Below are 57,671 nucleotides of genomic sequence, written 5' to 3' on the forward strand. Positions count from 1 at the left end.
AAAAAATCCCTTATTTAACCCTTAGCGCTTGCGCGTTTTTAGACGGCGCGTTTATCCCGCTTTTACTAGGGGTTTTTACCTACGCTTTAAGAAGACGCTATTTTAAGAGCGCGATCTTTATTTTGGTGGTTTTAATTGTGAATACCGCTCTTTTTAGCGGGAGTTTCAATAAGGGCTTGCCTAGCGGGTATTTTATAGACACATGCTTAGAACTCATGCTTTTATACTCGCCCTTATTGTTCCTCTACTACCCTTATACGCTCTATAAAGCCCTTTTGGATAAAAAGCCATCGTTACTGGCCTTTATGAGCGCGAGCGGTTGGCTTTTCCCTTTGCTTTTGAGCATGCGCCAAGAGATAGATTTAAAAACTTTCGCCCCCTTAGCGTTAATCGGCCTACCCTTGTTCATTAAAAGCGTTTTGAATAGCCTTAGGGTGCGTTTAAAGGAATTTAGGGGGCAGTATTATTTGCGCGTTTTTAGTTTGTATCTTTTAATGCTCACTGAAACGCTTTTTTTATGGGGGAGTAAAATTTCTGGCGCTAATGAAAAATTATTAAACCGGCATTTCTTAGCCAAAGAAGTCGCTACAGCCTTGCAATTAAGGGGCATTCATCAAATCCGCACTAACGATAAACAACTCGCTTTAAGGCTCCAATTCTATGGCATTAAAGAAGGGGGGAGGTTAAGACTGATCAACACTAAAATTTCTAAAAAACGCCCTGATATTGAAATCATCTACGCTGATAAAATTCTACAATCCTATAGTTTGGTGCGCCATTAAACCCATTCTTTAAAAAGCATTTTATCTAAAGAATGATAAAATACACTCCAAAAATAAATAAAATATGCGAGAAAAATCATGAGACTCAAACTAACCCATATAAGCCATATAAGCCATAAGATTGCCAACGACTTTATCCATTCAAAGCTATTAGAATTAAAAGCCCCTAGAGAATTATTGTGTGAATTGATAGAAGGGATTTTGGAAAAAAGCGTTAAAAAAGAAAACGCCATAGATGAGCAAGCCAGAGAGCTTTTAGAAGAAAACACCGATGAGATAGAATTCATGCGGATGGATGAAAGGCAGCTTTTTTGGATGATTAAAAGACAGATCGCTCAAAAAGAGGGCTTTCATTTGTTTTGGGAAGAAAGGTGTAACGATTTGTCGCACCAGATTTTGAATAAAATCTTAGATGAAGATTTGATCATGTTTAGCGTGTCTGAAAATTTGATAAGAAACTTGATTTACAAATCCATTGACACCTATTCTAAAGCGTATGAAAGCATTGAAAATGAAGTGCATGAAAAAATCAAGCATTACAAACGCAAACTCCCCGTAGGGAGCGATGAATACGAGTTGGTGTTTGAAAGGCTCTATGAAGAAGAATTAAGACGCAAGGGCTTTTTATAATGGTCTCTCTCTATTTAGAAAACGGGCTTTTTTTAAAAGCACAAAGTTTTGGGGCTAGCGGCACGCAAGTGGGCGAGCTTGTTTTTAACACTTCTATGAGCGGCTATCAAGAAGTCATTAGCGACCCTAGCTATAAGGGGCAATTTGTGGTTTTTAGCATGCCTGAAATTGGGGTTGTGGGCGCTAATTCTAAAGATGATGAATCCTTTTTTTCATGCGCAGGGGTTTTAGCGCGCCATTACAACGAATTTTTTTCTAATTCAAGGGCGGATTCTAGCTTGAGTGCTTATTTGAAAAAGCGCGGCGTTTTAGGGATTAGTGGGGTTGATACCAGGAGTTTGATCAAAACCTTACGCCATCATGGGTGCTTGATGATGGTCGCTTCCACGATAGAGCATGACAAAAACAAGCTTGAAGAGGTTTTAAAAAACGCCCCTAGAATCTCTCACTCCCCCCTAGTGTCTAGCGTTTCCACGCCAAAAATCATCACGCACCAGCGCGCTACTTTTGATTTCAAAACCCTAGATTACAAGCCTTTTGATGAAAAAACCTCTCATAAAATTATCGCGGTGTTAGATTTTGGGGCTAAGGGCAATATTTTAAACGAGCTTCAAAATGTGGGGTTAAAAGCCCTTATTTACCCGCACCACACTAAAGCTAGCGAGCTGATTAAAGCCTATGAAAAAAAAGAAATTAGCGGGATTTTCCTTTCTAACGGCCCCGGCGATCCTTTGAGCTTGCAGCAAGAAATTGGAGAAATCAAGCAACTCATTGACGCTAAAATCCCCATGTTTGGCATTTGCTTAGGGCATCAATTGCTCTCTATCGCACAAGGCTACCCTACTTACAAGCTCAAATTTGGCCATCATGGGAGCAACCACCCCGTTAAAAACCTAAAAACAAACGCCGTGGAAATCACCGCGCAAAACCACAACTACTGCGTCCCTGAAGCAATTGAAGAAATCGCTATCATCACGCACCGCAATCTTTTTGACAACACCATTGAAGGCGTGCGCTATAAAAACGCTCCCATTATTTCTGTCCAGCACCACCCAGAAAGCAGCCCCGGCCCCAAAGAGAGCCATTATATTTTTAAGGAATTTGTGGAATTGTTAAAGGATTTTTAGGGGTTTTTAAAGTAGCGCTTATAGAGGCTGAAAAGCGCTTTAAAAATAGATTTAAATCTTTTTATCAAAAAATCTCGCATTTACTCTAAATTAGTTTTCTTGCAATAGCATTCTCTCGCAATAATTATTATTGTTATTGCGACAAAACTTTTAGAAGGAGTTATTATGGGAAGTATCGGTAGTATGGGCAAACCTATTGAAGGGTTTTTAGTGGCAGCCATTCAGTTTCCTGTGCCAATTGTCAATAGCCGTAAGGACATTGATCACAACATTGAAAGCATTATCAGAACCTTGCATGCGACTAAAGCGGGGTATCCGGGAGTGGAGCTTATCATTTTCCCCGAATACAGCACGCAAGGCTTGAATACCGCTAAGTGGCTTAGCGAAGAGTTTTTATTAGACGTCCCGGGTAAAGAGACGGAAGCTTACGCTCAAGCGTGTAAAGAGGCGAAAGTTTATGGTGTTTTTTCAATCATGGAACGCAATCCTGATTCTAACAAAAACCCCTACAACACCGCCATTATCATTGATCCGCAAGGTAAAATCATTTTAAAATACCGCAAGCTATTCCCATGGAATCCCATTGAGCCATGGTATCCTGGGGATTTAGGAATGCCTGTGTGCGAGGGTCCGGGCGGATCAAAATTAGCCGTGTGCATTTGCCATGACGGCATGATTCCAGAACTCGCTAGAGAAGCAGCCTATAAAGGGTGCAATGTGTATATCCGCATTTCAGGCTATAGCACTCAAGTCAATGATCAATGGATTTTGACCAACCGCTCCAACGCATGGCACAATTTGATGTATACCGTGAGCGTGAATTTAGCCGGCTATGACAATGTCTTTTACTATTTTGGCGAGGGGCAAATCTGTAACTTTGACGGCACGACTCTTGTTCAAGGGCACCGCAACCCTTGGGAGATTGTAACCGGGGAAATCTATCCTAAAATGGCAGACAACGCCCGCTTAAGCTGGGGCTTAGAAAACAACATTTACAACCTAGGCCATAGAGGGTATGTGGCTAAACCGGGCGGAGAACATGACGCAGGCTTAACCTACATCAAAGACTTAGCGGCCGGTAAATACAAATTGCCTTGGGAAGATCACATGAAAATCAAAGATGGCTCTATTTATGGCTACCCTACCACCGGTGGGCGTTTTGGGAAATAATCCCTAACCTTGTATTTTTGCTAGAACCTGTTTTTAAAGGTTCTAGTTTCTCCCCTATTTTAATTTTTTCAATCAATTTTTACGAATGGTCTTCTATCGCAGAGCATGTAAGACGACCCATAATAAGCACGAGCGACCAAAAAAGCGCATAGCCTATGCAAAACCATGTTATTTTTGATAAAGACCACCACCACATTGCGGCTGATAGAGTGCTAAAATCCATAATAATGCCATAGCCACAATAGATCATTCCCGCTAAACATGCCAATTTATGAGCATGGTAGTAAGCGCTAATCCCAAAACCACCACCAAGATTGATAAAAGAATACGAGACCAAGACCCCATGACAACTCCTTAAACATCAAATGCTAGAGTATATCGTTTTTTTTTGTTTGTCAAGGGGGTTTATCAGTTAGATAGAGTGTTTTTAACGCTTATCTTTTAGGAATAAGCCAAAAACATTGCTTTTTATCATGAACCAATTATCGATCATCTAATATACCATGAATAGATATATTTGGAAATATTGAAGCGGAGCAAAAAAACACATAAAGAAGAAAATAATCCGTTACTTTCCAAAAAGACCACCCATTGAAACTCCAAATGAGACACACGCCTATCATGGCTACAACAACGATGCAAAATAACGACAAAAATCTTAAGCTAGAGATTAAAATTTTTTGCCCTTCTGTGAGTTTGTCTTTTCTAAACGCCTCTTGCAAACCTTTCTCAGCCAACGGCTTGACGCCATCAACGATTGGTTTGGTATTTGGGAAAAAAATACTGATAGCCGCACCTCCAATACCCATAGCAGCAGTAATGAAAGGATTGTTTTGATTGGGATCAGAATTTTCTATCTCTTCCATCTCTCTTTTTAAGCTCTTCCCAGAAAAGAGATATATTCCCCACGCAACCAACCATAAAAACACCACCGCAACAGAAAAAATAAAATGCGCCATGCGAGAAACCCTTTAAACATCAAATGCTAGAGTATATCGTTTTTTTTGTTTGTCAAGGGGGTTTATCAGTCAGTGGATAGTGTTTTAATGCTTATAAAACAATAGCGTTTATAATGATGAAAGTTTAGCCCCTAATTTTAGCACCCCTAACAAGCCTTCCACATTCAGCCCCAACCCCACACTCAAATTCTTGCTTGAGTTTTTAATATAGGGCTTATGAAAATTCTCTAAACGCACACAGCCCGCGCTTTCTTGCCACAAACCGCTCTCTAAATATTTTTCTATCTCGCTAGGATCAAACGCCTTTAAACGCGCTCTAAAAACCGACAGATCCAGCCATTCTAACACAGGAGAAATCAATGCAGAGCAAGTTAAAACCTCTATTTCATTGCCATTTTGGAGTTTTAAAAATTCAAGAGCTTCTTGCTTGTTTTGGGCTTTTCGTTGCATGCGATTACCCACGCTCACCACGCTATCAGCCACCACGATAACGCAATTATTCGCAAGTAACTCTTTAGCTTTTTCTAATTTCCCCTTGCACGCCAGATAGACAAACTCCTTAGGGTCTGTGGTTTTTAGGCTTTCTTCATCAAAATAGAGCGCTTTTTGTTCAAACTTAATCCCATGCTCTTTTAAAAGATTCGCCCTAGCGCTGGATTGAGAGCCTAAAATAAGCTCCATGCTATCTCTCTAAAGCTTTAAGAGCGGTATTTTTCGCTAAATTGAGCGCGGCTTGCAAATTTTCAATATCCTTACCCCCAGCGCTCGCAAAATCATCTCTTCCGCCCCCTTTGCCTCCTAAAATTTGCGCCACTTCATTAGCCCACACATTCGCCTTTATGGGCGCGTTTTTCACCCCGCATGCGAGAGTGATTCGCTCATTTTCTTTTTTAAACACCATAGCGAGCAATCTTTCATGCTTACTTTTCAATCGGTCAATCATTTCTTTAATGTCGCCTTGTTCCACTACGCCCACCACCAAACTCACGCCATGGATTTTTTCAATCGGTAAATCCATAGAAACGGGGGCTTTTTGGCTGTTTTTCACGCTCTCTTTAAGCTTGTTGATGCCGGCTATGACATCGTTATTTTTCAATAAAGTCTTAGCGTTTTTAAGCTCTTTATTTTCTTCTTTAGCCAGTTGGTAAAAGGCTTTCCCGCACACCGCTTCAATGCGTCTGACCCCACTACTCACCCCGCTTTCTTTTACAATCCTAAACCCCCCAATAAGCCCGGTATTTTCCACATGAATGCCCCCACACAATTCAATGGACGCTTCTTTAAAGCTCACCACCCGCACATTTTCAGCGTATTTTTCGCTAAACAACGCTAACGCTCCCTTATCTTTGGCTTGGTTTAAGGGCATATGCTCCACCTGACTTGTCAAATGTTTAAAAATTTGAGCATTAACTAAATCTTCTACTTTTTCTAACTCTTCATCATTGAGCGCTTTAGCATGCGAGAAATCAAAGCGCAATCGTTTGGATTCCACTAAACTCCCTGCTTGACTCACATGCGAGCCTAAAACTTCTCTTAAAGCGCTCTGCAATAAATGCGTCGCGCTATGGTGTTTGGCGATTTCTAAGCGCTCATCGCTCACTTGCGCGATCACTTGATCGCCTTTTTTTAGCGTTTTTTTGATTTCAAGGAGCGAAAAATTAAGCCCAAAAAAGTTTTTTGTATCCAACACTATAGCCGTTTCTTCATTGTCTTTTAAAAGCGCGCCCCTATCGCCTATAGCCCCCCCACCCTCAGCGTAAAAAGGGGTTTTTTCTAGCAAGACCCAAACTTCTTGGTTAGGCTTTGCATCGGTTATTTCTTTAAAATCGCTATCAAAAAACCCTAAGGCTTTAGCGCAACATTCTGTCGTTTCATACCCCACAAAAACATTGGGCGCATAAGCGTTTAAAATAGCGCTAAAATCAGCGTTATTTTGTTTGCCTTTCCATGAAGCTTTAGAGCGTTTCACTTGCTCTTGCATGCAAGATTCAAAGCCTTGCATATCCACGCACGCCCCATGACTTCTTAGCATGTCGTTCGTTAAATCCAAAGGAAAACCAAAAGTGTCATAAAGCTTGAAAGCGATCTTGCCATCAAAAATTTTATTTTCATTCAAATGCTCTAAAGACAAGTTAAACAATTCCATGCCCGATTCCAAAGTTTCTAAAAAGCGCTCTTCTTCTTCAAAGCATTCTTTCATTACCATTTCTTTAGATTCTTTCAAATACGCATGCGTGTTAGAAAATTGTTCGCACACCACGCCCACGACTTTGTATAAAAACGCTTCTTTCAAGCCCATTAAATACCCATGCCTTAAAGCGCGCCTTAAAATGCGCCTTAGAACATAACCACGGCCTTCTTTATTGAAATGCACCCCTTGAGCGAGCAAGAACGCTACCGCTCTTGCGTGATCGGCCACTACCCTAAAGCTTGGCTGAAACTCGCTCGTATAATCCAAACCTGTAAGCTCGCTGATTTCTGCCATTAAGGGCGCAAATAATGAAGAATCAAAATTATTGAGCTTATGTTCTAATAACGCTTGCACCCTTTCTAATCCCATGCCTGTATCAATGCTAGGCTTTGGCAAGGGGGATAAAACGCCATCATTAGAGCGTTCGTATTGCATGAACACCAGATTCCAAATTTCTAAAAACCTATCGCCCTCGCCCCCAAAATAATCCTCGCTCCCCTTAAAGTGTTTTTCGCCTTGATCAATGTAGATTTCACTGCAAGGCCCACAAGGCCCGCTATCGCCCATTTGCCAAAAATTATCTTTATCGCCCATTTTTTTAATCCTATCAACAGGCACAAACTTTTCCCATAGTTTAACGGCTTCATCGTCTTTTTCATGCACGCTGATATATAAATCTTTAGGCTTAAACCCTAAATTTTTGGTTACAAATTCCCACGCAAACAAGATCGCTTCTTCTTTGAAATAATCCCCAAAAGAGAAATTCCCTAACATTTCAAAAAGCGTGTGGTGTCTTGCGGTGTAACCGACATTTTCCAAATCGTTATGCTTGCCGCCCGCTCGCATGCACAATTGCGAACTTGTCGCTCTAGGAATGCTAGGGCGTGGCACAATCCCGGTAAAAATATCTTTAAATTGCACCATGCCGGCATTGGTGAAAAGCAAGGTAGCGTCATTAGGCACTAAAGGCATGCTAGGATAAACGGCATGCCCCTTATTGTGGAAAAATTGTAAAAATTCGTTGCGAATATCCATGGGTATTCCTTTTTGTTGTTTTATCGCGCATTTTAAGGCTATTTTATAGCTCTTTTAAGTTGTTTTTTTAAAAAGATAGTTTATTATACTTTAAACATCCAAAATAAAGGAGAAAACCATGTTCCATGAATTTAGAGACGAAATCAGCGTGTTAAAAGCGAATAATCCGCATTTTGATAAGATTTTTGAAAAACACAACCAGCTTGATGATGACATTAAAACCGCTGAACAACAAAACGCTAGCGACGCTGAAGTCAGCCACATGAAAAAACAAAAATTAAAATTAAAAGATGAAATCCACAGCATGATCATAGAATATAGAGAAAAACAAAAATCTGAACGCGCTTAAAGTTTGGTCATCTTGGTGAAAACACGCTAAAACGCTTTTTAAAGGGTGTTTTAGCTTTATCGCTTGGCTAGATTTAGTGCTTTGATTTGGATTAAAGCGTTAGGTTGTTTTCAACTTTGGCATTTTTTTAAAAAATGGGTTTTTAAAACTTTATCGTTTTAGCTCTCATTCTATCGCAAAAACTCATTTTCTTAAAGTTTTATTTTCTTGAGAATACAGAAAGCGCTTTGAAATCATTCTCTCCTTTTTAACCCCACTAAATCCTCCTAAAAGAAAGTGCTTTTTAAAAATTACCGCTTTTCCACTCACTAAAAAACTAAAAAGTATTTTGCATCAAACCCTCCCCCAAAAAAAAAGGGTTCAAAAAAGAAAAACTTCAAAAAAAGAAAGCTTTAAAAAAAGCCTTAAAGAAAGACTTCAAAAAAGAAAAGCTTTAAAGAAATCCCTTAAAAAGGGAGTTTCATAAAAGCTTAGTAAGCGAACACATAGTTCAAATACACGCTATAGAGCCTTCTGTATTTGAGTTCAGCCCCCATAAAGGAGTAGTAATTCGTGTTGATGGTGGGGATTTTAAGCCCTAGTTCAATGCCATGCTGAGCGGCATGATCGCTGCCTTTTTTCTTAGACCTGGCTAAATTCATCCTCACTCCCATGTTGAATAAGAATTGGAAATTCGCCACATTCATTTTAGCGTTATAGACATTATTCACGGTGGCTAAATTCACATACTCAGAATTAAGCCATGAAGTGCCCGCTAACGCAATCCCGCCAAAAAGCCCTACAGAAAGCTTGTTGTTTTTGCCTAAGAAATTGGTGGCTTTATCGTTGATGAAGTTATAGAGAGCGTCCGCTCCAAAACCATAAGTCCATACATCAGAAGCCGAGTTGAAAAAGCTGGATTTGATGAACGCATGGTTGTAGTCAAAAAAGCCGTAATACCTAGCGCCCCACTTTCTTTTTTGACCAAAAAATTGTTTGTAGCCCACTTGAATACCGATCCCATTCATCGCACCGTTGTTGGTTTGAGAGCTGACGATGCCCAATTTCCTAAAGGGGTTTCGCCCTAGTTCTTGGTTGATGGTTTGGACTTGGTTGTAAGCGTTTTGATTGAGGTAGTAATTGGTTTCTATGCCTTGCGGGCTATAGGGGTTATTCTTTTTGCTCACCACATTTTGCAAAGATTGAGCGTTAGGGACTTTGGAGAGCGCGGTGGTGATGCTGTTATAGGTGTTGCCCAATTCGCTGTATCTAGATTTGAAATGCACTAGAGTGTCAGCGATGTTTTCTGCTTGCTGTATCTGCTGTTCTTGAGTGCCAAAATGAGCGATGCTGTTTTTTAGATTCATTATGGTTTGCCCCACGTACGCGCAACCGGCCCCCCAAGTGTTAGAAGTTGTCTGACCTGGATTGGTGCCCCTACGCTCACCGCCTTGCATTTCATAGCACACCCCTAAAGAGTCATTTACAAAGGCTGTAGGGATTTTTTCAAAGTTTTTCACCACTTGTTCGGCTTGGTTTAAAATCTCCGCTTGCGCGCTAGCGTTAGCGAGCATGCCTTGCGCAAATTTAGCGTCTGTGTAGGGGTTGAATGTTTTTGCAGTGTCTAGGTTGCTCTGATTTTGCGCGTTTTCACTAACGATTTTGCTTTGCACGACAAGATCTTGCGCGTTAGCGATCATGCCTTGGATAGCGCTGATTTCATTGGCAAACATCCCGCACATTGTCCCATTGCCGCTTATCCCTTCCCAATACCCGCTACCACCATTCTGGAAGTTTGGGCATGCCTCATTTAGGGTAGTGATAATGACGCTCGCTTGCTTTAAAAGCTCTTGAGCGCTATTTTCTGTGTTGATCTTTTCTGTTGTTGGTGTTGATGTTCCTCCATTCCACGAGATTGAAATAGCTTTCCCATGACTCCATGGGTATATTAAAGGTTCATTTGGACTGCCACCCGTTCTTTTGTCTCCATTGATAGTGAAATCAAGTTTTGTGGTGGTGTTGCTAAGAACTGGGATCCCATCTCCATCAGATCCATTCGCTGTCAAAGCCTTTTGAATGATTTGATAGGCTCGATTGATTTTTGCATAATTTTCAGTGGATATAGGCCCACCATGTCCTGGCTGGTAATACGAATTGCAAGTGATGGTCGTCGTATTTTGTCCTGGCACATTATTAAAAGTTTGGATACCTCCATTCGCGCTCTCGTTACTGCCAGGACCACAAGCAGTAAAAGCGTAGCTTGTAACTTGCCACAACCCTACTGCAGCGTTCAATGCTAAAAGCACCGCCTGATAGGCGGGGGAGTTGGTTTTGACATCAAGCAAATTCCTAGAGCTTGAGCCTAGATTATCCCTTGCGTCGTTAATCGCGCTCGGATCAGCGGATAATTTGATCAGGGTGTTTAGGGTGCTGTAATTATTCAAAAGATTGTTCAGCTTTTCATAATTGTCTGAAAGCTCTTGAATGCCTTTAGTGTTTTTCACCATTTGAGCGGCCTCACCGATCTGATAGCCTACGCTTGTGTAAAAGCCGTCGTCTTCAGCGTGGAGCAAAAACGAGAGAGAGAGAGAGAGAGTAAAAGGGTTTTTTTCATGTTTTCTCCTTGAAATTAAAATGGTTAGGTGAGTCTTGTAAAATTATAAGATCTTATCACAAGATTTCGTTAATATAGCATGGATTGATAAGATTTTTGCACTAATTTGGTGTTTTGTTGTTTCAAAAAAAAAAAAAAAAAAGGGTTTTTGGGGTATTTTTGAGCTATTTTAAATGATTAGAAAGGTTTTAAAATTAGGTTTAATCAAGATAGCTATAAAACGGAGGTTTGGTTACTTGGTGGGATCGTTTTAGTTTTGGTTATAAAACTCTTAAGGGGGTATTTTAAATGGGATCGTTTTAGACTTGGCTGTAAGACTCTTAAGGGGGCATTTTAAAATAATGTTCTCACTAATAACGCTTAAGAAACCACCGCTAAAATCAAGCTTTTTTATTTTGTTGTGAAGTGCCCAAACACTAGAGATATTTGGGATTTCTGCTTGGGTGGTTTTAAGGGGGGATTTTTGTCGTTTTTACCGCTAGCGCCCCATAAAAGCCAGGCCAAGATTAAACAAGATTAAACAAGATTAAACAAGATTAAACAAGATTAAACAAGATTAAACAAGATTAAACAAGATTAAACAAGATTAAACAAGATTAAACAAGATTAAACAAGATTAAACAAGATTAAACAAGATTAAACAAGATTAAAAGGGCATGCCCCCCATTAGCCCTAAAAAATTTAGTGCTGTTTAAAAGGGCTATCCACGACTTTTTTCCTATCCACAATGTAGGGGATTAAAGCCATGTGGCGGGCTCTTTTGATCGCTACTTCCACCCTCTCTTGCCACTTTTTGCTATTGCCTGTCAATCTCCTTGGCATGATTTTATAGCGCTCTGATAGCGTGTGCTTGAGCATGTCTAAATCTTTATAGTCAATAAAGCTGATTTTAGCTTCAGTGTATTTGCAATAGCGTTTTGAATAGCGTTTTCTTTCCATAATTTCTCCTTAAATTTTAACCCTTAAAAGGGGATTTCTTCTTCATCAATATTGATTTCAGGCACGCTGTTTTGATACTTGGACGGCTGTGCTTGTAAATTCTCTTTAGCGTAAGCGTTTTGTGCATAACTTTGGGTTTGGCTGAAAGGATCTTGGCTAGGAGCGTTATAATTAGCGGGATAAGCGTTGTTGAAATTCTCATGCATTACGCTATCTTGCATAGCGTTTGCTTGGGGATTGTCTGATTTTTTATCCATAAATTGCAACGAGTCTGCTGTGATGGTGTGGCGGGAATTTTTTTTGCCCGTTTGATCCATCCAGCTCTCATAAGTCAAACGCCCTTCTATCAAAACGCTTGAACCCTTGCTTAAATACTGGTTAGCGATTTCAGCCGTTCGCCCAAACAAACGAGCATCTATGAAGCACACCTCTTCGCCTAGCGTGCCGTCTTGTTTTTTAAAACGCCTGCTTGTGGCTAAACCTATTGTAGCCGCAGCCGAACCGCTAGGCAAATATTTCAACTCCACATTCCTGGTCAAACGCCCTACCATAATCACTTTATTAAACATGATAAGCCCTTATTCGCTATGAGATCCTACGCTTTCTGCTTCCTCTGTGTGATGAGAATGCGTGTGTTCGGTTTTTTCGTGTTTTTCTTTGGCGTGTGATGGCTTTTTATTAGCCCTATCCACTAACGCATGCCACGCTTCTACTTCTTTCTTGCTTTCGTATTTGATCACAATGAAACGCAACACATCTTCATTGATGCGATACAATCGTTCAAGCTCTAAGATCATTGACGGCTCTGCTTTGAAATACGCCACATAATAATAGCCTCTTTTGTGCTTTTTGATTTCATAAGCCAAATTACGCATGCCCATATCCAGGCTCGTTTCAATCACGCCGTGATGCTTAGTGATCACTTCTTTATAAAACTCAATTTTGGATTTAATCTCTTCTTCTACTAAAGTAGGTTTGAGAATAAACATCGTTTCATAATGCCTCATCCATTCTCCTTGTGGTTGTATAGCCCTTTTTTTACTAAAAAAGAGCAAGGTCTAAAAAACTTTTGATTATACCTTGCTTTCGCTTGTTTTTGGATTAAATTGAGTTTTATTGGAATATTAAAGCTCAAAAATAGATCATTTTTCAAGGGTTGATGATTTTTTGAATGGGGGTCAAATACAAAAAACCCAATTCCTTTTGCCCTTGCATGCTTTGAATGTGCCATAACCTAAAAATTTCAAAAACCCTCTTATAGCCGGCTTCTTTCAAACGCAGGGCGTTTTTAGCGTAATTTTGGGCAATCTCTTTAGGGGGAGCGTAGCCTAAAACCTCTTTAGCATCCATTAAACCGGTCGTTTTAATATGAGCGAAAAATAAAAAAAGCTGGTAAAAATAGCGCTCTAACCCCCTTAAAATATCCGCATCTTTTTTGCCCTCTTTTAACAAATAATCATAAATATCAAGCACGCTTTTTTTCAAAAAAAGCCCTAAAATGAGTTTTTGTAGATCCATATCCCCCGCATTGGAGCTTAATTCTTGAATGTCTTCTAAAGTGATGGGTGCGTTTAAAATCGCTAGCTTGTCTAAATCGTTAAACGAAATGCTTAAATCTTCGTTATTGGTTTCAAAAAGAGCGTTTAAAAGATGATTGCTGATGTCTAAATGTAAAAAATTAGCCCTTTCTTGTAAGAATTTCAAACTCTCCCACGCTTTAGGGATAAAAAAGCGCGCATGGATTGCTTCATCTTTCAAGGGGCTTTTTTGGAAAAATTTAACGATAATTTCGCTAGTGTGTTTGTATTTTGTGGTGTCGCTTTTAGAATTATAAAGCCCTATGATAAGCCTGTTATGGCTAGGCCGCTCTAAAGCTTTTAAAAAAAGATTGATGTCATTTTCCTTAAATTTCTTATGCAAGGCAAAATCCAGTTTTAAAATGACTAAACTGCTCCCTCCAAATAAAGAATCCTGCTCTAAAAGGGTCGCAATTTGGCTTTTTTCATAATCGCTCGCATAAAAAAGCGAAGTTTCTGTGTCAGGGTTATTGCATTTAAAAAGCGCGCTAATCGTTTGAATATAATAATGGATAAAAAAATCAAACTCCCCATACAAAAACACCGCTTTAGGGAGTCGTTGTTTCAAATAATGGTCCAAATCTTTACGATACATGCTCTTTAATCCTTGTCTATGATTTCGCCTCTAACTTGCCCTAAAATCAAATCCGCATGCGTGATTGTAACGCGCACCTTTTCTAACGGCTTAAAAACCTTGTTCGTTTTGATCAAAACTTTAAGCCCTATAAATTCTTTTAACCCCACCACCACCCAATCTTTAACCTCCAAAACAACGCCCAAAAATTCTTTTTCTAAAAACTCTAAAGCTAAGCGGGCGAATTTGCGTTTGATAAAATCCCTTTCAATCAAAGCGACCTTTTTTTGTAAAGCGTTCAACTCAGCGCATAATTTGGGCGTTTCTTCTAACAAATACGAACAGCCTTTAGCTTGATGGAACAACAATTCTTTTAAAAGCCTGTGCAAGGCTAGATCGCTGTATCGTCTAATGGGCGAAGTGAAATGCGTATAGCTAGCAAACCCCAAACCAAAATGGCTTTCTTGCATGGGGCTATAAAGGGCTAAATTTTGAGATTTGATGATTAAGCGTGAAACTTCTCTTTCTATACTCTTTTCTTTGGCTATCTTTAAAGCATGCTCTAAAAAAGGAAAAAAACCCATGTTTTTAGGGCGCACAATCTCATAATCAAAAAGCTTAGCGTAAAGGCGTTTTTGCTGCTCCAAACTCGGCTCTTTGTGGGTGCGGTATATCCCCCTATTTTGAAAATGCTCATCTAATAACCTCGTGCTAGACTGGTTGGCTAAGAGCATGGCTTCTTCTATAAGAGTGTGCGCATCGCTTTCTTTTTCTGTTTCAATTTTTTCTATACGCCCTTCTTTATTCAAATACAGCTTGTTTTCAAAGGAATTGAAATTAAACCCCTTTTTTAAACGCTCCTTTTTTAACTTTAAAGCCACCTCTAAAAACCCTAAAAGGCTTTGTTGCAAATCTTTAGCTAAAGAGCTTTGATTAGCGCTTAAAAAATGATTGATTTCTTCATAAGTGCAATTAGCCCTAACTTCAATAACGCCTTGAGATAATCGGGCGTTCTTCAAATCGTCTAAAGGGATTTCATACACTAAAGCCAAGCGTTTTTCAAACGCTTTTAATGAGCATGCCCCTTGAGACAAACTCAAAGGCAGCATGGGATAGACGCTATTAGGGAAATACACGCTAAAACCCCTAATCCTAGCTTCTTTATCCAAACTGGAATGTTTCGGCACAAATTCGCTCACGTCAGCAACCGCCACAAACAAGGTATTTTTTTCTTTATCGTAAAAAATCGCATCGTCAAAATCTTTAGCGTCTTTGGGGTCAATGGTGATAAAAGGGAGGTGAGAATAATTGATCCTGTTTTTAAAATCGCTCGCTTTAAGTTGCGCGTAATGTTGGGCTAAATTCAAACAATCTTTTGAAAAATCCTTAATCCTGTCAAAAAGGCTTAAAGAAAGGTTTTCATCTATTAAAGGGTCTTCTAAGGCCCCTAAAATTTCGCTGATTTCACGCTTTTTAAGATCGATTTTTACCACGCAATGCCTGGGCAATTCTAATAAGGATCTTTGGCTGTGCTTTAAAAGAATGGGTTTTTTAAAAGGCTCTTTAAAAGGGATAGCCACAATCTGGTGATTTTTTTTAGCCAGGTAAGCTATTATCGTGTGATCTGCATTTAAAAGCGCGGCTTTAAAAAAGGCTATGGGGCGCTTTTTAGAACATTCTATTTTGCATAAAATCAAAGCGTCTGTTTTAAAAGATGGGGGTAAGTTTTTGATTAAGGGGTCTTTGGAGTAATTTTTCGCTAAAGAAATGAAAAACGCCTTATTTTCTGCCCATTCAATTCTGCCTATATCAAAGCCTTCTTTTAAAAAATAGCGTTCCTTGTTGCATCCAAGCGCTTCTTTTAAAACGCCCTTTTCTATTAGAGAAGCGAATGGTTTAGGGATCTTTTTAACCCCAAAAAACAGGCTTCTTAAAAACCCTTGCATCAAAAAACACTTCGCATGACTTCAAACGCTTCTAAATAAGGGATTTGAGAAGCGCTGAATTTTTCAAAACTTAAAGAGGCTTGATAGATGAGCATGTCTTTCCCGTCTTGAAAGGGGATTTTTAACTCTTTAGCCAGAGACAAAAAGGGCGTTAAAAACCCATACGCCAAATCATAAGCGAGCTTGCCCTCTTTAAAATACCCTTTCAAAACCTCTTTATTTAAAGGCAATTCGTTATTCAAACTCGCTGAAGTGGCGTTAATGATCAAATCAAAAGCGCTTTTAGGAGGATCCATGAAACAATCACAACCCAAGCGTTGGAAAAAATCCAATCCCCTAGCAGAGCGGTTCAACACGCTCACTTCCAAGCCTTGTTTTTGTAATTCGCACGCTAAAGCTTTAGCGCTCCCCCCAGAGCCTAAAATCAGAGCGCTCTGGTAGCCCTCATCTCCCAAAGAGAGCCAGAAACCCAAAGCGTCGGTATTGTAGCCCACAAGCTCATCATTTTCTAAAACAAGCGTATTGACTGAAGTGCATTCAAGCGCGATGCCCTTGATTTTATCGCAAACTTGAAACGCCCTTTCTTTAAAGGGTAAGGTTACATTAGCCCCACTAAGCCCCAAATGCAAAAACTCGTTTTTGATATGGCTTTCTAAAGGGAGTAATATAGGGTGGTAATGCCCCAAAAACCCTAATTTTTTTTGAAAAGTTAAAAAACAAGCGTTATGGATTAAGGGCGATTTGGAATGCTTAATGGGATTTCCAAAAACCCCAAAAGTTTTTAATTTCATTATTCTTTCATTCAGCCTTTTTTAAAAGTTTTAAAAACACATAGCCCTTTGTTTTGTTAGAAAATTCAATTTCAGCCCAATCGTTTTGGATTTCTAAAACCTTCACGCTTTTATTTTTTAAAAGCAATCCCAAGATTTTACCTTTTGTGCTAGGAAAAGCGCGCACATTCACGCCACTGACTGCGACTTTATACTCTAAAGGTTTTTTTCCCATTGTAGAGGTTGTGGGGGCTTTTTGATCATTTTGAACGGGCGAGGCACTGTTTTGTTTAGGCTCGTTTTCTTTTTCTTGCTCTTGTTTAATCTCTTGTTTAGTTTCTTGTTTTTGCGCGGCTGTGTCTAAAGGTGGCGCTGTGTCTTTGGTAGGGTTTTGTTCTGTGGCGGTTGTGGTCGTGTTGGCTTCTTCTTGTTTGGGCGAAAGCGCGCTGTTTTGGCGCTCTATTTCGGTTTTTTCTAAATTCTGGCTTATTGAAGCGCTGTCTTTTTTTGCATAAAAACCAAGCGCAACATGCACTAAAGCATACAACAACATAAACCCTAAAACCACCAAAAAAGGCCGCATAAAAAGTTTTAAAGAAGATTTCATTTCAGTTTTCATTCCTACCCTCAACGCTTTTCAAAATCAATCCTAGGGTCAATCACCACGCAGAGTAAATCGCTTATCAAACTCGCTACCAAACCTAAAAGCGTGAAAATATAAAGCGAACCAAACACGACAGGATAATCCCTACTCACAATGCTTTCATACCCTAAAAGCCCTAACCCATCCAGGCTAAAAACAATTTCTATCAATAAGCTTGAGCTAAAAAACATGCCCAAAAAAGCTTGCGGAAAACCCGCTACCACTAATAAAATCGCATTGCGGAACACATGCGCATAAAAAATACGCCCCACTGAACAGCCCTTAGCCTTAGCGCTTACCACATAGAGTTTGCCCATTTCATCTAAAAAAGAGTTTTTCACTAAAAGCGTAAGGCTTGCAAAACCCCCCAAAGAAATGCAAAGAACGGGCAAAGTGATATGCCATAAATAATCCTTGATTTTGCCTAATGCACTCAAGCTTTCAAAATTATCGCTCACTAGCCCTTTTAAAGGGAACCAGTGCCAATAATTCCCTCCAGCAAAAAACACGATCAACACCACCGCAAACAAAAAGGCCGGGATAGCGTTAGCGACAATGATCACCATGCTGCTTAGCACATCTAAAGGCTCGTTATTGCGTTTGGCTTTGAAAATCCCTAAAGGGATAGAAATAAGATAAATCAAAAGCGTGCTAAAAAGCCCTAACGAAATGGATACCGGCAATTTTTCCTTAATCAAATCTGTCACTTTAATCTGGCGATAAAAGCTCTCCCCAAAATCAAATTGCGCGTATTTTTTGAGCATGAGGAGGTAGCGCTCCCCTATGGGCTTGTCAAAACCATAGAGTTTTTTTAAATTTTCTATCAAATCGCTCTCCAACCCTTGAGATCCCCTATAGGTGCGATCTTTAACAACGCCTTGGGTTTCTTTGGACTGCGTGTTATTGATTTTAGCCATCATCTGCTCTATAGGGCCTCCAGGAGCCGATTGGATCAGAAAGAAATTAATAGTCATGATAGCTAATAAAGTAGGGATAATCAAAAGCAAGCGTTTGAGGATGTAAGCAATCATTTAGAACCCCTTTCTTTTTTTATCCACCACAAATACGGCGAAAATCCATAGCTAGGGCTGACTTCAGGCATGCCAATGTAATTATACGCTGCGATCCTGTAATTAGGCAAATAAAAATGCGGTATCACATAAAACCCCCACAACAGCACCCTATCCATCGCTTGAATGGCGGCCAATTGTTCCTTGTAATCTTTAGCATTAATGATTTTTTCAATCAAATCATCTACCGCTTTACTAGAGATTCCCGCATAATTCCTTGTGCCTTTTTCTTTAGCGCTCAAAGAGCCAAAATAAAAGCGTTGCTCATTACCCGGGAAAGACGATTGGCCTATCACCCCTACAATCATGTCAAAATCATAGCTTTTGACCCGATTGACATACTGGCTTAAATCCACTCTTTGGATTTTCATTTCAATCCCTAACACCCTTAAGTTTTTAGCAAAAGCTAGGGCCAGTCTTTCAAAGGCCGGGCTGTTTAAAAGCAAAGTGAAACTAAACGGCTTGTTATTCTTATCCACTAAACGCATGTTTTTGTAAGAAAAGCCCGCGCTTTTCAAAAGGTTTTGGGCGTATTTTAAATTTTCCCTCAAATTATAGCCCAAAACATCAGCCCCATCGGTTCTAGGCACGACATAAGGCTCTTTAAAAACCCTTTCATCCAAACTCTTTTCATAAGGGGCTAACAGAATTTTTTCTTCAGGGCTTGGAAGAGGGGGGGATGCATAAACAGAGTTGCTGAAAAAACTAGTGGTGCGCTTGTATTGCGAAAAAAACAAATTTTTATTCGCCCATTCAAAATCAAACGCATAAAATAAGGCTTCACGCACCCTTTTATCCTTAAAAATTTCCCGGCGCGTGTTGAAGAAAAACCCTTGCATGCCGCTTGGCATTTTATGGGCTATTAGGTATTTAGTGATTTTTTTATTGTCTATAGCTTTCCCCACATAGCCCCTAGCCCAAATTTTAGCCGTGCTTTCAATGCGCCAATCATACGCCCCGCTTAAAAAAGCCTGTAAAGCAATGGTTTCGTCTTTATAATACTCAAATTTGATCTCATCAAAATTGAATTGCCCCTTTCTGCTAGGCAAATTCCTCGCCCAATAATTAGGGTTTTTTTGGTAGGTGATTTTCTTACCCACATCAAAAGAAGCGATCACATAAGGGCCGCTAGAAACAGGAATGAGTAAGGGGTTTTTTTCAAAATAATCCTTTTGAAACGCTTTTTTGGAAAAGATTTGCAACTGCCCTAAAATGAGAGGCAACTCTTTATTTTCAGTGGTTTTGAAAATGAATTTAACATGGTGTTTGTCTAAGATAACCGCCTTTTTAACATCTTGGTAATACTGCCTATAAATAGGCGATCCTAATTTCATGATCGTATCAAAACTAAACTTCACATCGCTCGCTAAAATGGGGGCGTTATTGCTGAATCTCGCTCTTTTATCTATCGTAAAAATCACATAGCTGTTATCCTTAGCCACTTCAGCGTCTTTAGCGATTAAGGGGTATTCCGCAAAAGGTTCGTCCAAACTTTGCACCATTAAAGTGTCATAAATGAGATCCAAACCTTCGGCTTTAGTGCCTTTAAGCACAAAAGGGTTAAGGCTATCAAAAGTCCCTATAGCGTCATTCCTTAAGACACCGCCCTTTCTGGCGTTAGGGTTAGCGTATTCAAAATGCGTGAAATTCTCCTTATATTTAGGCTCTTCGCCTAAGTATAAATAAGGCGTAGCCTTAAGGAAACAAAACACCCCTAACCATAAACCTAAAATTTTCATCTAAACCAACCCCATCAATTCTTTAGCCTTTTGGTAAGTTGCTTGCGCTAAAGGCCTGGCTTTTTCTACGCCGCCATTTAAGACGGCTTTCACTTCATCATCGCTGATTTCTTTGTATCTTTCTTGGATAGGCTTTAAAGCCTGGATCACCACTTCAGCTAATTCCTTTTTAAAATCCCCATAGCCTTTATTTTTGAAACGCTCCTCTATGTTTTCTGGGCTTTCATCGCTCAAAAGCATGTAGATATTTAAAAGGTTAAAAATACCCTCTCTTTTTTCATCAAATGCAATAACGCCCATAGAATCAGTGGCCGCTTTTTTGATTTTTTTTACAATAATATCCGGCTCATCTAAAAGAAAAATCGCATGGTTAGCCCCTTGATGCGATTTACTCATTTTCACTTTTGGATCATCTAGCCCCATAACCCTTGCCCCCACTTTAGCGATCAAAGGCTCTGGCACTTTAAAGCAGTTCCCAAAATCCCTGTTAAATTTTTCTGCAATGTTTCTCGTGAGCTCTAAATGCTGCTTTTGATCTTCGCCCACTGGCACCAAATCGCTTTGGTATAACAAAATATCTGACGCCATCAAAATAGGGTAATTGAAAAGCCCCACATTCACGCTTTTAGGGTTTTTTAAAGACTTGTCTTTGAATTGCGTCATTCTTTGCATTTCCCCCATAGACACCTGACAATTTAACAGCCATGCTAAAGCTGCGTGCTCATCCACTTCACTTTGAATGAATAACCCCGATTGCTTGGGATTAATCCCGCAAGCCAAAAGCAATTTGACTAACTCATAGGTTTGGGATTTTAAAAATTTAGGCTCTATGGGTAGAGTGATCGCATGCGAATTGACGACGCAAAAAAGGTTTTCATATTCATCTTGTGCCTCTACCCAATGCTTGATCGCTCCTAAATAGTTGCCCAAATGGATTTGCCCGGTAGGTTGGATGCCTGAAAAGACTCGTTTTTTGTGCATGTTGTTTCTCGTTGGTTTAGTTAGTGTTATTGTAACCACCTAATTTTAATATTTTAATTTATCTTGGTTTTTAAGAGCGCTTGATCCCAGAAAAGAGTAACACTTCATAGCTCAATTTTTCAAACGCCATGTTTTGAAAAAAATGTTTTTTTTGCTTGAAACTCAGCGTTGAACCCCCCAAAAGACCGCATTTTTTAAGGTAATCCAAGCAATCTTGTTTGCGGTTAAAATAAAGAGCGAAGCGCTTGTTTTCCAATTCTATTTGAAAATGTTTAAAAGCGTTTTTGATTAAGGATTTGAGCGTTTTAAGATCCCTTAAAGGCGAAGGCGTGCCTAAAAACTCATGCACTTCATGCAAACTAAAATCCGTATGGATAGCTAGAGCCACCTCCTTACTAGAAAGAGCGATTTTTTCTAAAACGCTTTTTAAATCCCTTGCCCATTGTAAAGAAGAAGAAGACACAATCAGATCGTAATCGCAAAAAACATGCTCTTCAAAATCCGCATGCTCTAAAGAGATTTTTTGAATGTTGATAGAATGCGTGGGGTGTAATTTGAGCATGTTTATGGAATTATCCAAAGCGATAAAATCTTCAATCACAATATTTTGCCGCTCTAAAGCGTTAAAAACAGCCCCACTCCCTGATCCTAAATCCAAAACTTTAGCGTAATGTTTTTGTTTTAAAAATTGAACAAGACAGATAGCGATTTGTTGCTGGATATGAGCGAAGAGGTGATAAGTTTTGGCATGCCGATTAAATGCATGCTGATTGAATGCAAGCTGATTAAATGAATGAAAAGAGTCCAAACCACCGCCTTTAATACGCCACGCTTGAAATTAAAACTAAATTTTAGTGTATTCTTAGCAAATTTTAGATAAGATCAAGCGTAATTTTTTCTAAATTTTAGGCATTTAAGGAATCAGTGTTTATGACAAGCGCTCTGTTAGGCTTACAAATTGTTTTAGCGGTATTGATTGTGGTGGTGGTTTTGTTGCAAAAAAGTTCTAGCATCGGCTTAGGGGCTTATAGCGGGAGTAATGATTCTTTATTTGGCGCTAAAGGGCCCGCAAGCTTTATGGCGAAATTGACCATGTTTTTAGGCTTATTGTTTGTCATCAACACCATCGCTTTGGGCTATTTTTACAACAAAGAATACGGCAAGAGCGTTTTAGATGAAACTAAAACTAAGCTTTCGCCCTTAGTCCCTGCCACCGGCACGCTTAACCCTGCACTTAATCCTACATTAAACCCAACGCTCAACCCTTTAGAGCAAGCCCCCACTAATCCTTTAATGCCACAACAAACGCCTAACGAACTCCCTAAAGAGCCAGTCAAAGCGCCTTCTGTTGAAAGCCCCAAACAGAATGAAAAAAATGACGCCAAAGAGAATGGTATAAAGGGTGTTGAAAAAACCAAAGAGAACGCCAAAACGCCCCCAACCACCCACCAAAAGCCTAAAACGCATGCGACAACCAACGCCCATACAAACCAAAAAAAGGATGAAAAATAATGCTACAAGCCATTTATAACGAAACCAAAGATTTGATGCAAAAAAGTATTCAAGCTTTAAACAGGGATTTTTCCACTCTAAGGAGCGCGAAAGTTTCAGTCAATATTTTAGATCACATCAAAGTGGATTATTACGGCACGCCCACGGCATTAAATCAAGTTGGATCCGTAATGGGCTTGGATGCGACCACCCTTCAAATCAGCCCGTGGGAAAAAAACCTGCTCAAAGAAATTGAAAGATCCATTCAAGAAGCCAATATCGGCGTCAATCCTAATAACGACGGCGAAACGATCAAGCTTTTTTTCCCGCCCATGACAACCGAGCAAAGAAAACTCATCGCAAAAGACGCCAAAGCGATGGGCGAAAAGGCTAAAGTGGCTGTAAGGAATATCCGCCAAGACGCCAACAACCAAGTGAAAAAATTAGAAAAAGACAAAGAAATCAGCGAAGATGAAAGCAAGAAAGCCCAAGAGCAGATCCAAAAAATCACCGATGAAGCCATTAAAAAAATTGATGAAAGCGTGAAAAACAAAGAAGACGCGATTTTAAAGGTCTAAACCATGGATATTAAGGCATGTTATCAAAACGCTCAAGCGCTATTAGAGGGACATTTCTTGCTCAGCAGCGGGTTCCATTCCAATTATTATTTGCAATCCGCTAAAGTTTTAGAAGATCCCAAACTAGCCGAACAATTAGCTAAAGAATTAGCCAAACAAATCCAAGAAGCCCATTTGAATATTGAATGCGTATGCTCGCCTGCGATTGGGGGGATCTTGGCTGGGTATGAGCTTGCAAGGGCTTTGGGCGTGCGTTTTATCTTCACCGAAAGGGTGGATAATATCATGACATTAAGGCGTGGTTTTGAAGTCAAAAAAAACGAAAAGATTTTAGTGTGTGAGGACATCATCACCACAGGAAAATCCGCTATGGAATGCGCTAAAGTCTTAGAAGAAAAGGGCGCTCAAATCGTGGCTTTTGGCGCTCTAGCCAATCGGGGCATTTGCAAACGCACCCATTCTCACTTGAAAGCCCAAGAGGGCGCGTGTTTGCCTAGCCATTTACCCCTTTTTGCTTTAGAAGATTTTGTTTTTGACATGCACAAGCCTAGTTCTTGCCCTTTATGCGCTAGTAGCGTTGCTATAAAGCCAGGAAGTCGTGGCAACTAAAAAAAATAAAAAAAATAAAACTCCAGAAAAAAAGCAAGCGTTAGAAAGCCCTTTAAAAGGGTTGTATCTTTCTTTGCGCTTAAAGGCCTTTATCACCGATATTTTTATGATTTATACCCCCATGCTTTATATAATGACTTATGCGATTTTAGGGAGCGCGAAGGATTTTAGGGAAAACCAGAGCGCGATTTTTTTATGCCTGCTTTTTTACGCCCTAACGCACAGCTTTTTTATCGCTTTTAAATCCCAGAGCCCTGGCATGCGTTACGCTCAGTTTAAATTGGTCAAAAATAATGGCGAAAAAGTGGGCTTTTTTTTAGCGTTGTGGCGGTTTGTTTTGTGGGTGTTGAGCATGGGGTTACTTGTAGGGTTTGTTACGCCTTTTATTTTTAAGTTTTTTTTGCATGACAAACTCAGCGGCACTCGTATTGAAACCATCAAGGAGGAAACATGAAAAATTTAGTGATCCTAAGCGGGGCTGGCATTTCAGCAGAAAGCGGGATTAAAACCTTTAGAGACGCTGATGGCTTGTGGGAAGGGCATGACATCATGGAAGTTGCCTCGCCTTATGGCTGGAAAAAGAACCCGCAAAAGGTGTTGGATTTTTACAACCAAAGACGCCGACAGCTTTTTGAAGTTTATCCTAACAAAGCCCATAAGGCTTTAGCGGAATTGGAAAAACACTATCAAGTCCATATCATCACCCAAAATGTAGACGATTTGCATGAAAGGGCGGGCTCTTCTCGCATTTTGCACTTGCATGGGGAATTATTAAGCGTTCGCAGCGAGAAAGATCCTAATTTAGTTTATAGGTGGGAAAAGGACTTGAATTTAGGCGACTTGGCTAAAGACAAATCGCAATTACGCCCTGATATTGTGTGGTTTGGCGAAGAGGTGCCTTTGCTTAAAGAAGCGATTTCTTTAGTCAAACAAGCGCACCTTTTAATCATTATTGGCACTTCTTTGCAAGTCTATCCGGCCGCTAGCCTTTACACGCATGCGCATAAAGACGCCCTCATTTATTACATTGACCCTAAAGCTAAAAACGCCCGTTTGCCCCAGAATGTCCAATGCATTAATGAAAGCGCGGTGCATGCCATGCAAGATTTAATGCCCAAACTCATAGAAATGGCCTCTTAAGAGATGTTGAAATAATTTTTATTTTTTCAGCTAACGATTAGCAAAAACATGGTTTAATTGGTTTTCATTATTTGCTAATAGTTAAAGGAGTTTGAGAGTCTGATGCAAACCGCAGAAGCATTGAATCACCCCTATTTTGGCGTTTTTGTTTTGCTGGTATTCACCTTTTGGGTGTTTAACTTAACCTTAAGGATCCAAAGGTTTTTAAGCCGTAAAATGGCTCAAAAAAAGGGCGAAAAGCTCAAGCTCGCTCCCTATGAATGCGGGCCTGTGGCTCTCAAACAGCCTAATAGGGTGTCGCACCATTTCTATATCATGGCCATGCTTTTTATCTTATTTGATGTAGAAATCGTTTTCATGTTCCCTTGGGCGATTGATTTTAAAAAATTAGGCTTGTTTGGGCTTATTGAAATGCTAGGCTTTGTCTTCTTTTTAATGATTGGTTTTATTTACGCTTTAAAGCGAAACGCTTTGAGCTGGCAGAAATTAGAGGTGAAATAATGCAACAAGCACCGGTTGTTCTGAGCACTTTGGATAAATTATTGAATTGGGGGCGTTCTAACTCGCTTTGGCCTTTAACTTACGGCTTGGCGTGTTGCGCGATTGAGATGATGGCGACAGGGGGTTCAAGGTTTGATTTTGACAGATTTGGCACGATTTTTAGAGCGAGCCCTAGGCAATCGGATGTGATGATCATCGCTGGCACGCTCACTAAAAAACATGCCGAATTTATGCGTAGACTCTATGATCAAATGCCTGAGCCTAAATGGGTGATTTCTATGGGGAGTTGCGCTAACACAGGCGGGATGTTCAACACTTATGCGACCGTTCAAGGAGCAGACAGGATCGTTCCTGTGGATATTTACTTGCCCGGTTGCGCGCCGCGCCCAGAAACTTTACAATACGCTCTTATGGTTTTGCAAGATAAAATCAGACGCTCTAAAGCGATCAAACAAGACGCTCCTAAAAGGTTAGTGTGATGGTAAGAAAACAATCCCCCTATGAAGATGTGCAAAAACAATCGCGCCAGCATGACCCCTATAAAATCATAGAACCCACCCCTAAAAAATATTTAGAGGGCAGTGCTTATGAGGTCATTTATAACCACCTTTCTTACAAGCATGAGGTTTTAGACAAATATATAGAAACTAACACGGCGGTGTTTTGGATCAAAAAAGACGATATTTTTTCTGTCGCTACGATTTTAAGGCATTTGGGTTATGAGTGTTTGAGCGAAATGAGCGCGATAGATTTGTGCGCTAAAAAAGGGCATTTTGAATTGTTTTATCAATTTGTGGGTTTTAGCGATAGCTGTAAGAACCGCCGTAGGGTGCGCGTGAAGTGCGTTTTGTTGCCTAATGAGAGCGTGGATTCTTTGAGTTTTTTATACCGATCGGCTAATTGGAGCGAGAGGGAAGCGTATGATTTGCTTGGTATTGTGTTTGACAAACACCCCTATTTGAAACGCCTTATCATGCCGCATGATTGGGTAGGCCACCCCTTATTGCGTTCTTACCCGCTCAAAGGCGATGAATTCGCTCAATGGTATGAAGTGGATAAAATTTTTGGCAAAGAATACCGAGAAGTGGTGGGCAAAGAGCAGAGAGACAGCGCGAGAGTGGATGAAAAAGACACTTTCAATTTTGCAAAAATTGGCTATGAGCAGGGCAAGGGCGAAGAATTAAAAGAAGTAGAAGAAAAGCATGCGTTTAAGAAAATCCCTTTTGTCAAAGATTTGCACAAAATCGCCCCCACTATCTTAAAAAAGAGGCTATAAAATGGCTCAAAATTTCACGAAACTCAACCCTCAGTTTGAAAACATCATTTTTGAACATGACGACAACCAAATGATTTTAAACTTTGGCCCCCAACACCCCAGTAGTCACGGACAATTGCGCTTGATTTTGGAGTTAGAGGGCGAAAAAATCATTAAGGCTACCCCTGAGATTGGCTACTTGCATAGAGGCTGTGAAAAGTTAGGCGAAAACATGACCTATAACGAATACATGCCCACTACCGACAGATTGGATTACACTTCTTCTACCAGCAATAATTACGCTTACGCTTATGCGGTAGAGACCTTGCTCAATTTAGAAATCCCTCGTCGAGCGCAAGTGATCCGCACGATTTTACTAGAGCTTAACCGTATGATCTCACACATCTTTTTTATCAGCGTGCATGCTTTAGATGTGGGGGCGATGAGCGTGTTTTTGTATGCGTTTAAAACGAGGGAATACGGCTTGGATTTGATGGAGGATTATTGCGGGGCTAGGCTCACGCATAACGCTATAAGGATTGGGGGCGTGCCTTTAGATTTACCCCCTAATTGGTTAGAAGGCTTGAAAAAGTTTTTAGGTGAAATGCAAGAATGCAAAAAACTCATTCAAGGCTTATTGGATAAAAATCGCATTTGGCGGATGCGCTTGGAAAATGTGGGCGTTGTAACGCCAAAAATGGCGCAAAGCTGGGGTATGAGCGGTATCATGTTAAGAGGGACTGGGATCGCTTATGATATTAGGAAAGAAGAACCTTATGAGCTTTATAAAGAGCTTGATTTTGATGTGCCGGTGGGCAATTATGGCGATAGTTATGATAGGTATTGTTTGTATATGTTAGAAATTGATGAAAGCATTCGCATCGTTGAACAACTCATTCCTATGTATGCTAAAACCGATACGCCTATCATGGCTCAAAACCCGCATTATATTTCTGCCCCTAAAGAAGATATAATGACGCAAAATTATGCCTTGATGCAGCATTTTGTTTTAGTGGCTCAAGGCATGCGTCCGCCCGTTGGGGAAGTGTATGCCCCCACAGAAAGCCCTAAAGGGGAATTAGGGTTTTTTATCCATTCAGAGGGCGAGCCTTACCCTCATAGATTAAAAATCAGAGCCCCTAGCTTTTATCACATTGGGGCTTTAAGCGATATTTTAGTGGGGCAATATTTAGCGGATGCAGTAACCGTGATTGGCTCAACCAATGCGGTGTTTGGCGAGGTGGATAGATGAAACGCTTTGATTTGCGCCCCTTAAAAGCAGATATTTTTGAACGCTTAGAAGAATTGATTGAAAAAGAAATGCAACCCAATGAAGTCGCTATTTTCATGTTTGAAGTGGGGGATTTTTCTAATATCCCTAAGAGCGCTGAATTTATCCAATCTAAAGGGCATGAACTCCTCAATTCTTTGCGTTTCAATCAAGCGGATTGGACGATTGTCGTGAGAAAAAAGGCTTGATTTTGAGCGGCTTTAACTCTCTAAATTCTCCCTTAAGCGCAAGCTCTTCAATTAGCTTGAAAGAAGCCTATTATTTAGAAAAATTATCTCTTAAAAAAGGGTTTAAAATCAGTTACAAGATGACAAAAGATAGCTTAAACCTTTTAGAAAAAAGCGATTTGTGCGTTTTGTTTGGGGGATTTTCAAACGCTTGTTTGAATGAAAATGAACGATTGATTTTAGGAAGCATTAACCAATCAAAACGCCCCTATGCTCTATTAAGACCCTTACAAGACACAAGAGACTTGCCAGAAAATTGCCTTTTTGCGTCGTATGAAATCCACACGGAAGCGGCGATTTTAGCCTTGATTTTAAGGGGCATTTTGGAACAAACTTCCCGATTAAAAGGGCATGTTTTAGAAAAAATAGATGTGGGGTATTTAAGCTCTGAAGCGAACATGAGTGAAGAAGAATTACAAGAACTTATCGCTCTTATCATTAAAGCAAAAAAAAGGGTGCTTATTTTAAACAGAGAAATCACTAAGCATGCTGACAACGCTTTTTTATACACCCTTTTAAGCGAGTTGCAAAATTACCTAGAAATTTTGCATATCCCTTACAAAGATTCAAACGCAACAACCGTTTTTTATGATTTTAAAGATCAAGAATGGCTGCTAGAAACAGCTTTAAAAGAGGGCATTTTACCTTTTAAATCACAACTTAAGTCAAAAGATTTAGAGCTTTTAGAGCGAATGGGTGAGGCTAACGGCTCGTTTGTTTATGTTTCTTACAAGAGCCTTGAAACCCCTAAATTGTCTTTTTCCAAACAATTTAAGATCGCTAATAAGATTAAGCATTCTAAAGCGGAGTTTCAAATCTCCAATAAAACGCTAGAATGCGAGTTAGAAGAAAGCCCCCATTTGAAGGGCTTGATTGCGATTTTAGAAGGGGCGTTTTTTGACGCTTACCCTTATATCCCTATTTTATCCCACTCTCAAGGAATTTCATGATCACAATGAATATCAATGGCAAAATAATTGAATGCCAAGAGGGACAAAGCGTTTTAGAGGCCGCTAGGAGCGCTGGGATCTACATCCCTACTATTTGTTATTTAAGCGGTTGCTCGCCCACAGTCGCATGCAAAATGTGCATGGTTGAAATGGATGGCAAACGGGTTTATAGTTGCAACACGAAAGCCAAAAACAACGCCACCATTCTCACTAACACCCCCACGCTCATGGATGAAAGAAAAAGCATCATGCAAACTTATGATGTCAACCACCCCCTAGAGTGTGGCGTGTGCGATAAGAGCGGGGAGTGCGAATTGCAAGACATGACGCATTTAACCGGCGTGGAGCACCAACCTTATGCGGTGGCTGATGATTTTAAAGCGTTGGATTCATGGGCAAAAGCCTTGTATGACCCTAATTTGTGCATCATGTGCGAAAGGTGCGTAACCACTTGCAAAGACAATGTGGGCGAAAACAACCTTAAAGCCACTAAAGCCGACTTGCACGCTCCGGATAAATTTAAAGACAGCATGTCCAAAGACGCTTTTAGCGTGTGGAGTCGCAAGCAAAAGGGCATTATTTCTTTTGTGGGTAGCGTGCCTTGCTATGATTGTGGGGAATGCATTGCGGTATGCCCTGTGGGCGCTTTGAGCTATAAAGATTTCGCTTACACGGCTAACGCATGGGAATTAAAAAAGATCCATTCTACCTGTTCGCATTGTTCAGCTGGGTGTTTGATTTCTTATGATGTGCGCCATTTTGATACTCTAGGCGAAGAATCTAAAATTTTTAGGGTGCTTAATGATTTTTACCATAACCCTATTTGTGGGGCAGGCCGTTTCGCTTTTGATGTGAGCTCTAGCCCTAAAGGCAGTGCTAATCTTAAAGAAGCGCAAAACGCCCTCAAAGAATGCGAAGCGGTGCGAATAGGTGGGGACATTACGAATGAAGAAGCGTTTTTGATAGAGCGCTTGAGGAAAGAGCTTGGTTTTAAAATCTATAACAAAGATGCGTATCGTTTCCAGCAATTCTTAAAAGTATTGGGCGAAGTTAAACGCCCTAGTATTGAAGAGATTAAAACTTCCAATTTAGTCGTTACGATAGGATCTTCTATCAAAACAGAAAACCCTTTAGTGCGCTATGCCATCAATAACGCTCTCAAACTCAATAAAGCTTCTTTAATCGCTATGCACCCTATTAAGGATAACGCGCTAGTGAATTTGTGCCGAAGCTCTTTTTGCATCACCCATGAAGTGGGGGCTGAAGAAATCCTTTTAGGCATGCTTTTAAAGATGCTCAACATTGAAAGCGCGGCTCTAAAAAGCTTAGAAGATTCCAAGCAAAGCATTGTGGATGAAGCGGCTCTTAAAGCCTTAGAAGAAGAGCGAAAAAAAGCTTTAGAACAAGCCGAGCAAGGGTGCAGTATTGGAGAAAATAAGGCAGAAAATCAAGAAGAGAATAAAACAGAAACGGCTACCCCAAAAGAAGAAAATCAAGAAGAAGCAGCTGCTCCAAAAGAAAATCAAGAAGAAAACAAGACAGAGGTTAAAGAAGAAAGCATTGAAGTCCCTACCAAAACCACTTATTTGTTGCTTGAAGAAGCGGGCATCAATTTAGAAACTTATGAAAAAATTCTCGCTCTTTTGCAAAAATCAAATAACACCTTGCTGGTGGTTGGCGAAGAAATTTATAGCCACAAACAAGCCCACAATATCGCTAAAATGTTGCGTTTATTAGCCCAAAAAAGCGCTATTAAACTCATTCTTATCCCCCCAAGCGCGAACGCTTTAGGCATCGCTTCTATTTGTCAATTGAGCGAAGAAATTTTTGAACATGAAAAAATCGTAGGCATTCGCGCTCAAGGGGATTTCACTATCAATAGCGACGATAGGGTTTTTGGGAAAGGTGCTCTCAGCAAAGTGGATTTTATTTTGCCCAGTCTCAACCAGATAGAAGGCACGATCACTAATGTTGAAGGGCGTGTGTTGCCCTTAAAACCGGCTTTGAGGTTTGAAGGCTATGATTTGAGCGATATCATGCAAGGCTTTGGCTTTGTGGAAGAAAACCTCATAGAATGCACCCACAAACTCCCTACAGAAGCGGGCTTTAAAGCCATAGAATTTGATTATCTAACCAATTATTTCACTAACGACAGGGCTAATCATAGGGGCTATTTATTAGGAACAAGCCATTTTGAAAACAGCGCTAAAGAATGCGAAACCACAGAATGCGAGCCTATCAAGCCTTTAAAAGAAAAAATCGCTTTCAACGCGTATTTAAAATACCCAGAAACGCAATTCAATAACGCTACCAATAAAAGCGAGAATTTGCAATTAAAAGCCGGTGTCTATGTGTCTAAAGCTTTCTTAAAAAAATTGAATAAAGAAGTGGGGCAAAACATCACTTTATCTAAAGAAGAAGAGGAATTAACAGGCGTTTTGTATCTTGATGAGAGCTTGGATCAGGAGGTGTTTGTCATTTCGCCTTCTCTTTTGACAAACCATTCTAACTTTTTTAGAGAGGGCGTGTTTGATAGCGTGGATTTAAAGGAGCAAGCATGAGCGCTTATATCATTGAAACCTTGATTAAAATTTTGATTTTAGTCGCTGTTTTTTCGGCTTTAGGAGGCTTTGCCACTTATATTGAAAGGAAAGTGTTAGCCTATTTCCAACGCCGTTTAGGGCCTTGTTATGTGGGGCCTTTTGGGCTTTTACAAGTCGCAGCAGACGGCATTAAGCTTTTCACTAAAGAAGACATTATCCCCCAAGGTGCGAATAAGTTTATTTTCACGCTAGCGCCCATTATTGCGATGGTGAGCGCGTTTGTGTCCATGGCGCCTATCCCCTTTTTCCCTAATTTCACTCTGTTTGGCTATGAGATTAAGCCCCTTATTTCTGACATCAACATTGGCTTTTTGTTTTTCTTAGCCGTGGGCGCAGCAGGGATTTATGCACCTATTTTAGCCGGGCTTGCCTCTAATAACAAATACTCTCTAATTGGCTCCGCAAGAGCGACGATCCAACTGCTCAGCTTTGAAGTGGTCAGCACCTTAACCATTCTAGCCCCCTTAATGGTGGTAGGATCGCTCTCTTTAGTGGAAATCAATCATTACCAAAGCGGTGGGTTTTTAGACTGGCTTGTGTTTAAGCAGCCTCTAGCGTTTGTTTTGTTTTTGATCGCAAGCTACGCTGAATTGAATCGAACCCCCTTTGACTTGTTAGAGCATGAAGCCGAGATCGTGGCGGGGTATTGCACTGAATACAGCGGCTTGAAATGGGGCATGTTCTTTTTAGCGGAATACGTGCATTTATTCGCTTTTTCTTTTGTGATTTCTATTGTGTTTTTTGGCGGGTTTAACGCATGGGGCTTTATCCCTGGGGGAATAGCGATTTTAATCAAAGCGGGCTTTTTTGTCTTTTTGTCCATGTGGGTTAGAGCGACTTATCCGCATGTAAGGCCCGATCAGTTGATGAACATGTGCTGGAAAATCATGCTGCCTTTAGCGCTATTGAACATCGTGCTAACGGGCATTGTTATTTTAATTTAAGGAGGTTTTATGGCCAAACAAGAATACAAGCAACTTCCTAAACGAGCCGAAATCCATAGCACGACCGAGCAGTTTAAAGACACCATTAAAACGAGCTTGGGTTTGGATCTATTCAAAGGGTTAGGACTTACGATCAAGGAATTTTTTAGCCCAAGCGTAACCATCCATTACCCTATGGAACAACTCCCTTTAAGCCCACGCTATCGCGCGGTGCATAATCTGCAACGGCTTTTAGACTCAGGCTCTGAAAGGTGTATAGGTTGTGGGCTGTGCGAAAAGATTTGCACGAGCAATTGCATAAGGATCATCACGCATAAAGGCGAAGACAACCGCAAAAAGATCGATTCTTACACGATCAATTTGGGGCGTTGCATTTATTGCGGGTTGTGCGCGGAAGTTTGCCCAGAATTGGCGATCGTTATGGGGAATCGGTTTGAAAACGCCAGCACCCAACGCTCCCAATACGGCTCTAAAAGCGAGTTTTTAACGAGCGAACAAGACGCTAAAAACTGCTCGCATGCCGAGTTTTTAGGCTTTGGTGCGGTAAGCCCTAATTACAATGAACGCATGCAAGCCACCCCTTTAGATTATGTCCAAGAGCCCTCAAAAGAAGAATCCAAAGAAGAGTCTCCAACAAACCCAGAAAGCCATAAAGGGGATGAAAATGTTTGAAACCATTGCCTTTTATTTCTTTGCGATCCTTACTTTGAGCATGGCGTTAGTGGTGATCACCACCACGAATATCCTCTATGCCATTACCGCTCTTGCTAGCAGCATGGTTTTTATCTCTGCTTTTTTCTTTTTGCTAGACGCTGAGTTTTTGGGCGTGGTACAAATCACGGTATATGTGGGCGCGGTCATTGTGATGTATGCGTTTGGCATGATGTTTTTCAACTCCGCTGCAGAAGTCGTTGAACGCAAGCAAAGCCCTAAAATCCTGTGTGTGCTTTCATTTGGCGTGGCGCTGTTGCTCACCTTGATTTTAAGCGCTCCTAGCATTGGCGAAAACCTTTCTAATCAAGTCAATTCCAACGCTATTGATACGCAAATCCCCAACATTAAAGCGATTGGTTATGTGCTTTTCACCAATTACCTCATTCCCTTTGAAGCGGCGGCTTTAATGCTTTTAGTCGCTATGGTTGGAGGCATCGCTACAGGGATTCAAAAAATCCATGGGAAAAATCACACGCAATTTATAAAGGAATCTCTATGATAGGGTTGAACCACTATTTGATTGTTTCAGGGTTGCTCTTTTGCATTGGCTTAGCGGGCATGCTGAAACGCAAAAACATTCTATTACTCTTTTTTTCTACAGAAATCATGCTCAATGCGATCAATATCGGTTTTGTAGCGATCTCTAAATACACACACAATTTAGACGGGCAGATGTTCGCGCTCTTTATTATCGCTATTGCCGCTAGTGAGGTGGCTATTGGTTTGGGCTTGGTGATTTTGTGGTTTAAGAAATACAAGAGCTTAGACATTGATTCTTTAAACGCTATGAAAGGTTAAGCATGCAATATTCTTCTTTGCTGTCAGTGGTGTTGTTTTTGCCCTTAATCGGTGCAATTTATGCGGGGCTGTTTGGGGCTAAAGCTAAAGCGTTGCATGTGGGCGTTTTCAATTCTTTGTGCGTGTTGGTTTCTTTCATTGGTGCGGTGGTTCTTTTCGTTCAAGCATGGCATCATCAAAGCTATGAAAAATATTTATTTGACTGGATCGTGGTGGGGAATTTTAAAGTCGGCTTTTCCCTCATGCTGGATAATATCAATGCAGTCATGATTGTCGTGGTCACTTTAGTTTCTTTCTTAGTGCATGTGTATTCTATAGGCTATATGGAGCATGATACAGGGTTTAACCGCTATTTTTCCTACCTTAGCGGCTTTGTGTTTTCCATGCTGGTGTTGGTGTTGAGCGATAATTTCTTAGGGCTTTTCATTGGCTGGGAAGGGGTGGGGCTATGCTCTTACTTGCTCATTGGCTTTTGGTATCATAAAACAAGCGCGAATAACGCTTCTATTGAGGCCTTTGTGATGAATCGAATCACGGATTTAGGCATGCTCATGGGGATTATTTTGATCTTTTGGAATTTTGGCACCCTCCAGTATAAAGAAGTCTTTAGCATGCTCAATAACACTGATTATTCCATGCTCTTTTACATTAGCGTGTTTCTTTTCATTGGTGCTATGGGCAAGAGCGCTCAATTCCCTATGCACACATGGTTAGCCAACGCTATGGAGGGGCCTACGCCGGTGTCCGCTCTCATCCATGCAGCGACGATGGTAACCGCTGGGGTGTATCTAGTCATCAGAGCCAATCCCTTGTATAGCGCGGTGTTTGAAGTGGGTTATTTTATCGCATGTTTAGGGGCGTTTGTGGCTCTTTTTGGAGCGAGCATGGCCTTAGTCAATAAAGATTTAAAACGCATTGTGGCTTATTCCACGCTTTCTCAATTAGGCTATATGTTTGTAGCGGCCGGTCTTGGGGCTTATGCGATCGCGCTTTTCCATCTCTTTACGCATGCGTTTTTCAAATCCCTCCTTTTCTTAGGCTCAGGGAATGTCATGCATGCGATGGAAGACAATCTGGATATTACTAAAATGGGCGCTTTATACAAGCCTATGAGGATCACAGCTGTCTTTATGATTATAGGTTCGGTAGCTTTGTGTGGGATCTACCCCTTTGCGGGCTATTTCTCCAAAGACAAGATTTTAGAAGTGGCTTTTGGGATGCACCACCACATTTTATGGTTTGTTCTTCTAATTGGGGCGATCTTTACCGCTTTTTATAGCTTCAGGCTCATCATGCTGGTGTTTTTTGCACCCAAACAGCACGAAATCAACCACCCCCATGAGGCTCAAAATTTCATGCTCTTAAGCATGCTGCCGTTAGGGATTTTGGCGGTCATTGCCGGGTTTTTTGAAGAGCCGTTTTTTCATTTCATCTCTCAAGTGATCCCTAGCGTTGGAGAGTATCTAGTCCCGCTCGCTCTTTTAATCAGTATCACCACCATAGTGGTGTTATTGAGCATCGCCTATGCCATATTTAAATATAAAAATGGTATCACTTCCAAAAAAGAGGGGGGCTTTTTATACAAGCTCTTGCTCAACCAATACTATATCCCGCAACTTTATCAAGGGATTGCAAAAGTTTTTAGTGCTATCGCTTCATTCTTGCACCAAGTCGTGGAATTAAGGATCATTGATGCGGTAGTGGATACTATAGGAAGAAGCGTTTTTGTTATAGGGCGTGTGTTTAGAATCAGTCAAGATGGGAATTTAACCTCCATGCTGCGCTTCATGGTGGCCGGGGTTTTAATTTTGTTAGCGTTTGTGGCTGTTTTTTGGAGATAAACAATGCAGTATTTACATGCACATCTTTTAAGCGTGGTGATCTTTTTCCCCATGCTGAGCGCGCTATTAGCGTTCTTTATGAGCGATCAAGCGAGCAGAGCGTATGCGATTGTCATCGCTTTGATTGAATTGTTATTAGTCTTGTTGTTGTGGCATGGGTTTGATATTCAAACAGCGGGCATGCAGTTTGAAGAAATGAAGGAATTGATCTATCAAATTGGCGTGAATTACCATGTGGGCGTTGATGGCATCGCGCTCTTTTTGTTGCTCTTAAACGCTATCGTGGTGTTATTGTGCGTGATTTATGTCAAAGAGCATCGTAAAGACTTTGCGATCTGTCTTTTATTGTTAGAGGGGATTTTGATGGGCGTGTTTTCTTCTCTTAATATGATCTTTTTCTACGCTTTTTGGGAAATCTCGCTCTTGCCGGTTTTATACCTCATCGGTCGTTTTGGCCGTAACCATAAAATCTATTCTGGCATGAAGTTTTTCCTCTACACCTTTTTAGCGTCATTATGCATGCTCTTAGGCATTTTATACATTGGGTATTACTACGCTAGCAATTACGGTATGATGAGTTTTGATATTTTAGACTGGTATCAGTTGAACTTTTCTAGTGGGGTTAAAACCTGGCTCTTTGTGGCTTTCTTAATAGGGATTGCGGTTAAAATCCCGCTCTTTCCCTTACACACATGGTTGCCTTATGCGTATTCTAACGCTCCTACTTTAGGTTCTGTCATGCTTTCAGCCTTGCTTTCTAAAATGGGGACTTACGCCTTATTACGCTTCTTGCTCCCGCTTTTTCCTGAGCTTTCAGAGATTTATTTAACCCCTATAGCCATTGTGGCGCTATGCATGATCATTTATGGAGGTTTTTTAGCTTACGCTCAAAAGGATTTAAAAACCCTCATCGCTTATAGCTCGTTCTCGCACATGGGAGTCGTGGTGCTTGGGGTTTTTTCTTTCAATGTTGAGGGGGTTTCAGGGGCGGTGTTTATGATGTTTGCGCATGGTATTATCGTCATGGGATTGTTTTTGCTCGCTGGTATCTTGGAAGAGCGCGCCAGCAGTTTAGAAATCGCTCGCTTTGGATCGATCGCTAAAAGTGCTCCTGTTTTTGCAGCCTTTTTTATGATCGTTTTAATGGCGAATGTGGGTATGCCTTTAAGCATTGGTTTTGTGGGAGAGTTTTTGAGCTTGTTAGGGTTTTTTGCCACTTACCCTCTTTTGGCTATCATTGCCGGGACAAGCATCATTCTCTCAGCGATTTACATGCTCACTTCATATAAAGATGTTTTCTTTGGTAATTTGAAAGCCGGGAACAATCAAATCAGCGTATTTGAAGATTTGAACGCTCGTGAGGTAGGGGTTTTGAGCGTGATTTTAGCTTTGATTTTAATTTTAGGGATTTATCCTAAAGCGCTTTTAAAACCGATTGAGCAAGGCTCTAAGCAGCTTTTAGAGGTGATAGAAATCCGCTCGCTCCCTTTTTTAGGTTCATTGGACACTAAGATAAAAGAGGTCTCTTATGTTAATAGATAGTCTCCACATCTCTTTTGATAGCTTTAATTTTGAGAGCATTTTGCCCATGCTGGTGTTGGTGTGTGGGGGGATTTTCACGCTCTTAATCAACGCTTTCACTTCCAGGTTTTCACGCAATTTGAATGTGTTTTTATGCATGCTCTTTTTGGTTTTGGATTTTTTGGTGGTTTTAGGATTAGAAGAGCAAGAAAACGCCTTTTTTGGGTTTTTGAGCTTGGATACCCTCTCGCTCATCTCTCAAAGCATTGTCTTGATTTCAGCCTTTTTGCTCATTTTCTTAGCCCTTTCAAAAGAGCGCTTCAACGAATTTCAAACCGCTGAATTTTATTCCTTATATTTGTTTATTGTCGCTGGCTTTCAGTTCATGGTTTCAAGCAACCATTTGTTGTTAATCCTTATTGGGTTAGAGACAGCGTCCTTACCTCTTTGTGTGTTAATGGCGTTGAGCGACAAACGCTACGGCTTGGAAGCAGGGATCAAATATTTCACTATGGGGGCGATGGCGAGCGCGTTTTTTGCTATGGGGGCTATGGCTTTTTACTTGCTTACAGGGAGCTTGAATCTTGAAGTCATTACCCTATACTTACACACTGAGGGCGTTACAAACCCCATGCTCTTTGCGATGGGCGCTATTTTTTTGATTGGAGCGATTGGCTTTAAGGTTTCTTTAGTGCCTTTCCATACCTGGATGCCTGATGTGTATGAGGGCAATAACCCAGTCTTTGCGAGCTATATTTCCATTGTGCCTAAAATCGCTGGTTTTGTGGTAGCCACTCGCCTTTTTGGGGCGTTTATAGACACTCATACCGCTTGGGTAGAAGACATTTTTTATGTTTTGATCCTTATGACTATCACCATCCCTAATTTCATTGCTTTATGGCAAGAAGATGTCAAAAGGATGCTCGCTTATAGTTCTATTTCGCATTCTGGGTTCGCTTTAGCGTGCGTGTTTATCCACACTGAAGATAGCCAACAAGCGATGTTTGTTTATTGGTTCATGTTCGCCTTCACTTACATTGGGGCTTTTGGCCTTTTATGGCTCTTAAAAAGCCGGGAAAAAACATGGGATGAACGCTACGATCACCCCTATTCTAAATTCAACGGCCTTATCAAAACCCACCCTTTAGTGGCGATCTTGGGCGCTATTTTTGTTTTTGGGTTTGCAGGGATCCCGCCTTTTAGCGTGTTTTGGGGGAAATTTTTAGCCGTTGAAAGCGCTTTAGAGAGCAATCACATTCTTTTAGCGGTGGTGATGTTAATTAATAGCGCGGTGGCTGCGTTTTATTATTTCCGTTGGCTCGTGGCGATGTTTTTCAATAAGCCCTTACAAAGCTACGCTCAAAGCGATATTTACACCCAAAACGCTACCATGCCCATTTATGCGGTCATTATTGCCATGGCGTTAGCATGCTTGTTCTCTGTTTTTATGATGCGAGGGCTTTTAGAGTTTGTGGCTTAAGTCAAAAATCTTTCTTTTAATGGGCTTACTCTCCCATTCGCTCAACGCCTTAAGCCTCACGCTCACGCAAGGCAAGGAAGGGGGGGAAGATTTTTCGGTTTTAACCTTACGACACAATAAGGCGTTTTCTTGTTTTTATACCAATGAAAAACCGCCAAGCGGGATTGAAGCCTCTCTATCCATTATACACGCTAAACGCCCCATAGAATGCATGATAGACTCTATCCCTAAGGAGGGTTTTACCCCTTTAGAAAACGCTTTTTTCAATATCACCTATTCCATGCGCCAACAACAATTCATTTTACACATCAAACCCAAAGTGATGCGAAGACTCACCCTTTTTTCTTTTGACAGGGATTATAAAAAAGCGATCCCCCTTTTTGTGGAAAACGATCCTAAAGCCAAAACGTGGCAAATCATAGGCTATGATCAAAATATCCCTTTTTTGAGCGAAAAAGACAACGCTCAAAAAGGCTTGAATTTCCCCATTGTCATTAAAGACGCTCAAACCCCTATCATTCAAGAACTGGATGTGAATAACAAACCCCTACTCACCACAAAGGGCTATGACTTAAACGCTTATTTAGAGGCTAAAAAACAAATGGATTCGCAAGCCTATTTTGACGCTTTACGCACGATCAGCCGTGCGTTTAAAAACTACCCTCAAACGATGTTTAAAAAAGATTTGTATTTATTAGAAATTATCGCATTAGGCCAATTAGGCATTAAAAAATCCTTACTCATAGACATTGGCACCAAGTGGATTAAAAATTACCCGACTGACCCCAATATCCCTGAAGCGCTATACTATGTCGCCAAAGCTTTAGATGAAAACAACAATTACAAACAGGCCATGCGTTATTACAAACGCATTCTTTTAGAATACAAAAATTCCCGCTACGCTCCTTTAGCCCAAATGCGTTTAGCCATTGAAGCGGCTGAAGGCTCTGATTTGAGCAACGCTAACATGCTTTTTAAAGAAGCTTTTTCTAACGCTAAAGATAAAGAGAGCGCGAGTGAAATCGCTCTTAATTGGGCTGAAGCAGAGATAAACTATCAAAATTTTAATAACGCCAAATACCTCATTGATAAGGTGGTCCAATCCAACCCTGATTATCTTTCTATGCATAGCGAATTAGCCCTAGACTTGCTCAAGTTATTGAAAAAAAACCAGATGAATGCAAGCGCGATTGAGATCGCTCACTTGCTCCTTAATCAAGACGATGACTTGAAAGCTAAAGAGCAAGCGCTCTATGATTTAGGGGCGTTGTATGCAAGGATCAGGGACTTTAAAAACGCCCACCTTTACAATCTGCAATATTTACAAGACCATGCGGAATTGGATAAAGCTTCTGTCGTTAGAGCACGCGATGAAAAAACCCTTTTTTCCATGGAGGGGAACACGCAAGAAAAAATCGCCCACTACGATAAAATCATTCACAATTTCCCTAATTCTAATGAAGCCCTAAAGGCTTTAGAATTGAAAGCCCAACTCTTGTTTGAAAATAAGCGTTATGCTGAAGTTTTAGGCATGCAAAAAAATTTGCCTAAAGATTCTCCTTTGATCCAAAAAACGCTCAATATCCTTGCTAAAACCCCATTAGAGGACAATCGTTGCGAAGAAGCCTTAAAATACTTATCCCAGATCACCGCCTTTGAATTCAGCCTCAAAGAAGAAATCCAAGCCTTTGATTGCTTGTATTTCGCATCGCTTAAAGAAAAAGCGCAAATCATTGCCCTAAACGCTTTAAAAACAGCTAAAACCCCTAGCGAGAAATTGGTATGGCTTTATCGTTTGGGGCGCAATTACTACCGCTTAGGGGATTTTAAAAATTCCACTCTGGCCTCTAAAGACGCCTTGATCCTCGCTCAAAGCTTGAACAAAAAAGAATTTTATGACATTGCTTTTGTTTTATTTTCAGATTACATGCAAAACAATGAAAAAGAATTGGCCCTCAATTTGTATGCGTTTTTAGAAAAGCATTTCAAAGACGATAAACGCATGGCGTTGGTTTATTTTAAATTGCTAGAGAATGAAAAAGATCCTAAAAGCGTCAAAATTTATGCCACAAGCTTACTCAAACTCCAAGACGCTTACAAGGACTATTCTTACACGCCCTTTAGCGAATTTGCCCTAATTGACGCTTACAGAACCACCAAAGATTATTCAAAAGCGTTAGAAACGCTAGACAAACTTTTAAACCGCAGGCTTTCTTTAGAAGATCACCAAAAAGCCTTATACTTGCAATCCAGTTTGTTAGATCTAACCCATCAAAAAGCAAAATCTAAAGCCAGTTTAGAAAAATGCGTTCAGTTAAAACAAAAAGATCAAACAAACGCATGGCAAAATTTATGCGAACAGGGTTTAAATTTATTCAAAAACAAGGAGTCATGACATGGACATTAGCATTTTTAGAGAATACGATATTAGAGGCATTTACCCCACCACTTTAGATGAGAAGGGGGCTTTTAGTATCGGCGTGGAGTTGGGGAAAATCATGCGAGAATGCGATAAAAGCGTGTTTGTAGGGCATGACGCCAGGGTGCATGGGCGCTTTTTGTTTGAAGCTTTGAGCGCTGGGCTGCAATCAAGCGGCTTGAAAGTGTATGATTTAGGGCTAATCCCCACACCGGTAGCGTATTTTGCGGCCTTTAATGAAATCAATGGTATTCAATGCCCTAATTCCATCATGATCACTGGTTCTCACAACCCCAAAGAATACAACGGCTTTAAAATCACGCTCAATCAAAACCCGTTTTATGGCAAGGATATTCAGGCTTTAAAAGACACGCTTTTAAACGCAAAGCATGAAATAAAACCCCTAAAAGAAACACCAGAGAAAGTCAATGCCCTAGAAGCCTATCAGCGCTATTTGATCAAGGACTTTCAGCATTTAAAAAATCTTAAATACAAAATCGCCCTGGATTTTGGCAATGGCGTGGGAGCGTTAGGGCTAGAGCCGATTTTAAAGGCTTTAAACATTGATTTTAGCAGCCTTTATAGCGATCCTGATGGGAATTTCCCTAACCACCACCCAGACCCCAGCGAAGCGAAAAACTTAAAAGATCTAGAAAAACACATGCAAGAAAACGCTATTTTAATAGGCTTTGCTTTTGATGGCGATGCGGATAGGATTGCGATGTTAAGCTCTCATCATATTTATGCGGGCGATGAATTGGCGATTTTATTCGCTAAACGCTTGCATGCTCAAGGCATCACCCCCTTTGTGATCGGCGAAGTCAAATGCTCTCAAGTGATGTATAACACGATTAATACTTTTGGTAAGACGCTCATGTATAAAACCGGGCACAGCAATTTAAAAATCAAGCTCAAAGAAACCCATGCACATTTTGCGGCTGAAATGAGCGGGCATATCTTTTTTAAAGAACGCTATTTTGGCTATGATGACGCTCTTTATGCATGCTTAAGGGCTTTAGAATTATTGCTTGAACAAAGTCCAAGCGATTTGGAAAACACCATTAAAAACCTCCCCTATTCCTACACCACGCCTGAAGAAAAAATCGCCGTGAGCGAAGAAGAAAAATTTGAAATCATTCATAACCTGCAAGAAGTGCTTAAAAACCCGCCAAATAATTTCCCTAAAATCAAAGAAATCATCAGCATTGATGGCGTGAGGGTGGTTTTTGAACATGGTTTTGGGCTTATTCGCGCAAGCAACACCACTCCGTATCTAGTCAGCCGCTTTGAAGGCAAGGATGAAACAACGGCGTTAGAGTATAAAAGGGCGTTGCTCAATTTGCTAGAGAAATAAGGCTCTAAACCAGTCAATACCAATTAAGCCTTATTTGGCTTAATAAACGCTTTAAGTTTTAAAAAAGATCAAAATAACTTAAAGCTAACAGCCATGTCTTTCTAAAAAGATTTGTGAGTAAGCCCCCTAGTTATCCAAAAATTGAACGCTACTTAAGCTAAGCCTATTATAATGAAAAGTTTTAAATTAATCGTAAAGGATTTTAATGGATAACAACAAAAATAACAACAAAAACGCTTCTCATCTCACTCACGAAATGAAAAAAACCATGGAGATCTTCAAACGGCAAGCATGAAAGCTCTCATAACACAAAAGGTAGATGAGTTGAATGATATAAGAAAAAAACAACTTGCAGAAAAGGAAATCCAGGCCGAAATAGAAGAAGAATCAAGGAAGAAAGAACGAGAATCTTTTAAAAGAGAACGAAAATCTCTTGAAGAAGAAAAGAAACTCATGGAAAAAGGATTTCAAGTTGAAAGAGAAATTCTAGAAATTTGTTACAACAATGGTTATTTACCACAAAAAAATAAACCTAAAATTGAACATGATGACACAATAGACATAGAACCCGAAGATTAAGAGAACTAAGCAACCAATAGTTCTTTTTAAAAGTATTATAAAGAGCTTATGGCTTGGTATATCAAAATCAGCCTTTTTATTATCAAAATACCTGCGATTTTAGCCGCTATCAACCACACTACAAGGCTACTTTTATATTGTTGTTAGGCTTATGGCGGTATTTTCTGCACTAACGCCATAATAACGCGCATGCAATAAAACCTGATGATGATTGTTAATCTATGATCTTTAATTTTTAACGCAACAAAGCCTAAAAGCCTTAAAGAAGAAATTAATAGCATAACAAACCAAACCAGCACCATAAAGAGGCAAATTGACAACACAAAAAGAGATTTTGTTGCTATTCTTGGGATCTTTGCTGCTATCTTTATGGCGTTTGATAGTGGGCTTAAAATTAATTTGGCTATTTTTGATAAGAAAGGGCTAGATGGTTTAATTGCCTTATGCTTATTCATGTTCGCATCGTTTTTCACTCTCATTTTGTTACACTCTCTCTATCGTTTTGTAAAAGATATTGCAAACAGCAATCAAAATTTCAATAAAACTGACTCAAAAGAATATAAGGTCTCCATTGTTTTGCTTATCGTAATTTTTATTGCGGTGGTAGTTGTGGGTGTAAAGACTTATAAGAATTAAACCCACTTATGAAAACTTTTGATACACTAACACCACCGATTTAGGTGTAGAGCTAAGGCTAAAAAAATTATCTGTAGCTTCATTGAGCGAGCCAGAAAAGAGCGTTTTTAAACGCAAGTTTTTTAAGGGGTATTTGAGGTTTTTAGAAGTGAATTGGGCTTTAAGATCTAAGCTAAAAAGCGAGATTTGTTCCCCTTTAAAACTAGGTAAAGTGAAAGGGGTTTCTAACACCCTAAAAAGACCATAATCGCTTATGGCTTGGATTTTTTGGCAAAATTTAAAATACTCCAACAATAAAAAAGTGTTCGCTAAAGCGTGATCTTCTCGCTTGCCATTCAACCCTAAAAAAATAAAATCATCACAGCCCCTATTCAAGGCATAAAAAAAGGCTTTGGATAAATCGTTGCTGTTTTGTTCGCTCACGCATATAGGGCTATACAAGGCTTTCAAATGCGAATCAATGCTATCTAGATCGCCTATAACAACGCTGGGTTTGAATTGAAGCGCATGCAAGGACTGGACAGCCCCATCGCATGCGATTAAAAAGGGAGCGTTTTTTAAAATGTCTAAGCATTTTTGGGATTTAGGAAACTCCCCATTCGCTAAAATCACTGCTTGCATGACTTATTCCAGCGGTTAAAATAATACATGCCAATAAAAAGGTATAGAATCGTTGTGAAGAGTTGCACCAAGCTCTCTGTAGAAATTTGGAAAATACAAAACCACACGATAATGGACACGATATTCCCCAAAGTCATTAAAACATAACTCTCCATATAGCGCAAAACCTGTAAAATAAAAGCAATAATAAAAATGACAAAATTAAAACTCTCTGCCCATAAAAAATTCGTTTTAATCTCTTTAAAAAACAAAGCGCTCGCATAAGTTAAAACCCCTATGCCTAAAACGAGTATAAAACGCCAATTTTTGGGAAGTTTTTGAGCCTTGATAACGCCCTCATGCTGCTCTGTCTTTTTCCATGCGAACAGCCCATAAATCGTTACTGGCATATACAAAAAAAGGCATAAAATCACATCAGCGTTTAATTTCCACTGATAAGCGACATAAGCGTAACTCAAATTATAAACAAAACCAAATATAAAGCAAATCGTTTGCCTTTCTCCGGCAAAAAACGCATACAAAATCCCACTAAGCCCTGCTAGTAGGTTAATAAACGAGCCTTTGACAAGGATATTAGTGATGGTTAAAAACACGCAAGAAAGAATGAGTGTGGCGTAAAATCGTCTGGATAGTTGGGTGGTTATTAACATGCTATTTCCTTACGCAAGAATTACCTTGACAAGTTCTATGGGTTTGATCTCAGCCTTTTAAAAACTTGAGCGTTTTTAAAAAGCACCCCTTAAATGCTCCTTATTGTAACACAAATCAGTGAGAACGCGCTTTAAAGTTTCTTTAATTTTTTTACTCCCCCCTCCATTTAATGCTATTTGGGTTAAATCACCACCCCCATTTAGCGCAAAGCCTAGAACAAATCCCAAAACACACAAGAAAGCCAAGCATAACCAAACCCTCTATAAGGAAGTTGCTAGGATGCCCGCAATACGCCGAGATCTCATGGATAGCGGCAATAAAGGGCATCGTTAAAAGCATCACATAAAAATCCCTTAGTCTTGATCCTAACACAGCGTTATAAAACGCGCCAAAAAACCTAGCCTTAAAAATGGCTTTGAGAAACCTAGGGTATCTTACTTGGAAAGATTTATAACAATCCCTACCTCGTGGGTCAAATAAAAGGTTAGACAACAAAGCCGCTATTAGACCCACTAGCCACATATAATAGCTATTTTTAGGGTCAAAAATCGAATCGCTAGCTGAACCATCTATGTCATAAAAAATCCTAGCGTTTATGGAGATACATATCGTATAGACTAGAGCCACTGCCCATTGATATTCCCAATCGCTCAAACGATTTTTGACATTCATGCTCTCTCCTTTCTTACCCAAAGCTACCTGTCATACACGAAATGACGATCATAGGTGGGTTCTCTTGGGGCCTGTGGCTCTCTATCAACGCCACGGATAAAATCTTCTACCCTATCGCCTATTTCTCTGCCAAACTCTCTCCCCACAGAACCACCAACTAATCTGCCAGCCCAACCAACCGCAGGACCACCAACAGCTCCCCCCACTGCACCACCAACACCACCCCCAATTGCACCACCAACAGCTCCCCCCCAAAATCTGCCTAATTCACCCCTTGCCTCTATTTTAGGACCAGCTATAGCCACATTAGCCATTGCACCGCATAAAACCACTACACAACTAAATGTTTTTAATCCACTCATAACAAATCCTTTCATAAATTGAGATTCAAAGCATGTTTGGCACACCTTGATAAGAATATTTATACCACAACCCTATTAAAAGCATTGTTACAGATCAGCAAAAGATCACAAAAAAGATAAGTAGATGTTTTGTTTATTCACAAACTACAATATTAAGGTAAATAATTGGTTTTATGGTTTTAGTATTTTTTAAGCGTTTTAGAGCGTTAAGTTTCAAGCATTAAAGCCTTTAATTGCGTTTTTACACCAACCGCTTAAAAATTGAACGCCTGTTTTGAATATATTAGACGCTTTTTTATTTTTATGCTAAACTATTTGAAGTTTTGGCCGATATGACTTCATACAGAGATTAAACCAATCATAAATAGTAGGGTTAATTCCATCTCGCTCTGTAATAGGTTTGAAACCATGCATCTAAGATTGACTCCTATCTTGTAAGTGCCATACTGCAAGTTCCCATAATAAAAACTTCTAAAAATAAAAACCTACAGAGCGAGATGGAATTAACCTTTTTATGGTTATAAATGATAGCCAGTCTTAAACAACATAAAGGCAATACAAGCCTTGCAATACCATTAATCGCTATTCAAAATCACAGATATTTTAATACAGCGTTCAACTTTTGAAAGCAAGATCCTACCCACCAACCTTTTTAAAAACAAATTTTTATACCATATCGCAAGCTTTCGTGCTAGAATGCGTTGAATGGATTTTAGGAGTGTAAAAATGCAAGTTTCACAATATCTGTATCAAAACGCGCAATCTATTTGGGGGGATTGCATTTCCCATCCGTTTGTTCAAGGCATAGGGCATGGGACTTTAGAAAGAGATAAATTTCGTTTTTATATCATTCAGGATTATTTGTTTCTTTTAGAATACGCTAAGGTGTTTGCTTTAGGCGTGGTTAAAGCTTATGATGAAGCGGTAATGAGAGAGTTTTCTAACGCTATACAAGATATTTTGAATAACGAGATGAGTATCCATAACCATTACATTAGAGAACTTCAAATCACTCAAATAGAATTGCAAAACGCGCGCCCCACTCTCGCTAATAAATCCTATACAAGCTACATGCTCGCTGAAGGGATTAAGGGCTCTATTAAAGAAGTTACGGCGGCTGTTTTGGCTTGCGGCTGGAGCTATTTAGTGATCGCGCAAAATTTAAGCCAAATCCCAAACGCTTTAGAACATGCCTTTTATGGGCATTGGATTAAGGGCTATAGTTCCAAAGAATTTCAAGCGTGTGTGTCGTGGAATATTAATTTGCTTGATTCCCTCACTCACGCTTCTTCAAAACAAGAAATTGAGAAGTTAAAGGACATTTTTATCACTACAAGTAAATATGAATACATGTTTTGGGATATGGCGTATCAAAGTTAAAGTAAAAGTTTTTGTCCTGTTAGAAAAACGCAAGAGAAGAAAATATCTATCTCTTGCAAAACGATTATTGAGCGTAAGCTTCTAGTTTGAGCTCAATCTTTACCTCATCTCCAACGACAGCATCATTGAATGTTTTACCGATACCAAAATCCTTGCGGTTGATTTTGCCTTCAGCTTGTAACACCATGAATTCTTTTTTATTCATGGGGTTTTGTAAGGGGGCTTGGATTTTGGCTTCCAATACGACAGGCTTGGTTACGCCACGAAGAGTCAAATCCCCATAGATTTTACCATCTTCGTATTTGGTCATTTTAAAGCTCCCTTTGGGGTATTTTACCACATCAAAAAAGTCCGCTGTTTTCAAGTGGTTATCTCTTTTTCTATCCCTAGTATTGATGCTTTTCACATCAATATTGCCTTCAAAAACGCTGAGCATTTTAGTGTTGGGCTCTAGATCAATTTTGCCATCAAAATTATCAAACGCGCCTCTTGTTTCATTGAATTTGAAGTGCTTAACCTCAAACCACACGCTAGAGTTTGCCTTATCAATCGTATAAGGTTTTGCAAACGCCAGACTAACGCCCAAAAGGGTGAACATTAACGCTTTTTTCATTGTTTCCTCGCTTCATTTTGAATTAAAAACGCTAACTATACAACAAATTGGTTAATGGTAAAATACTCCTAATCATCTGTTTTAAGGTATAATACAAAAAATCCCCATTAGATAGGTGTTGTTATGATAAAAAAGACCCTTGCATCAGTTTTATTAGGATTGAGTTTGATGAGTGTTTTAAATGCTAAAGAATGCGTTTCGCCCCTAACAAGAAGCGTTAAGTATCATCAGCAAAGCGCTGAAATTAGAGCCTTGCAATTGCAAAGTTACAAAATGGCGAAAATGGCGCTAGACAATAACCTCAAGCTCGTTAAAGACAAAAAGCCAGCCGTCATCTTGGATTTAGATGAAACCGTTTTAAACACTTTTGATTATGCGGGCTATTTGACCAAACATTGCATCAAATACACCCCAGAAACTTGGGATAAATTTGAAAAAGAAGGCTCTCTTACGCTCGTTCCTGGAGCGCTAGACTTTTTAGAATACGCTAATTCTAAGGGCGTTAAGATTTTTTACATTTCTAACCGCACGCAAAAAAATAAGGCATTCACCTTAAAAACGCTCAAAAGTTTTAAACTCCCCCAAGTGAGTGAAGAATCCGTTCTATTAAAAGAAAAAGGCAAGCCTAAAGCCGTTAGGCGAGAATTAGTCGCTAAGGATTATGAGATTGTTTTACAAGTGGGCGACACTTTGCATGATTTTGACGCCATTTTTGCTAAAGACGCTAAAAACAGCCAAGAACAACGAGCTAAAGTCTTGCAAAACGCTCAAAAATTCGGCACTGAGTGGATCATTTTACCCAACTCTCTCTATGGCACATGGGAAGATGAGCCTATAAAAGCATGGCAGAATAAAAAATAAAATTTATCCATCGCATAAGAGCGATTTTTGCTAGCATGACAAAAAATTTGATCTCTTAGGCGGAGTTATGGATTTTGTAGGGTTTGAAGATTTAAAATGCAAAGATAAAGAAAACTCTCAAAAAGTTTTTGTGATCCGTAACGACAAGTTAGGCGATTTTATTTTAGCCATACCCGCTTTAATCGCTCTAAAGCAAGCTTTTTTAGAAAAAGGCAAGGAAGTGTATTTGGGCGTGGTTGTGCCTAGCTATACCACCCCAATCGCTTTAGAATTCCCTTTCATTGATGAAGTCATCATAGAAGACAACCATTTAGCTACCACCCTCAAAAGCAAATCCATTGACGCTCTTATCTTTTTATTTTCTAATTTTAAAAACGCCAGACTCGCTTTTAGTTTGAGAAAATTTATTCCTTATATCCTAGCCCCAAAGACTAAAATCTATTCTTGGCTGTATCAAAAGAGCGTGCGCCAAAGCCGATCGCTATGCCTAAAAACCGAATACGAATACAATTTGGATCTCATCCATGTGTTTTGTAAAGATCACAACCTCCCTAACGCTTCAATTAAAAAAATCGCATGGAAGCTTAAAGACAAATCCAAAGAGCGATCCATCATCGCTTCAAAACTCAACGCTGATGTTGATCTATTGTGGATCGGCGTGCATATGCATAGCGGAGGCAGTTCGCCCGTATTGCCTGCTTCGCATTTCATTGAGCTGATTGATTTTTTATACAAGAATTTGAGTTGTGAGATCATTCTTGTTTGCGGGCCAGGCGAGAGAAAAGCCACAGAAGAACTCCTTAAAAAAGTCCCTTTCGCTCACCTCTATGATACGAGCCATAGTTTAGTGGATTTAGCCAAATTGTGCGCGAATTTGTCCGTCTATATCGGGAACGCTTCAGGCCCTTTGCATGTGAACGCTTTATTTGACAACCAATCTATCGGGTTTTATCCTAACGAACTCAGCGCTTCTATTGCCAGATGGCGGCCTTTTAATGAGCGTTTTTTAGGCATCACCCCGCCTAATGGCTCAAACGATATGGGTTTGATTGACATCAAAAAAGAAAGCGAGAATATTATTGAATTTATCGCACCCAATCTTTCTTGCACACAAGAAAGATAACGACAACAAGCGCCACACAAGCAACCTTAACAACGCTCAAAAGTTTAATCTGATTAAAGTGGTTTTTCGCATTCCTAATTAAAATTTCTAATTTCCTCATAAATTGAGCCTTGAAATCCAATTTGAGTTTAAGTTAGATTAGCCCTTGCAAGCTCTATAAGGCTATTAATTTATTGCCCATTTATCTATTTCTTGTAAAATACAAGTTTATTTTTAGTGTAAAGAAATTGATGGTTAGTCTCATAGAAAAAGCCCCTTATATTCCTTATCCCCTAGCTCTTTATGAAAAATTAGAGCACGAGCACACCTTGCTTTTTGAAAGCGCTGAGATTGAGAGCAAAGCGCACACCAAATCCCTATTAATGGCTAAAGCCTGTTTGAAGCTAATTTGCAACCACAATATCGTAACCATCACTAGCCTAACACCTAATGGTGGGGCGTTTTTGCAAAAATTGAGCGCGTTTTTTAAGACGCCCATACAAAACAACGCCCTAACCTTAACCTACACCAAAAATAAAAAAACGCAAGATGAGTTTTTAAAACTCTTTGAGCCTAGCCCTTTTGACGCTTTAAGGGGGCTTTTTAAAAGCGTTAAAACAAAACCCAAGCATCCCTTTACGCTTTTAAGCGCGGGCGTTTTTTCTTTTGAAATGCTCAATTTTTTTGAAGATTTACCTAACTTAAAAGCACAAGACAACACCGCGCATGATTTTATATTTTATGTTGCGCAAAATTTGATCATCATAGACCATAAAGAAAAAAGCGCTGAAATTTTGGGGGCGTGTTTTGATGAACGCTTTAAAACAGAGATAGCTAAAGAATTACAGGATTTAAAAGAGTTGGCTAAAAACATTAAAAGCGATTTTATCCCTAAAAAAGCTAAGCAAAGCACAGAAGTTAGCGTTAGTTGTGATGATAGCGAGTTTGAAAAAAGAGTGCTATCCTTACAAGAAGAAATCAAAAAGGGCGAGATCTTTCAAGCGGTGTTGTCGCGCAGCTTTTATATGGAGTGCTTGGAGGGTTTGAGCGCGTATTACCATTTAAAGCTAACTAACCCTAGCCCCTATATGTTTTATATCAAAGACAGCGATTTTATTCTTTTTGGGGCAAGCCCTGAGAGCGCTTTAAAATACAACGCTTTAACCAACACGGCTGAAATTTATCCCATTGCTGGCACTCGTTTAAGGGGTAAGGACAAACAAGGCAATATTGATTACGATTTAGATAGTAAAATGGAATTTGATTTGCAACACGACTATAAAGAAAGGGCTGAACACATCATGCTAGTGGATTTAGCCAGAAACGACATGGCCAGGGTTTCAAAAAAACGCTATTGCGACAAGCTTTTAAAGGTGGATAAATATTCCAATGTCATGCATTTAGTCTCAAGGGTTGTGGGGGAATTGAAAAAAGGGTGCGATAGTTTGCATGCTTACAGGAGCTTTATGAACGCCGGCACGCTTAGCGGAGCGCCTAAAATCTCTGCGATCAGGCTCATTTACCAATTAGAAAAGCAAAGGAGAGGCTCTTATGGGGGGAGCGTGGGGTATTTAAATAGCGAGGGTTCTATGGATTCTTGCATCACTATCCGTTCATGTTTTGTCAAAAACAATAGGGCCGTGATCCAAGCAGGAGCCGGTATTGTGTTAGACAGCGTGCCACAAAACGAAGCGAATGAAACAAGAGCCAAAGCGCAAGCCCTTATTGATGCGATCAGGAAAACAAGCTTATGAAAATCTTTTTTATAGATAATTTTGATTCTTTCTCTTATAATTTGGTGTATGAATTAGAGTGTTTGGGTTATGAAGTGGCCGTTTATCAAAACGATATTGATCCGAGTTATCTTATGGGTTTAATGAATGAAGAATTAAAAACCCCTTTATTGTTCATCTCACCCGGGCCAGGTAATCCTAGCAGTTCAGGCAATCTTTTAAAAATCATTGAAATGGCTAAAAAGAAATTCCCTATTTTAGGGGTTTGTTTAGGCTTACAGGCTTTAGCGCAAAGCTATGGGGCTAAAATCATAAGGAGTAAAGAAATCGTGCATGGCAAAGCGACCACTATTGCGCTCAAAAAGCATGCCGTTTTTAAAGGTTTAGGGGAGAGCATGGTGGTGGGGCGTTACCATTCTTTAATGGCGAGTGGGTTGCCTAAAAATTTAGAAGTGATCGCCGAGCATGACAATATCCCTATGGCTATTGTCAATGAAGAAGATAAGATCCTAGCTTACCAATTCCACCCTGAAAGCATCATGACTTTACAAGGGAGGGCGTTGTTAGAGCGAAGCGTGGGGTTTTTAAGAGGGTTATCATGAAAGATATTTTAAACACCCTTTATCATCAAAAAGACTTGAACGATGAAGAGGTCAAAAAGTTATTCACTCTCATTATCCACGAAAAAGTAAGCCCCGCGCAACTTGGGGCCATTTTATGCGCTTTAAAAATCAAGGGCGAGAGCTTTAAGGAAATTAGCGTCGCTGCAACCACGCTTTTAGAGCATGCCTCTAAGCCTTTTAATAGCGGCGTGGATTTAATAGATAATTGCGGCACAGGGGGCGATGGGCTAAAAACGATTAACATCAGCACGATTGCTGCACTCATTGCCAGCTCTATGGGGTTGCCCATGGCTAAACACGGATCAAGGAGCGTGTCCAGTCATAGCGGGAGTGCGGATTTGTTGGAAAATTTAGGCGTGAATATTGAAATGAACCCCATGCAATTAGAAAATTGCTTCAAACAATCGCATTTTGGGTTTTTATTCGCGCCTTTATACCACCAAAGTTTTAAAAAATCCGCCCCCTTAAGAAAAGAGCTTTTCACTAAAACGATTTTTAATTGCTTAGGGCCTTTAATCAACCCCTTAAGGCCCAAAATCCAGCTTTTAGGCGTGTATGACAAATCCTTGTGTAAGACTATGGCGCTAGCGTTAAAGGCTTTAGGCGTTAAAAGGGCGATGGTGGTTAATGGAGGGGGGACAGATGAAATCGTGTTGCATGATATTACGCATGCGTGTGAATTGAAAAATAATGAAATTTTAGAGTATGACTTGAGCGCTAAAGATTTTGATTTACCCCCCTATGATTTGAAAGAATTACAGATTAAAAACGCCAAAGAAAGCGTTCAAGCGTGCTTAGATATTTTAGAAAATAAAGGCAAAAATTCGCACACGATGGTGGTTGTGGCGAATGTGGCGAGTTTGTTGTATTTAAGCCATAAGGCTAAAGATTTAAAAGAGGGCGTGGGCATGACTTTAGAGCATTTAAAAACCAAAGCGCCTTATACGCATTTGCAAAAAATCATAAGGCTAAGCCATGCCTAGCGTGTTAGAAAACATCCTTAAAGACAAACTCCTAGAAGTTTCTGCGCTCAAAAAAAATCACGCTTTACCGACAAACATAACCCCAAGCGATAGGGATTTTAAAAAAGCGTTATTGGAAAAAAGGACAAGCTTTATTTTAGAATGCAAAAAAGCATCGCCCTCTAAAGGTTTAATAAGAAAAGATTTTGATCTGTTAAAAATAGCCAAGACTTATGAAAAATTTGCCTCTTGCGTTTCAGTTTTAGCCGATTCTAAACATTTTTTAGGCTCTTATGAAAACATTAAGATCGTTTCACAGCATTCCACCAAGCCTATTTTGTGTAAAGATTTTATCATTGATGCTTTTCAGATCAAACTCGCTAGAATGATGGGGGCTAATGCGGTGCTTTTAATGTTAAGCGTATTAGATGATAAAAATTATTTAGAGCTCTTTAATCTCGCTAAATCCTTAAACATGAGCGTGTTAACTGAAGTTTCCAACAAGCAAGAAATTGAGCGCTTGCTCAAACTCCAATACGACATTATAGGCATCAATAACAGGGATTTGCACACCCTAACAACCGACATTAATAACACGCTCAAATTACGCTCTCTCTTGCCTAAAGACGCGCTCGTGGTGAGCGAGTCCGGTATTTATTCGCATGCGCAAATCAAGGCCCTAGCTCCCTATGTGAATGGCTTTTTAGTGGGCAGCTCTTTAATGAAAGAAAAAGATTTGAAAAAAGCGTGTATTAAATTGATTTTAGGCGAAAATAAAGTGTGCGGGCTTACAAGGATTAAAGACGCTAAAGCCGTTTATAAAAACCATTTTATTTATGGGGGTTTGATTTTTGAAAAATCTTCGCCCAGATACATCAAGCCTAAAAAAGCCCTAAAAATCACAAAAGCGGTTAAAAAATTGGATTTTGTGGGCGTGTTTGTGAAAGATAAAATCAAAAAAATCGCAAAAATCGTTAAAAAACTTGATTTAAAAGCGGTGCAGCTTTATGGCTATTCGCAAAAAGAAATCGCTCAATTAAAAAAATCGCTCCCTAAAACTTGCGCGATTTGGCAAGTAATAAGCGTGATGAGCGCTAAAGATTTAGTGCCTAAAATTCAAGAAGCCTCTCTGATTTTATACGACACTAAGGGGGATAAAATGGGAGGCAATGGCGTGAGTTTTGATTGGGGTATTTTAGAAAATGTCAAAACGCCTTTCATGTTAGCTGGTGGGCTTAATTTGGATAATATTCAAAAAGCCTTGAAAGTTAAAGCGTTGGGTTTGGATTTCAATTCCGGTTTAGAAATAAGCCCCGGGATTAAAAATAAGGATAAAATCAAGCGATTAGCCCGAATTTTAAGAGAGTATTAAATGAATAAAAAAGCGTATTTTGGGGAGTTTGGAGGGAGTTTTGTTTCGGAGTTGTTAGTGCCTGCATTAAGAGAGTTAGAACAGGCGTTTGATGCGTGTTTGAAAGATGAAAAATTCCAAAAAGAATATTTTCATCTTTTAAAGGATTTTGTGGGCCGTCCTAGCCCCTTAACCCTGTGTCAAAATATCGTTTCTAACCCTAAAGTCAAACTTTATCTAAAACGAGAAGATTTAATCCATGGCGGGGCACACAAGACTAATCAGGCCTTAGGGCAGGCTCTTTTAGCGAAAAAAATGGGTAAAACAAGGATCATTGCTGAAACAGGCGCCGGGCAGCATGGCGTGGCGACGGCTATCGCTTGCGCGTTATTGGGTTTAAAATGCGTGATTTTTATGGGAGAAAAAGACATCAAGCGCCAGGAAATGAATGTTTTTAGAATGCGCTTATTAGGGGCTGAAGTGAGAGAAGTCAATTCAGGGAGCGCGACGCTTAAAGACGCCGTGAATGAGGCCTTAAGAGATTGGGCGAGCAGTTACAAGGACACGCATTATTTGCTAGGCACAGCCGCCGGGCCACACCCTTACCCCACAATGGTTAAAACCTTTCAAAAAATGATAGGCGATGAGGTTAAAAGCCAAATTTTAGAAAAAGAAAACCGCTTGCCTGATTATGTTATCGCATGCGTTGGAGGGGGGTCTAACGCTATAGGGGTATTTAGCGCGTTTTTAAACGACAAAGAGGTTAAACTCATAGGCGTAGAACCGGCGGGTTTAGGGTTAGAAACCAATAAGCATGGGGCGACTTTGAATAAGGGGCGTGTGGGGATTTTGCATGGGAATAAAACCTATCTTTTACAAGATGATGAAGGCCAGATTACAGAAAGCCATAGCATTAGCGCCGGGCTTGATTATCCAGGAGTGGGGCCAGAACACAGCTATTTAAAAGAAAGTGGGCGCGCGATTTATGAAAGCGCAAGCGATCTTGAAGCGCTAGAAGCCTTCAGTTTGTTGTGCCAAAAAGAAGGCATTGTCCCGGCATTAGAGAGTTCGCATGCCTTAGCGTATGCCTTAAAGCTCGCTCAAAAATGCGAAGAAGAAAGTATCATCGTAGTGAATTTAAGCGGTCGGGGGGATAAGGATTTAAGCACCGTTTATAACGCTTTAAAAGGAGGTTTAAAATGAGGTATCAAAACATGTTTGAAACCTTAAAAAAACAAGACAAAATGGCGTTTATCCCGTTTGTAACCTTGGGCGATCCCAATTATGAATGGAGTTTTGAAATCATTAAAACCTTAATTATTAGCGGGGTGAGTGCTTTAGAATTGGGGTTTGCTTTCTCAGACCCTGTAGCGGATGGCATTACCATACAAGCGAGCCATTTAAGGGCGTTAAAACACGCTAGCATGGCTAAAAATTTCCAGCTTTTAAAAAAGATTAGAGGCTACAACCACAATATTCCCATAGGGCTTTTAGCGTATGCGAATCTCATTTTTTCTTACGGCGTTGATGGTTTTTACGCTCAAGCTAAAGAATGCGGTATAGATAGCGTTTTAATAGCGGATATGCCCCTAATAGAAAAAGAATTAGTCATCAAATCCGCTCAAAAACACCAAATCAAACAAATCTTTATCGCCAGCCCTAATGCGAGCGTTAAAGATTTAGAACAAGTCGCTACGCATTCGCAAGGCTATATCTACACTTTAGCCAGAAGTGGGGTTACAGGGATAAGCCATGCTCTAGAGAACGATGCAAGCGCAATCATCAAAACCCTAAAGACTTTTAGCCCCACCCCCGCCTTACTGGGCTTTGGCATTTCTAAAAAAGAACACATCACAAACGCTAAAGGCATGGGAGCTGATGGCGTGATTTGCGGCTCGGCGTTAGTCAAAATCATAGAAGAAAATTTAAACAATGAAAACGCCATGCTAGAAAAAATTAAAGGGTTTATAGGAGGAATGATTTTTTAAGGCTTTTAGGTTTTGTTATGTCAAAAAATTAAAGATTATAGATTAACAATCATCAGGCTTTATTGAACGCACTTTATTATGGCGTTAGTGCAGAAAATACCGCCATAAGCCTAACAACAATATAAAAGTAGCCTTGTAGTGTGGTTGATAGCGGCTTAAAATCGCAGGTATTTTGATAATAAAAAAGGCTAATTTTTATACATACCAAGCCATAAGCGACTATGGTCTTTTTAGGGTGTTAGAAACCCCTTTTACTTTACCTAGTTTTAAAGGGGAACAAATCTCGCTTTTTAGCTTGGATCTTAAAGCCCAATTCACTTCTAAAAACCTCAAATACCCCTTAAAAAACTTGCGTTTAAAAACGCTCTTTTCTGGCTCGCTCAATGAAGCTACAGATAATTTTTTTAGCCTTAGCTCTACACCTAAATCGGTGGTGTTAGTGTATCAAAAATTCTTATGAGTGGGTTTTGTTAGGCAAGTTTTTGTCTGTATATTGTGTCAAGTTAAGAAGCGTTTGAGTTAGCAAGTATAGAAAGATTGATTCAGTTTCGCTTTGCGTGGAGGTGGTAGGTTTAGTGTTTTTAATGTGCATTGTGTGGCGGACACAATAATAGGAGTTCATATTTTTTCAACAAAACCACTACAAAGCGAACAAATCAACCCATCACCTACATCGGCTAAAATCCAAAGCAGTTTAGCATAAACGAATAGCCAATATCTAGCGTGTCTCAAAATACGCTTGAATC

At 39.9% G+C, this 57,671-nt stretch carries 55 protein-coding genes and 4 pseudogenes (1 of these 59 only partly in view); 37 read left to right on the forward strand and 22 right to left on the reverse strand.

Annotation, left to right across the window (positions count from 1 at the left end):
• The 4 genes from HG567_RS05915 to HG567_RS05930 form a co-directional block, all read left to right on the forward strand.
• Positions 1 to 782, forward strand: the 3' portion of a protein-coding gene (locus HG567_RS05915; protein WP_202139500.1) for a glycosyltransferase family protein. Its footprint begins 466 nt before the window's first position; only the last 782 of its 1,248 coding nucleotides appear in the window; its start codon lies beyond the left edge, outside the window; the stop codon is at positions 780 to 782.
• A 78-nt stretch (positions 783 to 860) separates the two neighbouring features.
• On the forward strand, positions 861 to 1,412 hold the full coding sequence (locus tag HG567_RS05920; RefSeq protein ID WP_001237437.1) for a DUF507 family protein: 552 nt from the start codon (positions 861 to 863) through the stop codon (positions 1,410 to 1,412).
• A complete protein-coding gene (gene carA / locus HG567_RS05925; RefSeq protein WP_202139501.1) occupies positions 1,412 to 2,539 on the forward strand; it encodes a glutamine-hydrolyzing carbamoyl-phosphate synthase small subunit in 1,128 nt (375 codons plus the stop codon). Before HG567_RS05920 ends, carA begins: the two co-directional genes overlap by 1 nt.
• A gap of 165 nt (positions 2,540 to 2,704) precedes the next feature.
• Complete coding sequence (locus tag HG567_RS05930) at positions 2,705 to 3,709, forward strand: formamidase (RefSeq protein ID WP_000534759.1); 1,005 nt, start codon at positions 2,705 to 2,707, stop codon at positions 3,707 to 3,709.
• 79 nt (positions 3,710 to 3,788) lie between these two features.
• Here the strand turns inward: HG567_RS05930 and HG567_RS05935 are convergent, their stop codons facing one another.
• The 4 genes from HG567_RS05935 to alaS all read right to left on the reverse strand — a co-directional run bounded on the left by HG567_RS05935 (position 3,789) and on the right by alaS (position 7,894).
• Positions 3,789 to 4,046, reverse strand: coding sequence for a hypothetical protein (locus tag HG567_RS05935; RefSeq protein ID WP_202163744.1), 258 nt, complete (start codon positions 4,044 to 4,046; stop codon positions 3,789 to 3,791).
• 145 nt (positions 4,047 to 4,191) lie between these two features.
• Complete coding sequence (locus HG567_RS05940; protein ID WP_202163745.1) at positions 4,192 to 4,668, reverse strand: hypothetical protein; 477 nt, start codon at positions 4,666 to 4,668, stop codon at positions 4,192 to 4,194.
• Between the two features lie 108 nt (positions 4,669 to 4,776).
• Complete coding sequence (maf, locus tag HG567_RS05945; protein WP_202163746.1) at positions 4,777 to 5,349, reverse strand: septum formation inhibitor Maf; 573 nt, start codon at positions 5,347 to 5,349, stop codon at positions 4,777 to 4,779.
• Position 5,350: 1 nt separating this feature from the next.
• The gene (alaS, locus tag HG567_RS05950; protein ID WP_202163747.1) at positions 5,351 to 7,894 is read right to left on the reverse strand and encodes an alanine--tRNA ligase; all 2,544 of its coding nucleotides are present in this window, start codon (positions 7,892 to 7,894) and stop codon (positions 5,351 to 5,353) included.
• Positions 7,895 to 8,012: 118 nt separating this feature from the next.
• Here alaS and HG567_RS05955 point away from each other — a divergent pair, with 118 nt between their 5' ends.
• Positions 8,013 to 8,243 (forward strand): HP1242/YdcH family protein, encoded by a 231-nt coding sequence (locus HG567_RS05955; RefSeq protein ID WP_000468330.1) that lies wholly within the window; start codon positions 8,013 to 8,015, stop codon positions 8,241 to 8,243.
• Positions 8,244 to 8,713: 470 nt separating this feature from the next.
• Here the strand turns inward: HG567_RS05955 and babB are convergent.
• The 12 genes and pseudogenes from babB to HG567_RS06015 form a co-directional block, all read right to left on the reverse strand.
• Positions 8,714 to 10,836 (reverse strand): annotated as a pseudogene (gene babB, locus HG567_RS05960) (Hop family adhesin BabB).
• A 681-nt stretch (positions 10,837 to 11,517) separates the two neighbouring features.
• Positions 11,518 to 11,775 carry a 30S ribosomal protein S18 gene (gene rpsR / locus HG567_RS05965; RefSeq protein WP_000440196.1) on the reverse strand — a complete coding sequence of 86 codons (258 nt, stop codon included), beginning with the start codon at positions 11,773 to 11,775 and terminating at the stop codon, positions 11,518 to 11,520.
• Positions 11,776 to 11,798: 23 nt separating this feature from the next.
• Complete coding sequence (locus HG567_RS05970) at positions 11,799 to 12,344, reverse strand: single-stranded DNA-binding protein (protein WP_202139505.1); 546 nt, start codon at positions 12,342 to 12,344, stop codon at positions 11,799 to 11,801.
• A gap of 9 nt (positions 12,345 to 12,353) precedes the next feature.
• The gene (rpsF, locus tag HG567_RS05975) at positions 12,354 to 12,782 is read right to left on the reverse strand and encodes a 30S ribosomal protein S6 (protein WP_001216698.1); all 429 of its coding nucleotides are present in this window, start codon (positions 12,780 to 12,782) and stop codon (positions 12,354 to 12,356) included.
• A gap of 142 nt (positions 12,783 to 12,924) precedes the next feature.
• Positions 12,925 to 13,947, reverse strand: a complete 1,023-nt coding sequence (gene holA, locus HG567_RS05980) for a DNA polymerase III subunit delta (RefSeq protein WP_202163748.1) — start codon at positions 13,945 to 13,947, stop codon at positions 12,925 to 12,927.
• A pseudogene (locus HG567_RS05985) lies at positions 13,937 to 15,872 on the reverse strand (RNB domain-containing ribonuclease). The gene holA and the pseudogene HG567_RS05985 overlap by 11 nt, the downstream one beginning before the upstream one ends.
• The gene (locus tag HG567_RS05990) at positions 15,872 to 16,663 is read right to left on the reverse strand and encodes a shikimate dehydrogenase (RefSeq protein WP_202139508.1); all 792 of its coding nucleotides are present in this window, start codon (positions 16,661 to 16,663) and stop codon (positions 15,872 to 15,874) included. Before HG567_RS05990 ends, HG567_RS05985 begins: the two are co-directional and overlap by 1 nt.
• A 7-nt stretch (positions 16,664 to 16,670) precedes the next feature.
• Positions 16,671 to 17,261: an SH3 domain-containing protein gene (locus HG567_RS05995; RefSeq protein WP_202139509.1), complete on the reverse strand. Its 591-nt coding sequence runs from the start codon at positions 17,259 to 17,261 to the stop codon at positions 16,671 to 16,673.
• An 8-nt stretch (positions 17,262 to 17,269) separates the two neighbouring features.
• Complete coding sequence (locus HG567_RS06000) at positions 17,270 to 18,316, reverse strand: microcin C ABC transporter permease YejB (protein WP_202139510.1); 1,047 nt, start codon at positions 18,314 to 18,316, stop codon at positions 17,270 to 17,272.
• On the reverse strand, positions 18,313 to 20,094 hold the full coding sequence (locus tag HG567_RS06005) for an extracellular solute-binding protein (RefSeq protein ID WP_202163749.1): 1,782 nt from the start codon (positions 20,092 to 20,094) through the stop codon (positions 18,313 to 18,315). Before HG567_RS06005 ends, HG567_RS06000 begins: the two co-directional genes overlap by 4 nt.
• Positions 20,095 to 21,075 carry a tryptophan--tRNA ligase gene (gene trpS, locus HG567_RS06010; protein WP_202163750.1) on the reverse strand — a complete coding sequence of 327 codons (981 nt, stop codon included), beginning with the start codon at positions 21,073 to 21,075 and terminating at the stop codon, positions 20,095 to 20,097.
• A 70-nt stretch (positions 21,076 to 21,145) separates the two neighbouring features.
• Entirely contained in the window at positions 21,146 to 21,883 is a 738-nt protein-coding gene (locus tag HG567_RS06015) for a methyltransferase domain-containing protein (RefSeq protein ID WP_202163751.1), read from the reverse strand.
• Between the two features lie 122 nt (positions 21,884 to 22,005).
• Here HG567_RS06015 and secG point away from each other — a divergent pair, with 122 nt between their 5' ends.
• The 22 genes and pseudogenes from secG (at position 22,006) to HG567_RS06125 (ending at position 43,370) form a co-directional block, all read left to right on the forward strand.
• Positions 22,006 to 22,587, forward strand: a complete 582-nt coding sequence (gene secG / locus HG567_RS06020) for a preprotein translocase subunit SecG (RefSeq protein ID WP_202139514.1) — start codon at positions 22,006 to 22,008, stop codon at positions 22,585 to 22,587.
• Positions 22,587 to 23,144, forward strand: a complete 558-nt coding sequence (frr, locus tag HG567_RS06025) for a ribosome recycling factor (protein ID WP_202139515.1) — start codon at positions 22,587 to 22,589, stop codon at positions 23,142 to 23,144. The genes secG and frr overlap by 1 nt, the downstream gene beginning before the upstream one ends.
• Positions 23,145 to 23,147: 3 nt before the next feature.
• Positions 23,148 to 23,753: an orotate phosphoribosyltransferase gene (gene pyrE, locus HG567_RS06030; RefSeq protein WP_202139516.1), complete on the forward strand. Its 606-nt coding sequence runs from the start codon at positions 23,148 to 23,150 to the stop codon at positions 23,751 to 23,753.
• Positions 23,743 to 24,207 carry an RDD family protein gene (locus HG567_RS06035; RefSeq protein ID WP_202139517.1) on the forward strand — a complete coding sequence of 155 codons (465 nt, stop codon included), beginning with the start codon at positions 23,743 to 23,745 and terminating at the stop codon, positions 24,205 to 24,207. The genes pyrE and HG567_RS06035 overlap by 11 nt, the downstream gene beginning before the upstream one ends.
• Positions 24,204 to 24,893: an SIR2 family NAD-dependent protein deacylase gene (locus HG567_RS06040; protein ID WP_187831235.1), complete on the forward strand. Its 690-nt coding sequence runs from the start codon at positions 24,204 to 24,206 to the stop codon at positions 24,891 to 24,893. Before HG567_RS06035 ends, HG567_RS06040 begins: the two co-directional genes overlap by 4 nt.
• Before the next feature lie 99 nt (positions 24,894 to 24,992).
• Positions 24,993 to 25,394, forward strand: coding sequence for an NAD(P)H-quinone oxidoreductase subunit 3 (locus HG567_RS06045; RefSeq protein WP_202164028.1), 402 nt, complete (start codon positions 24,993 to 24,995; stop codon positions 25,392 to 25,394).
• Positions 25,394 to 25,873, forward strand: a complete 480-nt coding sequence (locus HG567_RS06050) for a NuoB/complex I 20 kDa subunit family protein (RefSeq protein ID WP_001183508.1) — start codon at positions 25,394 to 25,396, stop codon at positions 25,871 to 25,873. The genes HG567_RS06045 and HG567_RS06050 overlap by 1 nt, the downstream gene beginning before the upstream one ends.
• Positions 25,873 to 26,670, forward strand: a complete 798-nt coding sequence (locus HG567_RS06055; RefSeq protein ID WP_164857697.1) for an NADH-quinone oxidoreductase subunit C — start codon at positions 25,873 to 25,875, stop codon at positions 26,668 to 26,670. Before HG567_RS06050 ends, HG567_RS06055 begins: the two co-directional genes overlap by 1 nt.
• A gap of 1 nt (position 26,671) precedes the next feature.
• Positions 26,672 to 27,901, forward strand: coding sequence for an NADH dehydrogenase (quinone) subunit D (gene nuoD, locus HG567_RS06060; protein WP_202139518.1), 1,230 nt, complete (start codon positions 26,672 to 26,674; stop codon positions 27,899 to 27,901).
• A complete protein-coding gene (locus HG567_RS06065; protein ID WP_000819164.1) occupies positions 27,898 to 28,128 on the forward strand; it encodes an NADH-ubiquinone oxidoreductase subunit E family protein in 231 nt (76 codons plus the stop codon). The genes nuoD and HG567_RS06065 overlap by 4 nt, the downstream gene beginning before the upstream one ends.
• Before the next feature lie 2 nt (positions 28,129 to 28,130).
• Positions 28,131 to 29,117, forward strand: a complete 987-nt coding sequence (locus HG567_RS06070) for a hypothetical protein (protein WP_202140249.1) — start codon at positions 28,131 to 28,133, stop codon at positions 29,115 to 29,117.
• A complete protein-coding gene (locus HG567_RS06075; protein ID WP_202163752.1) occupies positions 29,114 to 31,678 on the forward strand; it encodes an NADH-quinone oxidoreductase subunit G in 2,565 nt (854 codons plus the stop codon). Before HG567_RS06070 ends, HG567_RS06075 begins: the two co-directional genes overlap by 4 nt.
• Entirely contained in the window at positions 31,675 to 32,664 is a 990-nt protein-coding gene (nuoH, locus tag HG567_RS06080; RefSeq protein ID WP_202163753.1) for an NADH-quinone oxidoreductase subunit NuoH, read from the forward strand. The genes HG567_RS06075 and nuoH overlap by 4 nt, the downstream gene beginning before the upstream one ends.
• A gap of 9 nt (positions 32,665 to 32,673) precedes the next feature.
• Positions 32,674 to 33,336 carry an NADH-quinone oxidoreductase subunit NuoI gene (gene nuoI / locus HG567_RS06085; protein WP_128078668.1) on the forward strand — a complete coding sequence of 221 codons (663 nt, stop codon included), beginning with the start codon at positions 32,674 to 32,676 and terminating at the stop codon, positions 33,334 to 33,336.
• A complete protein-coding gene (locus HG567_RS06090; protein ID WP_000464231.1) occupies positions 33,329 to 33,877 on the forward strand; it encodes an NADH-quinone oxidoreductase subunit J in 549 nt (182 codons plus the stop codon). The genes nuoI and HG567_RS06090 overlap by 8 nt, the downstream gene beginning before the upstream one ends.
• Positions 33,874 to 34,176 carry an NADH-quinone oxidoreductase subunit NuoK gene (nuoK, locus tag HG567_RS06095; RefSeq protein WP_000579759.1) on the forward strand — a complete coding sequence of 101 codons (303 nt, stop codon included), beginning with the start codon at positions 33,874 to 33,876 and terminating at the stop codon, positions 34,174 to 34,176. Before HG567_RS06090 ends, nuoK begins: the two co-directional genes overlap by 4 nt.
• 2 nt (positions 34,177 to 34,178) lie before the next feature.
• Positions 34,179 to 36,017: an NADH-quinone oxidoreductase subunit L gene (gene nuoL / locus HG567_RS06100; protein WP_202139520.1), complete on the forward strand. Its 1,839-nt coding sequence runs from the start codon at positions 34,179 to 34,181 to the stop codon at positions 36,015 to 36,017.
• 3 nt (positions 36,018 to 36,020) lie between these two features.
• Positions 36,021 to 37,559, forward strand: a complete 1,539-nt coding sequence (locus HG567_RS06105) for an NADH-quinone oxidoreductase subunit M (protein WP_202139521.1) — start codon at positions 36,021 to 36,023, stop codon at positions 37,557 to 37,559.
• On the forward strand, positions 37,546 to 39,018 hold the full coding sequence (gene nuoN, locus HG567_RS06110) for an NADH-quinone oxidoreductase subunit NuoN (protein ID WP_202139522.1): 1,473 nt from the start codon (positions 37,546 to 37,548) through the stop codon (positions 39,016 to 39,018). Before HG567_RS06105 ends, nuoN begins: the two co-directional genes overlap by 14 nt.
• Positions 39,008 to 41,413 (forward strand): tetratricopeptide repeat protein, encoded by a 2,406-nt coding sequence (locus HG567_RS06115; protein ID WP_202139523.1) that lies wholly within the window; start codon positions 39,008 to 39,010, stop codon positions 41,411 to 41,413. Before nuoN ends, HG567_RS06115 begins: the two co-directional genes overlap by 11 nt.
• Before the next feature lies 1 nt (position 41,414).
• On the forward strand, positions 41,415 to 42,791 hold the full coding sequence (locus HG567_RS06120; protein WP_202139524.1) for a phosphomannomutase/phosphoglucomutase: 1,377 nt from the start codon (positions 41,415 to 41,417) through the stop codon (positions 42,789 to 42,791).
• Between the two features lie 205 nt (positions 42,792 to 42,996).
• Positions 42,997 to 43,370: pseudogene (locus HG567_RS06125) on the forward strand (hypothetical protein).
• Between the two features lie 149 nt (positions 43,371 to 43,519).
• Here HG567_RS06125 and HG567_RS06130 read toward each other — a convergent pair.
• The 5 genes from HG567_RS06130 to HG567_RS06150 form a co-directional block, all read right to left on the reverse strand.
• Positions 43,520 to 43,825: a hypothetical protein gene (locus HG567_RS06130; RefSeq protein WP_164863105.1), complete on the reverse strand. Its 306-nt coding sequence runs from the start codon at positions 43,823 to 43,825 to the stop codon at positions 43,520 to 43,522.
• Between the two features lie 187 nt (positions 43,826 to 44,012).
• Positions 44,013 to 44,627, reverse strand: a complete 615-nt coding sequence (locus HG567_RS06135) for a thiamine diphosphokinase (protein ID WP_128078675.1) — start codon at positions 44,625 to 44,627, stop codon at positions 44,013 to 44,015.
• A complete protein-coding gene (gene pnuC, locus HG567_RS06140) occupies positions 44,615 to 45,277 on the reverse strand; it encodes a nicotinamide riboside transporter PnuC (protein ID WP_202139526.1) in 663 nt (220 codons plus the stop codon). The genes HG567_RS06135 and pnuC overlap by 13 nt, the downstream gene beginning before the upstream one ends.
• A 187-nt stretch (positions 45,278 to 45,464) precedes the next feature.
• Positions 45,465 to 45,950, reverse strand: a complete 486-nt coding sequence (locus HG567_RS06145) for a hypothetical protein (RefSeq protein WP_202139527.1) — start codon at positions 45,948 to 45,950, stop codon at positions 45,465 to 45,467.
• 23 nt (positions 45,951 to 45,973) lie between these two features.
• Entirely contained in the window at positions 45,974 to 46,327 is a 354-nt protein-coding gene (locus HG567_RS06150; protein ID WP_202139528.1) for a pantothenate kinase, read from the reverse strand.
• 711 nt (positions 46,328 to 47,038) lie between these two features.
• Between HG567_RS06150 and tenA the strand changes: the two genes are divergently transcribed.
• The gene (gene tenA / locus HG567_RS06155; protein ID WP_202139529.1) at positions 47,039 to 47,692 is read left to right on the forward strand and encodes a thiaminase II; all 654 of its coding nucleotides are present in this window, start codon (positions 47,039 to 47,041) and stop codon (positions 47,690 to 47,692) included.
• Between the two features lie 64 nt (positions 47,693 to 47,756).
• On the opposite strand, the gene HG567_RS06160 is transcribed toward tenA, so the two are convergent.
• A complete protein-coding gene (locus tag HG567_RS06160) occupies positions 47,757 to 48,305 on the reverse strand; it encodes a YceI family protein (protein WP_202139530.1) in 549 nt (182 codons plus the stop codon).
• 123 nt (positions 48,306 to 48,428) lie between these two features.
• Here HG567_RS06160 and HG567_RS06165 point away from each other — a divergent pair, with 123 nt between their 5' ends.
• From HG567_RS06165 to HG567_RS06205, 9 genes and pseudogenes are all read left to right on the forward strand, one after another.
• Positions 48,429 to 49,166, forward strand: a complete 738-nt coding sequence (locus HG567_RS06165; protein ID WP_202139531.1) for a 5'-nucleotidase, lipoprotein e(P4) family — start codon at positions 48,429 to 48,431, stop codon at positions 49,164 to 49,166.
• 67 nt (positions 49,167 to 49,233) lie between these two features.
• Positions 49,234 to 50,289: a glycosyltransferase family 9 protein gene (locus HG567_RS06170; RefSeq protein ID WP_202139532.1), complete on the forward strand. Its 1,056-nt coding sequence runs from the start codon at positions 49,234 to 49,236 to the stop codon at positions 50,287 to 50,289.
• Positions 50,290 to 50,519: 230 nt separating this feature from the next.
• Positions 50,520 to 52,022 (forward strand): anthranilate synthase component I, encoded by a 1,503-nt coding sequence (gene trpE, locus HG567_RS06175; protein WP_202139533.1) that lies wholly within the window; start codon positions 50,520 to 50,522, stop codon positions 52,020 to 52,022.
• Entirely contained in the window at positions 52,019 to 52,603 is a 585-nt protein-coding gene (locus HG567_RS06180; protein WP_202139534.1) for an aminodeoxychorismate/anthranilate synthase component II, read from the forward strand. The genes trpE and HG567_RS06180 overlap by 4 nt, the downstream gene beginning before the upstream one ends.
• Positions 52,600 to 53,607 carry an anthranilate phosphoribosyltransferase gene (gene trpD / locus HG567_RS06185; RefSeq protein WP_202139535.1) on the forward strand — a complete coding sequence of 336 codons (1,008 nt, stop codon included), beginning with the start codon at positions 52,600 to 52,602 and terminating at the stop codon, positions 53,605 to 53,607. The genes HG567_RS06180 and trpD overlap by 4 nt, the downstream gene beginning before the upstream one ends.
• On the forward strand, positions 53,600 to 54,958 hold the full coding sequence (gene trpCF, locus HG567_RS06190; protein WP_202139536.1) for a bifunctional indole-3-glycerol-phosphate synthase TrpC/phosphoribosylanthranilate isomerase TrpF: 1,359 nt from the start codon (positions 53,600 to 53,602) through the stop codon (positions 54,956 to 54,958). The genes trpD and trpCF overlap by 8 nt, the downstream gene beginning before the upstream one ends.
• Positions 54,959 to 56,140, forward strand: a complete 1,182-nt coding sequence (gene trpB / locus HG567_RS06195) for a tryptophan synthase subunit beta (protein WP_202139537.1) — start codon at positions 54,959 to 54,961, stop codon at positions 56,138 to 56,140.
• Positions 56,137 to 56,925 (forward strand): tryptophan synthase subunit alpha, encoded by a 789-nt coding sequence (gene trpA, locus HG567_RS06200; RefSeq protein ID WP_202139538.1) that lies wholly within the window; start codon positions 56,137 to 56,139, stop codon positions 56,923 to 56,925. The genes trpB and trpA overlap by 4 nt, the downstream gene beginning before the upstream one ends.
• 205 nt (positions 56,926 to 57,130) lie before the next feature.
• Positions 57,131 to 57,385 (forward strand): annotated as a pseudogene (locus HG567_RS06205) (hypothetical protein); the annotation flags it as partial.
• Between the last annotated feature and the right edge of the window lie 286 nt (positions 57,386 to 57,671).

This window comes from Helicobacter pylori (assembly GCF_016755635.1).
GTDB classification, from domain to species: domain Bacteria; phylum Campylobacterota; class Campylobacteria; order Campylobacterales; family Helicobacteraceae; genus Helicobacter; species Helicobacter pylori_CQ.

Coding starts and splice junctions, on each gene's coding strand:
- HG567_RS06160 (WP_202139530.1), bottom strand. CDS start 48,305: ATGAAAAAAGCGTTAATGTTCACCCTTTTGGGCGTTAGTCTGGCGTTT.
- HG567_RS06170 (WP_202139532.1), top strand. CDS start 49,234: ATGGATTTTGTAGGGTTTGAAGATTTAAAATGCAAAGATAAAGAAAAC.
- carA (WP_202139501.1), top strand. CDS start 1,412: ATGGTCTCTCTCTATTTAGAAAACGGGCTTTTTTTAAAAGCACAAAGT.
- HG567_RS06150 (WP_202139528.1), bottom strand. CDS start 46,327: ATGAAAGGATTTGTTATGAGTGGATTAAAAACATTTAGTTGTGTAGTG.
- HG567_RS06040 (WP_187831235.1), top strand. CDS start 24,204: ATGAAAAATTTAGTGATCCTAAGCGGGGCTGGCATTTCAGCAGAAAGC.
- tenA (WP_202139529.1), top strand. CDS start 47,039: ATGCAAGTTTCACAATATCTGTATCAAAACGCGCAATCTATTTGGGGG.
- maf (WP_202163746.1), bottom strand. CDS start 5,349: ATGGAGCTTATTTTAGGCTCTCAATCCAGCGCTAGGGCGAATCTTTTA.
- HG567_RS05920 (WP_001237437.1), top strand. CDS start 861: ATGAGACTCAAACTAACCCATATAAGCCATATAAGCCATAAGATTGCC.
- trpE (WP_202139533.1), top strand. CDS start 50,520: ATGGTTAGTCTCATAGAAAAAGCCCCTTATATTCCTTATCCCCTAGCT.
- HG567_RS05970 (WP_202139505.1), bottom strand. CDS start 12,344: ATGTTTAATAAAGTGATTATGGTAGGGCGTTTGACCAGGAATGTGGAG.
- trpA (WP_202139538.1), top strand. CDS start 56,137: ATGAGGTATCAAAACATGTTTGAAACCTTAAAAAAACAAGACAAAATG.
- HG567_RS06000 (WP_202139510.1), bottom strand. CDS start 18,316: ATGATTGCTTACATCCTCAAACGCTTGCTTTTGATTATCCCTACTTTA.
- HG567_RS06165 (WP_202139531.1), top strand. CDS start 48,429: ATGATAAAAAAGACCCTTGCATCAGTTTTATTAGGATTGAGTTTGATG.
- HG567_RS06005 (WP_202163749.1), bottom strand. CDS start 20,094: ATGAAAATTTTAGGTTTATGGTTAGGGGTGTTTTGTTTCCTTAAGGCT.
- HG567_RS05995 (WP_202139509.1), bottom strand. CDS start 17,261: ATGAAAACTGAAATGAAATCTTCTTTAAAACTTTTTATGCGGCCTTTT.
- HG567_RS05990 (WP_202139508.1), bottom strand. CDS start 16,663: ATGAAATTAAAAACTTTTGGGGTTTTTGGAAATCCCATTAAGCATTCC.
- rpsR (WP_000440196.1), bottom strand. CDS start 11,775: ATGGAAAGAAAACGCTATTCAAAACGCTATTGCAAATACACTGAAGCT.
- HG567_RS06075 (WP_202163752.1), top strand. CDS start 29,114: ATGATCACAATGAATATCAATGGCAAAATAATTGAATGCCAAGAGGGA.
- HG567_RS05940 (WP_202163745.1), bottom strand. CDS start 4,668: ATGGCGCATTTTATTTTTTCTGTTGCGGTGGTGTTTTTATGGTTGGTT.
- pnuC (WP_202139526.1), bottom strand. CDS start 45,277: ATGTTAATAACCACCCAACTATCCAGACGATTTTACGCCACACTCATT.
- HG567_RS06120 (WP_202139524.1), top strand. CDS start 41,415: ATGGACATTAGCATTTTTAGAGAATACGATATTAGAGGCATTTACCCC.
- alaS (WP_202163747.1), bottom strand. CDS start 7,894: ATGGATATTCGCAACGAATTTTTACAATTTTTCCACAATAAGGGGCAT.
- secG (WP_202139514.1), top strand. CDS start 22,006: ATGACAAGCGCTCTGTTAGGCTTACAAATTGTTTTAGCGGTATTGATT.
- nuoN (WP_202139522.1), top strand. CDS start 37,546: ATGTTAATAGATAGTCTCCACATCTCTTTTGATAGCTTTAATTTTGAG.
- HG567_RS05955 (WP_000468330.1), top strand. CDS start 8,013: ATGTTCCATGAATTTAGAGACGAAATCAGCGTGTTAAAAGCGAATAAT.
- HG567_RS06055 (WP_164857697.1), top strand. CDS start 25,873: ATGGTAAGAAAACAATCCCCCTATGAAGATGTGCAAAAACAATCGCGC.
- nuoK (WP_000579759.1), top strand. CDS start 33,874: ATGATAGGGTTGAACCACTATTTGATTGTTTCAGGGTTGCTCTTTTGC.
- HG567_RS06090 (WP_000464231.1), top strand. CDS start 33,329: ATGTTTGAAACCATTGCCTTTTATTTCTTTGCGATCCTTACTTTGAGC.
- HG567_RS06050 (WP_001183508.1), top strand. CDS start 25,394: ATGCAACAAGCACCGGTTGTTCTGAGCACTTTGGATAAATTATTGAAT.
- HG567_RS06180 (WP_202139534.1), top strand. CDS start 52,019: ATGAAAATCTTTTTTATAGATAATTTTGATTCTTTCTCTTATAATTTG.
- pyrE (WP_202139516.1), top strand. CDS start 23,148: ATGGATATTAAGGCATGTTATCAAAACGCTCAAGCGCTATTAGAGGGA.
- nuoD (WP_202139518.1), top strand. CDS start 26,672: ATGGCTCAAAATTTCACGAAACTCAACCCTCAGTTTGAAAACATCATT.
- rpsF (WP_001216698.1), bottom strand. CDS start 12,782: ATGAGGCATTATGAAACGATGTTTATTCTCAAACCTACTTTAGTAGAA.
- nuoH (WP_202163753.1), top strand. CDS start 31,675: ATGAGCGCTTATATCATTGAAACCTTGATTAAAATTTTGATTTTAGTC.
- trpS (WP_202163750.1), bottom strand. CDS start 21,075: ATGCACAAAAAACGAGTCTTTTCAGGCATCCAACCTACCGGGCAAATC.
- holA (WP_202163748.1), bottom strand. CDS start 13,947: ATGTATCGTAAAGATTTGGACCATTATTTGAAACAACGACTCCCTAAA.
- frr (WP_202139515.1), top strand. CDS start 22,587: ATGCTACAAGCCATTTATAACGAAACCAAAGATTTGATGCAAAAAAGT.
- nuoI (WP_128078668.1), top strand. CDS start 32,674: ATGGCCAAACAAGAATACAAGCAACTTCCTAAACGAGCCGAAATCCAT.
- nuoL (WP_202139520.1), top strand. CDS start 34,179: ATGCAATATTCTTCTTTGCTGTCAGTGGTGTTGTTTTTGCCCTTAATC.
- HG567_RS06135 (WP_128078675.1), bottom strand. CDS start 44,627: ATGCAAGCAGTGATTTTAGCGAATGGGGAGTTTCCTAAATCCCAAAAA.
- HG567_RS06145 (WP_202139527.1), bottom strand. CDS start 45,950: ATGAATGTCAAAAATCGTTTGAGCGATTGGGAATATCAATGGGCAGTG.
- HG567_RS06105 (WP_202139521.1), top strand. CDS start 36,021: ATGCAGTATTTACATGCACATCTTTTAAGCGTGGTGATCTTTTTCCCC.
- trpD (WP_202139535.1), top strand. CDS start 52,600: ATGAAAGATATTTTAAACACCCTTTATCATCAAAAAGACTTGAACGAT.
- HG567_RS06130 (WP_164863105.1), bottom strand. CDS start 43,825: ATGAATAAGCATAAGGCAATTAAACCATCTAGCCCTTTCTTATCAAAA.
- trpB (WP_202139537.1), top strand. CDS start 54,959: ATGAATAAAAAAGCGTATTTTGGGGAGTTTGGAGGGAGTTTTGTTTCG.
- HG567_RS06065 (WP_000819164.1), top strand. CDS start 27,898: ATGAAACGCTTTGATTTGCGCCCCTTAAAAGCAGATATTTTTGAACGC.
- trpCF (WP_202139536.1), top strand. CDS start 53,600: ATGCCTAGCGTGTTAGAAAACATCCTTAAAGACAAACTCCTAGAAGTT.
- HG567_RS05930 (WP_000534759.1), top strand. CDS start 2,705: ATGGGAAGTATCGGTAGTATGGGCAAACCTATTGAAGGGTTTTTAGTG.